Raw genomic sequence first — 55167 nt, forward strand, 5'->3', positions numbered from 1 at the left:
GTCTGGGTGACCTTCAAGCGTGCCATCAGTGCACCGCCGCTTCCGCGCGCGCCGCCAGCATGGCCGCCGGCGCCACGTCCTCGACCGGGAGACCACGGCGAGCCGCGACCTGCTCCGGCGACTCGAGGCCCTTCAGTGCGGCCACCGTCGCGTGCACGATGTTGATCGGGTTCGACGAGCCGAGGCTCTTCGACAGGATGTCGTGGATGCCGGCGCACTCGAGCACGGCGCGCACCGGGCCACCGGCGATAACACCGGTACCAGCCGACGCCGGCTTGAGGAGCACGACACCCGCGGCAGCCTCGCCGATGATCGGGTGCGGGATCGTCGCGGCGATCCGCGGAACCTTGAAGAAGTGCTTCTTGGCCTCCTCGACACCCTTGGCGATCGCCGCGGGCACCTCCTTGGCCTTTCCGTAGCCGATGCCGACCGTACCGTCGCCGTCGCCCACGATCACCAGAGCGGTGAAGCTGAAGCGACGACCACCCTTGACGACCTTGGCGACACGGTTGATCGCGACGACCCGCTCGAGATGCGGGGTCTTGTCGACGGGCGCGTTGCCGCGGCCGCCCTCACGGCGGTTGTCCCTGCGGTTGCCACCCTCGGTGTTACCGCCGGACCCGCCGCCTCGGCGCTGCTGACCAGGCATTGGTCAATCCCTCCTAGAACTCGAGTCCGGCTTCGCGAGCGGCGTCAGCCAGCGCGGCGATACGCCCCGCGTACTTGTTGCCACCGCGGTCGAAGACGACCTTGGACACGCCCGCGGCCTTGGCCCGCTCGGCGAGGAGCGCGCCGACCTTGCCGGCCTTCGCGCTCTTGTCACCCTCGCCACCCCGCAGGGAGGTGTCGAGCGTGGAGGCCGAAGCCAAGGTGTGGCCCTTGAGATCGTCGATGATCTGCGCGCTGATGTGCCGCGACGATCGGGTGACGACCAGGCGGGGCCGCTCGGCGGTACCGGCGAGGTTCCGACGGACCCGGAAGTGCCGACGCGCCTTTCCGACAGCCCGCTTGGCGGCGGCACCCGCGCCGTTGCGACGCTTGAGCAGCGTGGCGGTCACTTCTTACCTGCCTTTCCAGCCTTACGGCGGATGACCTCGCCCTGGTACTTAACGCCCTTGCCCTTGTAGGGCTCCGGCGGGCGGATCTTCCGGATGTTGGCGGCGACCTCGCCGACCAGCTGCTTGTCGATGCCCGCGACCGTGAACTGCGTCGGCCTCTCGACCGAGAACGAGATCCCGGCCGGCGGCACGACGTTCACCGGGTGCGAGAAGCCGAGGGCGAACTCGAGGTCCTTGCCCTTGGCCGTAACCCGGTAGCCGGTGCCGTTGATCTCCAGCGTCTTCTTGTAGCCCTCGGTGACGCCGACGATCATGTTGGCGACCAGGGTACGAGAGAGGCCGTGGAGCTCCTTGGCCTTACGCTCGTCGTTGGGGCGGTTGACGTGCAGCTCGGCACCGTCTCGCTCGACCGTGATCGGCTCGGCAACGGTGTGCGACAGCTCGCCCTTGGGGCCCTTGACCTTGACGGTCTGGCCCGTGATGGTGACGTCGACGCCGGCCGGGACCGGGATCGACTTACGTCCGATTCGCGACATGGTTTCTCAGTCTCCAGTTACCAGACGAAGGCGAGGACTTCCCCGCCAACGCTCCGCTTGCGGGCCTGCCGGTCGGTCAGCAGCCCCTGGGACGTCGAAATAATCGCGACGCCCAGGCCGCCGAGCACCCGCGGGAGCTCGTCGGACTTGGCGTAAACCCGGAGGCCGGGCTTCGAGACGCGCTTGATACCGGCGAGGCTGCGCTCGCGGCTCTGGCCGTACTTGAGCTCAACGACCAGACGCTTGCCGACAGCGCCTTCCTCGGGCTCCTCGGCCGACCAGGAGGCGATGTAACCCTCGGCCTTGAGGACCTCGGCGATGTTCGCCTTGATCTTCGAGAAGGGCATGGTCACCTTGTCGTGGTATGCCTGGTTGGCGTTACGCAGACGCGTCAGCATGTCTGCGATCGGGTCCGTCATCGTCATGGGTGTTCGTCAACCTTTCTCGCCGGGGTTCCCACCGGTGTGGGCGGGCCTACGGCGAAGCGGTGTAGCAAGACCAGCCTTTAGACCGCTTAGGGGCGGTGGTGGGGCGGTTGGATGGGTTACCAGGAGGCCTTCGATACGCCGGGCAGCTCACCACGGTGAGCCATGTCCCGCAGGCAAACGCGGCACAGGCCGAACTTGCGGTAGACCGAGTGCGGGCGTCCGCACTTCTGGCAGCGGGTGTACGCGCGCACGGCGAACTTCGGCTTCGCGGCCGCCTTAATGATCAGCGCCTTCTTAGCCATGCTCAGTTCTCCTTGAACGGGAAGCCCAGGAGCTTCAGGAGCGCCCGGCCCTCGTCGTCGGTGTTGGCGGTCGTGACCACCGTGATGTCCATGCCCCGCGGACGATCGATCCGGTCCTGGTCGATCTCGTGGAACACCGACTGCTCGGTCAGACCGAAGGTGTAGTTGCCGTGCCCGTCGAGCTTGCGCCCGTCGAGGCCGCGGAAGTCGCGGATACGGGGCAGCGCGATCGACAGCAGTCGGTCGAGGAACTCCCACATCCGGTCGTTGCGCAGGGTCACCTTCGCGCCGATCGGCATGCCCTCACGCAGCTTGAACTGCGCGATGGACTTGGTCGCCCGCCGAACGAGCGGCTTCTGACCGGTGATGGTGGTCAGGTCACGCACGGCGCCGTCGATCAGCTTGGCGTCGCGGGCGGCCTCGCCCACACCCATGTTCACGACGACCTTGACCAGGCCGGGAACCTGCATGGGGTTGCCGTACTTGTACTGCTCCTGAAGCGAAGCGATGACCTCAGAGCGGTACTTCTGCTTCAGGCGCGGCAGCGTCTTGGTCTCGGAAACGGCAGTCATCACAGTTCCTTACCGGTCGTACGAGCGATACGGACCTTGTTGCCGTTCTCGTCGACCTTGTAACCGATGCGGGTCGGCTTGCCCTGGTCGTCCACGATCTGCACATTCGAGATGTGGATCGCGGCTTCCTGGGTGACGATGCCACCGGTCTTCGAACCACGCTGGGTGGTACGGATGCGTTCGTGCTTCTTGACGCGGTTGACGCCCTCGACCAGGACCTTGTCCCGCGTCGGGTAGGCCGCGATGACCTTGCCCTTGGCGCCCTTGTCCTTGCCGGCGATGACGACGACCGTGTCGCCCTTCTTGATCTTCACGCCACGGCCTCCGTTCCGCTCTGACGCTGAGTGCCACAAGAGCTATTGCTGAGCCTGCTGATTCGCTCGCTGCGCTCGCTCATTGTCAGAGCACCTCCGGCGCCAGGCTGATGATCTTCATGAACCGCTTGTCGCGCAGCTCGCGCCCGACCGGGCCGAAGATGCGGGTACCGCGGGGGTCCCCGCCGTCCTTGATGATGACGGCGGCGTTCTCGTCGAAGCGGATGTACGAGCCGTCCGGACGACGCCGCTCCTTGGCGGTGCGAACGATGACCGCCTTGACGACGTCACCCTTCTTCACACCGGCACCCGGAATGGCGTCCTTGACCGTGGCCACGATGACGTCGCCGATGCTCGCATAACGGCGACCGGAGCCACCGAGCACGCGAATGCACAGAATCTCCCGTGCACCCGTGTTGTCAGCGACGCGCAGTCGCGACTCCTGCTGAATCACGTCTGTCTCCTATGTCTGCCAGTTCTCCGGTCGGTTTCACCGAAGCTTGGCGGAACGATGGCGGCCGGGCCGACCCCTCGCGGAGCCGGCCCAGCACACTCACTTGGCCTTTTCGAGGATCTCCACGACACGCCACCGCTTGGTGGCCGAGAGCGGACGGGTCTCCATCAGGAGAACCCGGTCGCCGACACCGCACGCGTTCTGCTCGTCGTGCACCTTCAGCTTGCTGGTGCGACGCAGAACCTTGCCGTAGAGCGCGTGCTTGACGCGGTCCTCGACCTCGACGACAACGGTCTTGTCCATCTTGTCGCTGACCACCAGGCCCTCGCGGACCTTGCGGTTGTTACGCGCCGGAGCGGTCTCGTCACTCATGCTGTCACCTCATCCGGCGCGACCGAGAGCCCAAGCTCACGCTCACGCATGATCGTGTAGATCTTCGCAATGTCCTTGCGGACGACCTGCAGTCGACGGTGATTGTCGAGCTGCCCGGTCGCGCCCTGCACGCGAAGATTGAACAGCTCCGCCTTGGCCTCCCGCAGACGCGAAACAAGCTCCTCACCGGAGAGTTCGCGCAGCTCGGCTGCCTTAACGCCCGCTGCCATCAGCTTTCACCCACTTCGCGTGTCACGATGCGGCACTTCATCGGGAGCTTGTGGATCGCGCGGCGCATCGCCTCGCGCGCAATCGTCTCGTTCGGGAACGACATCTCGAAGAGAATGCGGCCCGGCTTGACGTTCGCCACCCACCACTCGGGAGAACCCTTACCGGAACCCATGCGGGTTTCGGCCGGCTTCTTGGTCAGCGCCTGGTCGGGGAAGACCGAGATCCAGACCTTGCCGCCACGCTTGATGTGACGGGTCATCGCGATACGGGCCGACTCGATCTGCCGGTTGGTCACGTACGCGGGCTCCAGCGCCTGGATACCGAACTCGCCGAAGACGACCCGGTTGCCGCCCTTGGACGCGCCGTGGCGGTCCGGGTGGTGCGGCTTGCGGAAGCCCTTCGGGGGCTTACGCGGAGTCAGCATAGGTCAGCCCTCCTGCTGCGGTTCGGCCGCGGCCGGAGCAGCGGCGGTGTTCTCGGCGGCAGCCTGCTGCTGAGCAGCCCGGCCGGCCTCGGTGCCACCGGCGGTCGTGCCGGACGAACCGGAACGGCCACGACGGGGACGCTCGGCGCGGTCCGAACGGTCGCGGCGCGGACGCGCGGGCGCCTCGGGGGCAACCTCGCGACCCGGCACGGCGTCGCCCTTGTAGATCCAGACCTTCACGCCGATGCGGCCGAACGTCGTGCGGGCCTCGAAGAAGCCGTACTCGATGTTCGCGCGCAGCGTGTGCAGCGGAACGCGACCCTCACGGTAGAACTCCGTGCGGCTCATCTCCGCGCCGCCGAGGCGGCCGGAGACCTGCACCCGGATGCCCTTGCAGACCGGGTTCTTCATGGCCGACTGCATGGCCTTGCGCATCGCGCGCCGGAAGCTGACCCGGGAGGACAGCTGCTCGGCGACGCCCTGCGCCACGAGCTGCGCGTCCGACTCGGGGTTCTTCACCTCGAGGATGTTCAGCTGCACCTGCTTGCCGGTGAGCTTCTCGAGCTTGCCGCGGATCTTGTCGGCCTCCGCGCCCTTACGGCCGATGACGATGCCCGGCCGGGCGGTGTGGATGTCGACACGGACCCGGTCGCGGGTGCGCTCGATGTCCACCTTGGAGATGCCGGCGCGCTCGAGGCCCTGGGACATCATCCGGCGGATCTTGACGTCCTCGCCGATGTAGTCCTTGTAGAGCTTGTCCGCGAACCAGCGGCTCTTCCAGTCGGTGGAGATGCCGAGGCGGAACCCGGTGGGGTGAACTTTCTGGCCCATTACTCGGACTCCTCCGTGGTCTGGGGCGCGGCTGCCGGCGCAGCCTTCTTCGCCGCGGCGGCCTTCTTGGCCGGCCGTGCGACCTGGACCGCCTCGACGGCGATCGTGATGTGGCAGGTGCGCTTGCGGATCCGGTACGCCCGGCCCTGCGCCCGCGGCCGGAACCGCTTGAGCGTCGGACCCTCGTCGACGAACGCCTCGCTCACGAGGAGTGCGTCGGGGTCGAGCCGTTCGTTGTTCTCCGCGTTCGCGATAGCGCTCGCGAGCACCTTGTAGACCTGCTCGCTCGCGGACTGCGGCGCGAACTGCAGGACGATCAGAGCCTCCTTCGCGGGCAGACCGCGGACGAGGTTGACCACACGGCGTGCCTTGTTCGGCGAGATGCGGACGTGCTTCGCAACCGCGCGACTGCCCGGAAGCGCCGGTGCGTCGTTCTTCGTTGGCATCGCTGTGACCCCTTTCTTGTCCGTGGACTGACTAGCGACGACGGCTCTTGCGGTCGTCCTTCTCGTGACCCTTGAACGTGCGGGTCAGAGCGAACTCCCCGAGCTTGTGACCGACCATGGCCTCGGTGATGAACACCGGGACGTGCTTGCGCCCGTCGTGCACCGCGATCGTGTGCCCGAGCATGTCGGGGATGATCATCGAGCGCCGCGACCAGGTCTTGATGACGTTCTTCGAGTTCTTCTCGTTCTGGACTTCCACCTTCTTGAGCAGGTGGTCGTCGACGAACGGGCCCTTCTTCAGGCTGCGTGGCATCTTTTAAACTCCCGTTACCCGCGCTTGCGGGTGGCGTAGCGGCGGCGAACGATCAGCTTGTCGCTCTCCTGGCCCTTGCGGCGGGTACGACCCTCGGGCTTACCAGCCGGGTTGACCGGGTGGCGACCACCGGAGGTCTTACCCTCACCACCACCGTGCGGGTGGTCGATCGGGTTCATGGCGACACCACGGACGGTCGGGCGCTTGCCCTTCCAACGCATACGGCCGGCCTTGCCCCAGTTGATGTTCGACTGCTCGGCATTGCCGATCTCGCCGACCGTGGCACGGCACCGGATGTCGACCCGCCGGATCTCGCCCGAGGGCATACGCAGCGTGGCGTACGCGCCCTCACGGCCGAGGAGCTGGATGCCGACACCGGCCGAGCGGGCCAGCTTGGCGCCACCGCCGGGACGAAGCTCCACACCGTGGACCGTCGTACCGACCGGGATGTTGCGCAGGGGAAGGTTGTTCCCCGGCTTGATGTCCGCGCCCGGACCGGACTCGACCCGGTCGCCCTGCTTGAGGTCCTTCGGCGCGAGGATGTAGCGCTTCTCGCCGTCGGCGTAGTGCAGCAGCGCGATGCGCGACGTGCGGTTCGGGTCGTACTCGATGTGCGCGACCTTGGCCGGCACGCCGTCCTTGTCGACCCGCTTGAAGTCGATCAGCCGGTACTGCCGCTTGTGACCGCCGCCCTGGTGCCGCGTGGTGATGCGGCCGTGGACGTTGCGACCACCCTTCTTGGGCAGCGGAACCAGCAGAGACTTCTCCGGGGTGGACCGGGTCAGCTCGGCGAAGTCGGCGACGCTGGAGCCGCGACGGCCCGGCGTGGTCGGCTTGTACTTACGGATAGCCATTGTTCAAACCCCTTAGCTGACCGGGCCGCCGAAGGCCTCGATACGGTCACCGTCAGCCAGCTTGACCATCGCGCGCTTGGTCGCCTTACGCTGACCGAAGCCCGTCCGGGTGCGCTTGCGCTTGCCCTCGCGGTTCGCGGTGTTCACCGTCAGCACGCGGACATTGAAGATCTGCTGGATCGCGATCTTGATCTGGGTCTTGTTCGCGTCCGGGTGGACGAGGAACGTGTACCAGTTCTGGTCGAGAACGCTGTAGCTCTTCTCGGAGACGACCGGCTTGAGAATGATGTCGCGCGGGTCGGCGATCGTGCTCACTTGTTCTCCTCCTCGGCGGCCGGCGCGCCCAGGAACTCGTCGAGCGCGTCCTTGGTGAAGACCACCTCGTCGGCAACCAGCACGTCGTACGTGTTGAGCTGGCCGGCCTCGAGCAGGTGCACCGTCGTCTCGTTGCGCAGCGAGAGCCAGTTCAGCTCGTCGGTGCTGCTCAGCACGACCAGGACCTTGGTGGACTCGGTGGCCTTGCGCAGCGTGGCGATCGCGGCCTTGGTCGACGGCTTGTCACCGCTGACGAACGCCTCGACCACGTGCACGCGGCCCTCGCGGGCCCGGTCGGACAGGGCGCCACGCAGAGCGGCGGCCTTCATCTTCTTCGGGGTCCGCTGGCTGTAGTCGCGCGGCACGGGACCGTGCACGACGCCACCGCCGGTGAACTGCGGCGCGCGGATCGAGCCCTGGCGGGCGCGACCGGTGCCCTTCTGCTTGTACGGCTTCTTGCCGCCACCGGCGACCTCGCCGCGGGTCTTGGCCTTGGCCGTGCCCTGGCGGGCGGCGGCGAGCTGGGCCACCACGACCTGGTGCATCAGCGGGATGTTGGCCTGGACGCCGAAGATCGAGTCCGGCAGCTCCACCGAGCCGGCCTTGCTGCCCTCAACGTTGATCACGTCAACCGAGCTCACTTGGCACCGCCCTTCTTCGCCGCGGTACGGACCAGGATGAGCGCGCCCTTGGGACCGGGCACCGCACCCTTGACCAGGATCAGGTTGTTCTCGGTGTCCACCGCCTGCACGGTCAGGTTCTGCACGGTGAAGCGCTGGCTACCCATGCGACCGGCCATGCGGACACCCTTGAAGACGCGACCGGGGGTCGCGCAGGCGCCGATGGAGCCGGGCGAGCGGTGCTTGCGCTCGACACCGTGGCTGGCCTTGAGGCCGTGGAAGCCGTGGCGCTTCATGACACCGGCGTAGCCCTTACCCCGGGTCTTGCCGGTGACGTCGATCGGCGAGCCGACCGGGAAAGCGTCAACCGTGACCTCTTGGCCGAGCTCGTACTCGCCGGCGTCGACGGTGCGCAGCTCAACCACGTGGCGGCGCGGCGAAACGCCGGCCTTGGCGAAGTGACCGCCCTCAGGCTTGTTCACCTTGCGCGGGTCGATGGCACCGTAGGCCAACTGGACGGCGGAGTAGCCGTCCTTCTCATTTGTGCGGACCTGAGTCACGACACACGGGCCGGCCTGCACCACGGTCACGGGGACGACCTTGTTGTTGTCCCAGACCTGGGTCATGCCGAGCTTGGCGCCCAGGATCCCCTTTACTTGCCTGTCCATTAGTCGCAGATCCCTACAGCTTGATCTCGATGTCGACGCCAGCCGGCAGGTCGAGGCGCATGAGCGAGTCGACCGTCTTGGGAGTCGGGTCGATGATGTCGATCAGCCGCTTGTGCGTGCGCATCTCGAAGTGCTCGCGCGAGTCCTTGTACTTGTGCGGCGAGCGGATGACGCAGAAACGGTTGATCTCCGTGGGCAGCGGCACCGGGCCAGCAACCGACGCCCCGGTACGCGTCACCGTCTCCACGATCTTGCGCGCCGACGAGTCGACGACCTCGTGGTCGTAGGCCTTGAGCCGGATGCGGATCTTCTGTCCCGCCATGGTGGCTTCTGTTTCCTTCTCTCGATGCCGCTACGTGCGAAAGCGGTGGCCCTCGCATGCCCGCAGGACCGTTGATCCTGCGTTGTCCGACCCCCGCGGTCGGGCGTGTCGCGTTAACACTCAGAAATCTGCGCATGGCAGATCTCCAGATCGCGGGGATCTTGAGGTGTCAGCAGGGCGGCCAGTAAACACACCCAGACACCCGGCGAGGGTGGCCAGCTGCACAAGGCAGCTAGCCACCCCGCTCGGACGCAACCTGACTAGTATGCCGGATCGAGCCCGGCATTGCTAATCGGGGTCACCGTCGAGGGTCGTTCACCCCCACCTTGAGTCGTGAAACACAACCCGCCGAGGGTGAACGGTGAGGATTATTCGCAACGGTGGGGACCTCCGACGTTCACTTACGTGAACTCAGTGGTCCGGGCAGGTCGCGAACAACCTTCATCCTCGAATCAGACGTTGATCTTCGTGACCGTGCCGGCGCCGACGGTGCGGCCACCCTCACGGATCGCGAACTTCAGGCCCTGCTCCATGGCGATCGGCTGGATCAGCTTGACCGACATGCTGGTGGAGTCGCCCGGCATGACCATCTCGGTGCCCTCGGGCAGCGTGACGACGCCGGTGACGTCCGTGGTGCGGAAGTAGAACTGCGGGCGGTAGTTCTGGAAGAACGGCGTGTGACGGCCGCCCTCCTCCTTTGAAAGGATGTAGACCTGGCCCTCGAACTCCGTGTGAGGAGTCGTGGTGCCCGGCTTCACGACGACCATGCCGCGCTCGACGTCCTCGCGCTTGATACCGCGCAGCAGCAGACCGACGTTCTCACCCGCGCGGGCCTCGTCGAGCAGCTTGCGGAACATCTCGATGCCGGTGCAAACGGTCTTGGTCGACTTCTCGCGGATACCCACGATCTCGACCTCCTCGTTCGGCTTGAGGATGCCACGCTCGGCGCGACCGGTGACGACCGTTCCACGACCGGTGATCGTGAAGACGTCCTCGATCGGCATGAGGAACGGCTTGTCGGTGTCACGCTCGGGCTGCGGGATCGCGGTGTCGACCGCGTTCATCAGCTCCAGGAGCTTGCCGGTCCACTCCTTGTCGCCCTCGAGCGCCTTCAGAGCGGAGACGCGAACGACCGGCAGGTCGTCGCCCGGGAACTCGTAGGTGCTGAGCAGCTCGCGGACCTCGAGCTCGACGAGCTCCAGGAGCTCCTCGTCCTCGACCATGTCGCTCTTGTTCAGGGCGACGACGATGTACGGAACGCCGACCTGGCGGGCCAGGAGCACGTGCTCCTTGGTCTGCGGCATCGGGCCGTCGGTCGCGGCAACCACCAGGATCGCGCCGTCCATCTGCGCGGCACCGGTGATCATGTTCTTGATGTAGTCGGCGTGGCCGGGGCAGTCCACGTGCGCGTAGTGACGCGACGCGGTCTGGTACTCGACGTGCGCGATCGAGATCGTGATACCACGGGCCTTCTCTTCAGGCGCCTTGTCGATCTCGTCGAACGGGGTGTACGGGTTCAGGTCCGGGTATTCGTCGTGCAGGACCTTCGTGATGGCCGCAGTCAGCGTCGTCTTACCGTGGTCGATGTGACCAATGGTGCCGATGTTGACGTGCGGCTTAGTCCGCTCGAACTTCGCCTTCGCCACTGGTGTCCTCCTGTGGACTGTGGAATTACTTTTTCCCGGCACGCCCGATAAGGCGATGGGGACTCTGTCGACTGCTCGTGCGCGTGCGGCCCTCGACGGACCGCACGCGCCTCACCGCATCAGGCGCCGGTGGCCTTCGCGATGATCTCCTTCGCGACGCTCTGAGGAACCTCGGCGTAGGAGTCGAACTGCATGCTGTAGCTAGCCCGGCCGGCCGTCTTCGACCGAAGGTCGCCGACGTAGCCGAACATCTCGGAGAGCGGCACCAGAGCCTTGATGACGCGGGCGCCGGAGCGCTCCTCCATCGACTGGATGATGCCACGGCGGCTGTTGAGGTCGCCGATCACGTCGCCCATGTTGTCTTCGGGCGTGGTGACCTCGACGGCCATCATCGGCTCGAGCAGCGCGGGGTCGGCCTTGCGGGCCGCCTCCTTCATCGCGATGGAGCCGGCGATCTTGAACGCCATCTCGGACGAGTCGACCTCGTGGTACTGACCGTCGACCAGCGTGAACTTCACGCCGACCAGCGGGTAACCGGCGAGGACGCCGTACTGCAGCGAGTCCTGCGCGCCCGCGTCCACCGAGGGGATGAACTCCTTGGGGATGCGACCACCGGTCACCGCGTTGACGAACTCGTACGTGGGGCCGTCCGCGTCGAGCGACAACGGCTCGACGGTGACGACGACCTTCGCGTACTGGCCCGAGCCACCGGTCTGCTTCTTGTGCACGTAGGTGAGCTTCTCCACGGAGCCGCGGATCGTCTCACGGTACGCCACCTGCGGCTTACCGATGTTGGCCTCGACGTTGAACTCGCGGCGCATGCGGTCCACCAGGATGTCCAGGTGGAGCTCGCCCATGCCGGCGATGATCGTCTGGCCGGTCTCCTCGTCGTTGAAGACGCGGAAGGTCGGGTCCTCCTCGGCCAGGCGCTGGATCGCGGTGCCCAGCTTCTCCTGGTCCGACTTGGTCTTCGGCTCGATGGCGACCTGGATGACCGGCTCCGGGAACGTCATCGACTCGAGGACGACCTGGTTGGCCGGGTCACTGAGCGTGTCACCGGTGGTGGTCTGCTTGAGACCCTGGACGGCGATGATGTCGCCGGCCTGCGCGGAGGCACGCTCCTCGCGCTTGTTCGCGTGCATCTGGTAGATCTTGCCGATCCGCTCCTTGCGGTCCTTGGTGGAGTTGACCACCTGGGAACCGGAGTCGAGCGTGCCGGAGTAGACCCGGACGTACGTGAGCTTGCCGAGGTGCTTGTCGGTCTGGATCTTGAAGGCCAGGCCGGAGAACGGCTCGCTGTTCGACGGCTTGCGGACCATCGGCGTCTCGCCGTCGGTCGCGGTGCCCTCGATCGCCGGGACGTCCAGCGGCGACGGCAGGTAGTCGATCACGGCGTCGAGCATGGGCTGAACGCCCTTGTTCTTGAACGCCGAGCCGCAGAGCACCGGGTTGGCCTTGCTGGCGATCGTGGCGCGCCGGATGGCGGCCTTGATCTCGTCCTGCGAGACCTCTTCGCCCTCGAGGTACTTGAGCATGACCTCGTCGTCGACGTCGGCCAGCGTCTCGATCAGCTTCTCGCGCCACTCGTTCGCGGAGTCGACCAGGTCGGCCGGGATCTCCTCGATCGCGTAGTCCTCACCCTTCTGGGTCTCCCCACGCCAGGTGAGCGCGCGCATGCCGATCAGGTCGACGACACCGATGTGGTCGCCCTCGAGCCCGATCGGGATCTGGAGGACCAGCGGGGTGGCGTTGAGCCGGTCGATCATCATCTGAACGCAGCGGAAGAAGTCCGCACCGGTCCGGTCGAGCTTGTTGACGAAGCACATCCGGGGAACGTGGTACTTGTCCGCCTGACGCCACACGTTCTCGGTCTGCGGCTCCACGCCGGCCACGCCGTCGTACACCGCAACCGCACCGTCCAGCACCCGCAGCGACCGCTCCACCTCGACCGTGAAGTCGACGTGGCCGGGCGTGTCGATGATCTGGATCGTGTGGCCCTTCCACTCGCACTTGGTGGCGGCGGAAGTGATCGTGATACCGCGCTCCTGCTCCTGCTCCATCCAGTCCATGACGGCGGCGCCCTCGTGGACCTCACCGATCTTGTACGTGATGCCGGTGTAGAACAGGATTCGCTCAGTAGTCGTGGTCTTACCAGCATCGATGTGCGCCATGATGCCGATGTTGCGTACGTTGGCGAGCGCGTCTGCGGCGGCCACTTCAATCCCTACTTTTCTTCGTCGTCGTCTCGTGAACCGGTACGACTTGCGTTGTGGCCCGGCGATCACCGGGCTCACAACAGCGGGGTCTTACCAGCGGTAGTGCGCGAAGGCCTTGTTGGACTCCGCCATCTTGTGCGTGTCCTCGCGCCGCTTGACGGCGGCACCGAGGCCGTTGCTGGCGTCGAGCAGCTCGTTCTGGAGACGCTCGATCATCGTCTTCTCGCGGCGGGCCTTGGAGTACTGGACCAGCCAGCGCAGACCGAGGGTGGTCTGGCGCGGGGTGCGGACCTCGACCGGAACCTGGTAGGTCGCGCCACCGACGCGGCGGCTGCGGACCTCGAGGGTCGGCTTGACATTGTCCATCGCGCGCTTGAGGGTCACCACGGGATCGGTGCCGCTCTTCTCACGAGCACCCTCGAGGGCGCCGTAGACGATGCGCTCAGCGAGCTGACGCTTGCCGCCGATCAGGATCTTGTTGATCAGCTGAGTGACGAGCGGCGAGTTGTAAACCGGGTCCGCGACCACTGGGTGGCGCGGAGCGGGGCCCTTACGAGGCATGTCAGCTCTTCTCCTTCTTCGCGCCGTAACGGCTGCGGGCCTGCTTGCGGTTGCGGACACCCTGGGTGTCCAGCGAACCGCGGACGATCTTGTAGCGGACGCCCGGAAGGTCCTTCACTCGACCGCCTCGCACGAGCACGATCGAGTGCTCCTGCAGGTTGTGGCCGACGCCCGGGATGTACGCCGTCACCTCGATCTGGCTGCTGAGCTTCACACGAGCGACCTTGCGCAGCGCAGAGTTCGGCTTCTTGGGGGTGGTGGTGTACACGCGCGTGCACACGCCGCGTCGCTGAGGACTACCCTTCAGCGCCGGCGTCTTGGTCTTGCTCGTCTTCGCCTGACGGCCCTTTCGGACCAGCTGCTGGATCGTGGGCACCGGGTTTCTCCGCTCCCTTCGGCCGCTTCCTAGGCGGCCGCACCGTCTTGTATGGCTCTATGTGCCGGCCAGTCCCCGTTTCCGGGGATTGTCCGGCACCCGCGGTCGGGCGTGTCGTCCGGCTCACGGTCCCGCCGCGCGTCAGTTAACGCGCACCGGGTCTTGTCTTGGTCGACGCCCCGAAAGGGCGCCGGCTCGGCGCTTGGCCGCCTCGTCGCTTTACTGCCGACTCGGGCGCACGCACGAGTTGCCCGGGCAAGCCCGGGCACGAGGGGAAAGACTACCCACCTCAAGCACCCAGGTCAAAATGAAGACCGGGCGCGCGCGACGGATATCTCCGATACAAGTGTACCGGGTGCTCCACGGTGCCGACGCGGCGGTGCCACATCCCGCGTCACACCCTGGATCACATCGAAATCTGCAGCACCAGGGTCAACGCGAGAGAGAGCACAGCGATTCCCGCGCCGATCGCCCCGCAGATGATTCCGGCCATCCCCAGGCCGGCCCCGGTGAACCGCACCTGACCGGTCTGGCCCGACCGGCGGATCTGCCGGCGCGACACCACGCCGATCGCCACCGCTCCCCCGCCCGCGGCCACGCTGAGCAGCGTGAAAGCCCCGGCGACCCAGCCGCCCCAGCCCTCGGCCGAGCCGACCAGCCCGAAGCAGATCACCAGTAACGAGACCAGGATCGAGCCGATGCCGGCGATCATCGAGCCGATGGCCAGACCGGACGTGATCGGCTCGACCCGGAACTGCACCAGACCGAAGTCGGTGCCGGGCAGAACGTCGACCCGCTCCGGGCGCCACCGGCCCGAGGGGGGCGGGGGTGAGGGCACGGCGCCGTGCGCCCGCGGCTGGTTTGGCATTGAAGCATGCCCCGGCTGCGGTGATGGGACGGTCATATGAAGAGGATGTCACCCGTATGAGGCGCGGCGCACCCCGCCTCAGTCGGTGCCCGGCGAGAAGTCGGGACCGCCGGACGCCGCGGCCAGGTGCAGCAGGCCCGCGATCGACGCGATCACCAGCGAGGTCAGCGCCAGAACGATGCCCGCCCAGGCCAGCCGGCGGCCGCGCCGCACCCAGGCCGAGCCGGTCAGATAGCCCTGCGCCGCATAGGCCTGACGGTTGGCCTGCCGGGCCAGCAGCAGCGCCACGGTGGCCGGGATCACCCCACCCACGAAGGCGCCCAGCAGGAAGCCGGCCAGCCCGAGCGCGAAGACCGCTCGCGCCTTCGACGAGGGCGCGGGATCCGGGTCCATCGGGTGGCGGGTGGGTGCCGGGGCCGGAATCGTCACGTGAACCAGTCTAGGAAGGCCGAAGGGCGGCCGTGCAACGCACGACCGCCCTTCGGCACAAGGACCTTTAGCGGTACGACCCGAAATCGAAGTCGTCCAGCGGCACAGCCTGCCCGCTGGCCGGCCCGAAACCGTAGTCGGTCTCGGGGTACCCGGTCATCGAGTAGACCTTGGCCTTGGCCTCCTCGGTCGGCTCGACCCGGATGTTGCGGTACTTGGAGATACCGGTACCGGCCGGGATGAGCTTACCGATGATCACGTTCTCCTTGAGGCCGACGAGCGAGTCGCTGCGCGAGTTGATCGCCGCGTCGGTCAGCACCCGGGTCGTCTCCTGGAAGGAGGCGGCCGAGAGCCAGGAGTCGGTGGCCAGCGAGGCCTTGGTGATACCCATCAGCACCGGGCGACCGGCGGCGGGCTCGCCACCCTCGCCCACGATCCGGCGGTTCTCCGACTCGAAGAGCGCCCGGTCGACCAGGATGCCCGGCAGGAACTCCGCGGCACCCGAGTCGATGACCGTCACTCGCTTGAGCATCTGGCGAATGATGATCTCGATGTGCTTGTCGTGGATGAGCACACCCTGCGACCGGTAGACCTGCTGGACCTCGGCGGTCAGGTGAACCTGAACCGCCCGCGGGCCCATGATGCGCAGCAGCTCGTGCGGGTCGATGGTGCCCTCGGTCAGCTTCTCGCCGACGCCGACGTGGTCGCCGTCGTGGGCCCGGAGCTTGACGCGCTTGGAGATCTTGTCGTACACGATCTCCTCGCTGCCGTCGTCCGGCACCACGATGATCTTGCGCGAGCGCTCGCCGTCCTCGATGCGGATGCGTCCCGGGGTGTCGGCGATGGGCGCCTTGCCCTTGGGTACGCGGGCCTCGAAGATCTCCTGCACACGCGGCAGACCCTGGGTGATGTCCTCACCCGCGACACCACCGGTGTGGAAGGTACGCATCGTCAGCTGCGTGCCGGGCTCACCGATGGACTGGGCGGCGATGATGCCGACCGCCTCGCCGATGTCGACCGCCTTGCCGGTCGGCAGCGAACGGCCGTAGCAGGCCGCACACACGCCGAGCTTCGACTCACAGGTCAGCACCGAGCGAACCCGGACCTGCTCGACGCCGGCCGCGACCAGCTTGTCGACCATGATCGAGTTCAGGTCGTCGCCACGCGACACCACCCGGTTGCCCTGGGCGTCGTCGATGTTGTCGGCCAGCGTACGAGCGTGCACACCGGTCTCGGCGTGGACGTGCACGACCAGCGTGCCGTCCGCCTCGCGGTCGCCCACCTGCATCGGGATCGCGCGGTCGGTGCCGCAGTCCTCCTCGCGGATGATGACGTCCTGCGAGACGTCCACCAGACGACGGGTCAGGTAACCCGAGTCGGCGGTACGCAGCGCGGTGTCGGCCAGACCCTTACGGGCACCGTGCGTGGAGATGAAGTACTCCAGCACGGTCAGACCCTCGCGGTAGGACGAGGTGATCGGCCGCGGGATGATCTCACCCTTGGGGTTAGCCACCAGGCCACGGATCGCGGCGATCTGCCGGAGCTGCAGCAGGTTACCGCGGGCGCCCGAGTTGATCATGACCCAGAGCGGGTTCTCGTGCGGCAGCGAGTTCTCCATCTCCTTGGAGATCTCGTTGGTCGCCTTCGTCCAGATCTCGATCAGCTCGCCGCGACGCTCCTCGGCGGTCATGAGACCACGCTGGTACTGCTTGTCGATGCGGTCGGCCTCGGTCTGGTACTTGGCCAGGATCTCCGGCTTGCGCGGGGGACCGATGACGTCGCCCATACCGATCGTCACACCGGACCAGGTGGCCCAGTGGAAACCGGCCTCCTTGAGCGCGTCCAGGGTCGCCGCGAGGGCGACCTTGGGGAAGCGCTCGGCGAGGTCGTTGACGATCGCCGACAGCTGACCCTTGCGGATCTCGTAGTTCACGAAGCGGTAGCCCGGGGGCAGCGTCTCGTTGAACAGCACCCGGCCGAGCGTGGTCTCGACGAGCAGCGGCTCGCCCTCGACCCACTCCTCCGGAGCGGTCCACGCGTCGCCCTTGGCGCCGTTGTCGACCCCGATGACGTCGCGGAGACGGATCTTGACCGTCGCCTGCAGGTGCAGCTCGCCGTTGTCGAACGCCATCCGAGCCTCGGCGTCCGAGCTGAAGACCCGGCCCTCACCCTTGGCACCGTCGGTCTGGTGCGTCAGGTAGTAGAGGCCGATGACCATGTCCTGGGTAGGCATGGTGACGGGCTTGCCGTCGGCCGGCTTGAGGATGTTGTTCGACGAGAGCATCAGGATCCGGGCCTCGGCCTGCGCCTCGGCCGACAGCGGCACGTGCACCGCCATCTGGTCACCGTCGAAGTCGGCGTTGAACGCCGTACACACGAGCGGGTGGATCTGGATCGCCTTGCCCTCGACCAGCTGGGGCTCGAAGGCCTGGATGCCCAGGCGGTGCAGGGTCGGCGCGCGGTTCAGCAGCACCGGGTGCTCGCTGATGACCTCCTCGAGGACGTCCCACACGACCGGACGCTGACGCTCGACCATCCGCTTGGCCGACTTGATGTTCTGCGCGTGGTTCAGGTCGACCAGGCGCTTCATCACGAACGGCTTGAACAGCTCCAGCGCCATCTGCTTGGGCAGACCGCACTGGTGCAGCTTCAGGCGCGGGCCGACGACGATGACCGAACGGCCGGAGTAGTCGACGCGCTTGCCGAGCAGGTTCTGACGGAACCGGCCCTGCTTGCCCTTGAGCATGTCGGACAGCGACTTCAGCGGGCGGTTACCCGGACCGGTGACCGGCCGGCCACGACGGCCGTTGTCGAACAGCGCGTCGACGGCCTCCTGGAGCATCCGCTTCTCGTTGTTCACGATGATCTCGGGCGCGCCCAGGTCGATCAGTCGCTTGAGTCGGTTGTTCCGGTTGATGACGCGGCGGTACAGGTCGTTCAGGTCGCTGGTCGCGAAGCGGCCACCGTCGAGCTGCACCATCGGGCGCAGGTCCGGCGGGATGACCGGGACGCAGTCGAGCACCATGCCGAGCGGCGAGTTCCGCGTGTTCAGGAACGCGGCGACGACCTTGAGGCGCTTGAGCGCACGGATCTTCCGCTGGCCCTTACCGGTGCGAATGATCTCGCGCAGGTTCTCGGCCTCAGCGTCCAGGTCCATGTTCTGCAGCAGCGCCTTGATCGCCTCGGCGCCCATGCCACCGGTGAAGTACTCACCGAAGCGGTCCCGCAGCTCGCGGTAGAGCAGCTCGTCGGTGACCAGCTGCTTGGAGTCGAGCTTGCGGAAGGTGTCGAGCACCTCGTCGAGCCGGTCGATCTCGCGCTGCGCCTTGTCACGGATCTGGCGCATCTCGCGCTCGCCGGCCTCCTTGACCTTGCGGCGCACGTCGGCCTTGGCACCCTCGGCTTCGAGCTCCGAGAGGTCCTGCTCCAGCTTCGCGGCACGCTTCTCGATCTCCGAGTCGCGGCTGTTCTCGGACTGGCGCTTCTCGGCGAAGATCTCGTTCTCGATGGTGGACAGGTCGCGGTGACGCGACTCGGCGTCCACGCTCGTGACCACGTACGAGGCGAAGTAGATGATCTTCTCGAGGTCCTTGGGCGCGAGGTCGAGCAGATAGCCCAGGCGGCTCGGCACACCCTTGAAGTACCAGATGTGCGTGACCGACGCGGCCAGCTCGATGTGACCCATGCGCTCACGGCGGACCTTGGACCGGGTCACCTCGACGCCGCAGCGCTCACAGATGATGCCCTTGAACCGGACCCGCTTGTACTTGCCGCAGTAGCACTCCCAGTCCCGCTGAGGACCGAAGATCTTCTCGCAGAAGAGTCCGTCCTTCTCGGGCTTGAGCGTGCGGTAGTTGATCGTCTCGGGCTTCTTGACCTCGCCGTGCGACCACTGCCGGATGTCGTCAGCGGTAGCAAGGCCGATGCGCAACTCGTCGAAGAAGTTGACGTCGAGCACTTGGACTATCCCTCGTGTTTCGTTGCTCGGGTGAATTCAAGGCCGGCGGGGGCGGCCCCGGCCGGTGAAGGCCGGGACCGCTTCCGTCAGATCTCTTCGACGCTGCTGACGCCCTCGTTCGGGCGACGTGACAGGTCGATGCCGAGTTCCTCCGCGGCCCGGAAGACCTCGTCGTCCGTCTCGCGCATCTCGAGGGCTACACCGTCGCTGGAAAGCACCTCGACGTTCAGGCACAGCGACTGCAGCTCCTTGAGGAGCACCTTGAAGGACTCCGGGATTCCCGGCTCCGGGATGTTCTCGCCCTTGACGATGGCCTCGTAGACCTTCACGCGGCCGAGAACGTCGTCGGACTTGATGGTGAGCAGCTCCTGCAGCGCGTAAGCGGCGCCGTAGGCCTGCATCGCCCAGCACTCCATCTCGCCGAACCGCTGGCCACCGAACTGCGCCTTACCACCCAGCGGCTGCTGCGTGATCATCGAGTACGGGCCGGTCGACCGAGCGTGAATCTTGTCGTCGACCAGGTGGTTCAGCTTCAGGATGTAGACGTACCCGACCGAGACCGGGTCCGGCAGAGGCTCGCCGGAGCGGCCGTCGAACAGCTGCGCCTTGCCGTCGCCGTTGACCAGCCGCTTACCGTCGCGGTTGACCAGCGTCGACTGGAGGAGACCCTTGATCTCCTCTTCCTGCGCACCGTCGAAGACGGGGGTCGCGACGTTCGAGTCCTTGGGGGACTCGTGCGCCTCGATCGCGCGCAGCTGGCGCTTCCACTCCGCGTCGTCGCCCTCGACCTCCCAGCCGGTCTTGGCGATCCACCCGAGGTGGGTCTCCAGAACCTGGCCGATGTTCATACGCGAGGGCACACCGAGCGGGTTGAGCACGATGTCGACCGGGGTGCCGTCCTCGAGGAACGGCATGTCCTCGACGGGCAGGATCTTGGAGATGACGCCCTTGTTGCCGTGGCGGCCCGCGAGCTTGTCACCGTCCTGGATCTTGCGCTTCTGGGCCACGTAGACGCGGACCAGCTCGTTGACACCCGGGGGAAGCTCGTCGCCGTCCTCGCGCGAGAACGTGCGGACGCCGATGACCGTGCCGGTCTCGCCGTGCGGCACCTTCAGCGAGGTGTCCCGGACTTCCCGGGCCTTCTCACCGAAGATCGCGCGGAGCAGCCGCTCCTCGGGGGTCAGCTCGGTCTCGCCCTTCGGCGTGACCTTGCCGACCAGGATGTCGCCGGGGACGACCTCGGCACCGATCCGGATGATGCCGCGCTCGTCGAGGTCGGCAAGCATTTCCTCGCTGACGTTCGGGATGTCGCGGGTGATCTCTTCCGGGCCGAGCTTGGTGTCACGGGCGTCGACCTCGTGCTCCTCGATGTGGATCGAGGTGAGGACGTCCTGCTGGACGAGGCGCTGCGACAGGATGATCGCGTCCTCGTAGTTGTGACCCTCCCAGCACATGAACGCGACGAGCAGGTTGCGGCCGAGGGCCATCTCCCCCTCGTCGGTGCACGGACCGTCGGCGACGACCTGGCCGGCTTCGACCCGGTCACCCTCGAACACGACCGGCTTCTGGTTGACGCAGGAGCCGGCGTTGGAGCGGCGGAACTTGTGCAGCAGGTACGTGCGGCGGTGACCGTCGTCCTGGTGCACCGTCACGTAGTCGGCACACAGGTCCTCGACCACGCCGCCGACCTCGGCGACGACGACGTCACCGGCGTCGACCGCGGCACGGTATTCCATGCCGGTACCGACCAGCGGCGCCTCGGCCTTGACCAGCGGCACGGCCTGACGCTGCATGTTCGCGCCCATGAGCGCGCGGTTCGCGTCGTCGTGCTCGAGGAACGGGATCATCGCGGTCGCGACCGAGGTCATCTGCCGCGGCGACACGTCCATGTAGTCGACCTCCGTGCCAGGCACGTAGTCGACCTCACCGCCCTTACGGCGGACCAGGACGCGGTCGTCGGCGAAGGTGCCGTCGCTGCGCAGCGTGGCGTTCGCCTGCGCCTTGATGAACCGGTCTTCCTCGTCCGCGGTCAGGTAGTGCACCTCGTCGGTGACAACGCCCGCCTCGACCTTGCGGTAAGGCGTCTCGATGAAACCGAAGGGGTTGACCCGCGCGAACGTGGAGAGCGCGCCGATCAGGCCGATGTTCGGGCCCTCCGGCGTCTCGATCGGGCACATCCGGCCGTAGTGGGACGGGTGCACGTCACGGACCTCGAAGCCGGCCCGCTCGCGCGAGAGGCCACCGGGGCCCAGCGCGGACAGACGACGCCGGTGGGTCAGACCCGCCAGCGGGTTGGTCTGGTCCATGAACTGCGACAGCTGCGAGGTGCCGAAGAACTCCTTGATCGCCGCCACCACGGGACGGATGTTGATCAGGGTCTGCGGCGTGATCGCCTCGACGTCCTGGGTCGTCATGCGCTCGCGGACGACGCGCTCCATCCGGGACAGGCCGACGCGGACCTGGTTCTGGATGAGCTCGCCCACGGTGCGCAGACGACGGTTGCCGAAGTGGTCGATGTCGTCGGCCTCGTAGCCCTCCTCACCGGCGTGCAGCCGGCAGAGGTACTCCACGGTCTTGACGACGTCTTCCTCGGTCAGCGTGCCCCGGACGATCGGGACGTCGATCTCGAGCTTCTTGTTGAACTTGTAACGGCCGACCTTGGCGACGTCGTACCTCTTCGGGTTGAAGAAGAGGTTGTCGAGCAGGGTCTGCGCGTTCTCCCGGGTCGGGGGCTCGCCAGGGCGGAGCTTGCGGTAGATGTCGAGCAGGGCCTCGTCCTGCCCGGCGATGTGGTCCTTCTCCAGGGTGGTCATGAGGAGCTCGGACCAGCCGAAGCGCTCACGGATCTGGTCGGCCGACCAGCCGATCGCCTTGAGCAGGACGGTGACGGCCTGCCGGCGCTTGCGGTCGATCCGGACACCGACGGTGTCGCGCTTGTCGATGTCGAACTCCAGCCAGGCACCCCGGCTGGGGATGACCTTGACACTGGAGAGGTCGCGGTCGGAGGTCTTGTCCGGCTCCTTGGTGAAGTACACGCCCGGCGAGCGGACGAGCTGGCTCACCACGACGCGCTCCGTGCCGTTGATGACGAACGTCCCCTTGGGGGTCATCATCGGGAAGTCACCCATGAACACGGTCTGGCTCTTGATCTCGCCAGTCGTGTTGTTGGTGAACTCCGCGGTCACGAACAGCGGTGCGCAGTAGGTCAGATCCTTCTCCTTGCACTCCTCGATCGAGGCCTTGACCTCGTCGAAGCGCGGGGAGGAGAAGGACAGCGACATAGTGCCGGAGAAGTCCTCAATGGGACTGATCTCTTCGAGGATCTCTGCGAGGCCCGAGTGGGCGTGCGGGTCGTCCGTCGATCGAGCCTGCCAAGCCTCGTTTCCGACCAGCCAGTCGAAGGACTCCGTCTGGAGGGCCAGGAGGTTAGGAACCTCAAGTTGCTCGGTGATCCTGCCGAAAGAGACACGGCGGGGTGCGTATGCGCTCGACGTACGGCTGGTCTTCGCAGGGCGGGAAGCTGCCAAGATGCGTCCTTCCGAGGACCGGTGCTGCTGATGCGGCTGCAGCTGCGGTATGCAACTGTTTGCGTGCACTCCAACGAGCCCCCAGGAAGTCATCCGGATGGATGTCCTGGCAGGGCTCAAGACAGAAGGCAGCGCAAACTAGCAGTGTAGCCGCTCGGCTAACCGCTGTCCAGCCCACACCCGAGGGCGGCCTGCGGAACGTGTCCCGTACGCCTCTGACCTGCGCCTTTATCGGCCAGGGCCATCTGCGGGACCGCTCAACGCGGCGTCTCTCCCTCGGTGCCTCGCCCTCGGGGACCGGTAGAACCGGCTTACCCGAAGGTCGGCTGTCGCAAGCGCGGAAACTTGCTGTTGTCAGCGTGCCTGTCAGCGGACACACAGTCAAGGGCTGCGTGGTGGGTCGACTTCGCGCCGTTCTCCGCTCGGCGCGCCTTAGCGACCATACTCCACGATATGCGCGGTTGGACCCGCTTTGCGAGTCGGCCGTCCGACAGCCGAGACCGAGCCTTTGACCAGCGAAGAACACGAATGGCGAGGACCCCAACACGGGTCCTCGCCATTCGCAAGAGAAAGCGGTGATGCGCTAGATCACTTGAGGGTGACCTTGGCGCCTTCGCCCTCGAGCTTGGCCTTGGCGGCCTCGGCCTTCTCCTTGTTGACACCCTCGAGGATCGCCTTGGGGGCGGACTCGACGGCGTCCTTGGCCTCCTTGAGGCCCAGGCCGGTCAGCTCACGCACGACCTTGATGACCTGGATCTTCTTGCCGCCGTCACCCTCGAGGACGACGTCGAACGAGTCCTGCTCCACGGCAGCCTCGGGGGCCGCGCCGGCCGCAGCCGGGCCGGCGACCGCGACGGGCGCGGCGGCCTTGACGTCGAAGACGTCCTCGAACGTCTTCACGAACTCCGACAGCTCGATGAGCGTCATTTCCTTGAACGCGTCGAGCAGCTCGTCGGTGCTGAGCTTCGCCATGTCTGGCAACCTTTCCTAGCTTCTGATTGAAAAACTGCTCGGTTCGCGAGGCCGTCAGGCGGCCTCGGCGGAACCGTCCTTCTCACGCTCGGCACGCAGGGCGTCCACCAGGCGCACGGCCTGGGAGAGCGGAGCCTGGAACGTGGCCGCGGCCTTGCTCAGGTTGCCCTTCATGGCGCCGGCCAGCTTGGCCAGCAGCACCTCACGGGACTCGAGGTCGGCGAGCTTGTTGACCTCGTCAGCCGTGAGGGCCTTGCCCTCGAAGACGCCGCCCTTGACGATCAGGACGGGGTTGGCCTTGGCGAAGGCCCGGAGACCCTTGGCCGCCTCGACCACATCGCCGTTGACGAAGGCGAGCGCGGTAGGACCGGTGAACAGCGCGTCGAGGCCCTCGATGCCCGCGTCGCTGGCAGCACGCTTCGCCAGGGTGTTCTTCGACACGGAGTACTTCGTGTCGCCGCCCAGCGAACGGCGCAGCTCGGTGAGCTGCTTGACAGTGAGACCGCGGTATTCGGTCAGCACGGTGGCCGCCGAGTTACGGAAGTCGTCCGTCAGCTCCGCGACGGCACTGGCCTTATCGGCCCGGACCGGCTTGTCCGCCATGTCCCTCCTCTCTCAATGCTCGAGCCACTGGCCGAACCGAAGGAGGGAGCAGAATGAGAAACGCCCCGGCGCAGGGCGCACGGGGCGGAGCAAGTTCTTTTCAGACCTTGATCACGAACCGTTCTCCCCTGCGCGGGCCGCCCGCATCTGCGGGACCTTCGACCAGGCATCCGTCTCACAACGTCAGCCTCGGCGACCAGCGGTCTATGGGTGGAACTTCAGCATCGAACTGTACGCGATCCACTTTCCAACACCAAATTCAAGCCCTTGGGCGTACGCGTCGTGCCCGCCCACAACCGCACAGACCGTCGCACCGGGCCGACGGGCGCCATCACCCCAGGCGCCCAGAAAGCCCGCAAGGCCCCCGCCGGCTCATGAGATTGGCAGCCGTCGCCCCCCACGCCCCGGAGCGCGTGGCGGCCGTCGCGAACGGGTGCGATGGCCCAAGGGCGATGGTGATCGTCAGGAGCGGGTGCGGCGTAGCCAGGCGTAGGTGGCGAACGTGGCGGCACACCACAGGGCGGCCCAGGTGACCAGCAGGGTCAGGGTGGTCGCCGACGGTGGGGTGACGTCGTTGAGGACTCGGGCGGTGGCCATCACGGGTGGGACCAGCCAGGGGGCGAAGGAGTTCTGCAGGCCCAGGACGATCACGAGGACGGCCGATACGACCAGGATGGCTACGCCGTTGCGGACGCTTCTGGTCACGGCTCGGCTGGACAGGGCGCCCAGCGCGACGGCGGGCGGGATGGCCAGCAGGTGGGCCAGAGCGCCTAGGAGCATGCCGGGCAGAACGGCCTTGGTGGTGTCGATGCCGTGGAACAGCCACGGGGCGAGCATCGCCAAGGTGCAGACGAGCAGGGCGAGTACGGCGGCGGCCACGACTCCGGCCAGGGCCTCGCGGCGGGCCCTTACGGCCACGCGGGCCAGGCGGCGTTGCACGTCGGGTTCCGTGTCGAGCAGGAGCTTGGTCTGCCAGGCCAGTACGGGGAACAAAGCCGCGGCCGAGTAGCCGTAGGCGACCGACGCCGGGGACGCTCCACCGCCGTAGATGATGCCCAGCACCACCAGGACCGCGATCGCGGGCGAGATGACACGGCCGCCGCGGAGGAAACCGGCGAGGCGCATACGGGTGAGAGCGGTCACGGGCGGTCCTGATTCCATGAGCCGGCGGCGGCCTTGTCAGCGCGAGTCTCGGGCGGGGTGATAGTCCCGTCGGGTCGAGGGCGGGAGGATTGCGGTTGTTCGGCGGCCACGTCGCGTACGCCTAGAACACGGTGACCCTCGGCAGTCAGCTTGGCCATGGCTTGGTCTGCCTCGGCCCGGGACGTCTCGATCTCGATGATGACCCGCGAGGAGGGCTCGGCCGGCGAGGAGAGCTCGGCCGGCGTGACCAGAGCGTCGGCGACCGACCAGTGGATCGCGTCGGGGAGGTTCTCGATCTCGCCTCGGTGGTCACTGATCAAGGCCATGCCGCCGGCGGCGGTCACCTCGGCGACGATTCCGGGGATGAGGGCGCGGGCGGTCGCGTCGAGGCCCTCCCAGGGCTCGTCGAGGATCAGGAGACCGGGGCGGGTGATCAACGCCTGGGCCAGGCCCACCTTCTGCGCGGTGCCTTTGGAGAGGTCGCCGAGGCGGGTGGTGGTGTGCTCGGTGAGCAGGAGACGCTCGATCCACTCGTCGGCGGCTGACGGAGCCCGGCCCCGGAGACTCGCCATGCGGTGGAGGTAGTCGCGTGCGGTGAAGGGCTGGTCGGCCGGGAAACGCTCGGGGACCCAGCCGATCACGGACGGACGAGCGGCTATCGCGCCTCGGGTCGGTCGCAGGACGCCGGCGGCCAGCTGGAGGAGGGTGGATTTGCCGGCGCCGTTGCGGCCCAGGACGACGATCGTCTGGCCGGGCTCGACCGTGGCCCGCACGTCGCGCAGGGTCCAGGCGGCGCGGCGGCCGTAGCGGAACCACACTCCGTCGAAAAGCACGCCGCGAAGCCTCCCATAGAAAAGGCCCCCGGGGAGATCCCCGGGGGCCTTCGAAAAACTGTTGGATCAGGCTTCGGTGTTCGTGAAGCCCTTGACCACGTTCGGGTCAACCGGCACGCCGGGGCCCATGGTGGTGGTGACGGTGACCTTGCGGAGGTACTTGCCCTTGGCGGCGGACGGCTTGGCCCGCAGCACCTCGTCGAGAACCGCCGCGTAGTTGTCCACCAGCTGGTCCTCGGTGAACGAGGCCTTACCGATGATCAGGTGCAGGTTCGAGTGCTTGTCGACGCGGAAGGTGATCTTTCCGCCCTTGATCTCGTTGATCGCCTTGGTCACGTCCATGGTGACCGTGCCGGTCTTCGGGTTGGGCATGAGACCACGCGGGCCGAGGATGCGGGCGATACGACCGATCTTGGCCATCTGGTCGGGGGTGGCGATCGCCGCGTCGAAGTCGAGCCAGCCACCCTGGATGCGGGCGACGAGCTCGTCGGTGCCGACCTCGTCGGCGCCGGCCGCGACGGCCTCTTCAGCCTTCGCGCCCTGGGCGAAAACGATCACGCGGGCGGTCTTGCCGGTGCCGTGGGGCAGGTTGACCACGCCGCGGACCATCTGGTCGGCCTTACGCGGGTCGACGCCCAGGCGCATGGCGACCTCGACGGTGGCGTCGAACTTGGTCGTGGTGGTGTCCTTCGCGAGCTTGATCGCCTCAGCCGGCTCGTAGAGCTTGTTGTGGTCGATCAGCTCGTCGCCCTTGCGGTAACCCTTGCTGCGCTGCATGTTCACTTACTCCTGTGGTAGATGGCGGGCCCCTTGATCAGGAGCCCTCCCACTGACTGCTTGTCAGATCTTGGTGACCTGGTTGAAGTTGAGCTCCACCGGCGTCTCGCGACCGAAGATGGAGACCAGAACCTTCAACTTCTGCTGGTCGGCATTAATTTCACTGATCGAGGCCGGCAGCGAGGCGAACGCGCCGTCGGTGACCGTGACCGAGTCGCCGACCTCGAAGTCGAGGACCTTGATCTCGGGCTTGGCCTTCTTCTCCTCCGCCTCGACGGCGGGGGCGAGCCACTTCAGAACCTCGTCGAGCGAGAGCGGGGCCGGGCGGTCGACCCGGTCGGTGGCGCCCACGAAGCCGGTCACACCGGGGGTGTTGCGCACACACGAGTACGACTCGGGGGTCAGATCCATCCGGACGAGGATGTAGCCCGGGAAGACCTTGTTGTTGACCTGGACGCGCTTGCCGCCCTTGACCTCGACCTCTTCACGGGTCGGAACCTCGACCTGGAAGATGAAATCCTCCATGTCGAGGCTGGTGATGCGGGTCTCGAGGTTGGTCTTGACCTTGTTCTCGTAACCCGCGTAGGAGTGCACCACGTACCAGTCGCCGGGGGCGTAACGCAGCTTCTGCCGAAGCTCCTGCACCGGGTCGAAATCCTCGTCCGGCTCGGCAGCGGCCTCGTCAGCGGCAGCCTCGGCGCTCGTCTCGGGCTCAGCGGCGTCGACCGACTCGTCGGTTTCCGCCGTGGCCACCGACGACTGCTCGTCGCTCGCCTGCGCGGTCTCGTCGTCGTACTCAGGCACGCTCGCTCACTTCCAGATAAGTTCTCGTCGGGCCGGCGTCAGCCGCCGAACGCCCAGAGGATGGCCTTGCCCAGGCCGAGGTCCAGGAGCCCGACGATCGTCGTCATGACCACCACGAAGACGATCACGATCGAGGTGTAGGTCAGCAGCTCCTTGCGGGTCGGCCAGATGACCTTACGCAGTTCGCTGACGACCTCACGGACGAAACCACCGATGCGGCCGAACAGGCCGGAACGGCGGACTTCCTTCTTCGCCTTCGGTGACCGCTCGGCGAGCGCGGTGCCGCCGCGGCCTACCGGCTCGGCGTCGTCGTCGGCCGGCTCTTTGTCATCGTCGACGGCGTCGGCAAACACCTCGTCGTCGGCCGGGTCGCCGGCGTCACCGGGTCGATTCCTCTCGGCCATGCCGCCCTACTTCCGTCATCGGTGGTGGGGTCCCCTGGTCGGCGCTCGTTCCGGGCGCGGGGCCGTGCGGACCGCGCACCGGGCGGGCACGTCTAGGAGGTTTGCGCAGGGGTGACAGGACTTGAACCTGCAGCCTGCGGTTTTGGAGACCGCTGCTCTGCCAATTGAGCTACACCCCTTTGCGGGACAGGTGAAACCCCGGTCCAGGCAGGCTGGTCCGGGGGGTCATTGCCCCACGGCGCACCAGTGTACGGGTTGAGACGGGGTTCTCCCAACCCGGGCTCGCCCTAGCGCTTCCTGATGGTCGCCTGCGCCAGGGAGAGCACCTTTTCGCCCTGGCAGGTGGCGGTCAGCGAGAGCTTGGTGTGGCCCTCGTCGGTGGTGCCCTTCACTGTGGCGGTGACGACCACCTCGGTGCCCTCGTCGGTGTCGGGAACAGGCACCGGGCGGGAGAACCGCACGCTGTATTCCACGACCGCGTCGGGGGCGCCGGCCCAGGCGGTAACGGCCCGGCCGACCAGCGCCATCGTGAACATGCCGTGCGCGATCACGCCGGGCAGGCCGACGCCGGTGGCGACGCGGTCGCTCCAGTGGATCGGGTTGAAGTCGCCCGAGGCTCCGGCGTAGCGCACCAGGTCGGCCCGGGTCACCCGGAAGGTCTGCGGCTCGAGAACGTCACTCATCTCAGTGTTCCCCTCGCTGCACGAGCTTGGACCAGACGGTCACGACCGGCTCGCCGTCGGCGGTGGTGACCTCGGTGCGGGTGGTGAGGAAGTCGTGCCCGCCCCGCGAAGTGATCTCGTCGACCGAGTTGACGCAGACCAGGGCGTCGCCGGCCACGACGGGGCGGCTGTAGGCGAACCTCTGGTCGCCGTGCACGACGCGGCTGTAGTCGAGGCCGAGATCCGGGTCCTCGATGATCTGCCGGCTGGCCGACATGGTGATCGCGACCGGGAAGGTGGGCGGGGCCACCACGTCGGCGTAGCCGAGGGCCTGGGCGGCCTCGGGGTCGTGGTAGGCGGCGTCGGTGGCGCCGATCGCGCGGGCGAACTCGCGGATCTTCTCGCGGCCGACCAGGTAGGGCTCGGTGGCCGGCCAGGAGCGGCCGACGAAAGACTGGTCCAGGGGCATGTCTCTAGAACCTACTGGGTCCGTGAATGACAATGCGCCGCCCGGTCAGTGACCGGACGGCGCAGAGTTGAGTTGTAGGGAGACGCTCAGCGGGTCTCGCGGTGCACCGTGTGACGGCCGTCGCGGGGGCAGAACTTCTTCAGCTCGATCCGGTCCGGGTCGTTACGCCGGTTCTTCCGGGTGATGTAGTTCCGCTCCTTGCACTCCGTACAAGCCAGGGTGATCTTCGGACGGACGTCGGTCGCCTTGGCCACGACGGGTTGCCCTTCTGCTAACGGGATTTCTTGAACGACGCTCCAAGGTACGCCCTAGGAACGCCGACATGCAAATTGGGACCCCGGGTGGGATCCCTTGCAAGTAGCGGTGGCCGGACTTGAACCGGCGACACAGCGATTATGAGCCGCTTGCTCTGCCATCTGAGCTACACCGCCAGAGCCAGGCCCAAGTCCAACGCCTGTGGCGGGAACGAACCCGGTAGAGCCCCCTTACGGAATCGAACCGTAGACCTTCTCCTTACCATGGAGACGCTCTGCCGACTGAGCTAAGGGGGCTTGCGCGCGATCTCTCGCTTGGTGCGCAGGGAAAGCTTACACGGACCTCCTCCGGGGGTGAAATCGACTCCCCCAAACCGGCAACACCGCAGGTCAGATCACTGCGCGGAGCCTGCGGACCTCTCCTGAGGGGGTGTTCGCCGGCTCGGTCTGGGCGCTGAACCAGGCCTCGAGACGCTCGTACGGCAGGGGGCGGCTGAACAGATAGCCCTGGCCGATCTCGCAGCCCATCTCTTCGAGCAGGTCAAGGGTCAGCTCACTCTCGACCCCCTCGGCCACGACCGTGAGGCCGAACTCGCGGGACAGGCTGATCACCGCCCGGACGATCGCGAGGTCGCCGGTGTCGGTGGCCATGCCCTGCACGAAGCTGTCGTCGATCTTCACCTCGTGCACCGGCCATTGGCGCAGATAGGACAGCGAGGACGCACCGGTGCCGAAGTCGTCGACGCTGAGCCGCACCCCGAGGTCGCGCAGGCGGTAGAGGGTCGGCAGGACGCGTTCGATGTCGCCGAGCATGCCGGGCTCGGAGATCTCGAAGGTCACCTGGGCGGCGGCCACCCCGTACGTCTCGAGCAGTGTGGCGACCTGGTCGGGGAAGCGGGAGTCGAGCAGGGTGCGCACCGACAGGTTGACCGCGATCGAGAGCGGCCTTTCCTGGTCGGCCCACTCGCGGCAGCGACGCAGGCCCTCGGTGAGCACCACCTCGGTGAGCCGGGAGAGCTGGCCGGTGTGCTCGGCGACGGCGATGAAGTCTTCGGGGGCCACCTCGCCCTGGGCCGGGTGCTGCCAGCGGGCGAGGCACTCGACGCCGACCAGATGACGGTCGGTGAGCGTGACCTTGGGCTGGAAGTAGACCTCGAGGGCGCCGCTGTCGAGAGCCGTACGCAGGTCGGCCGCGATGCCGAGACGGCGGACGGCGCGGGACTCCAGGGCGGGGTGGAAGAGCTGCACCCCGTACGGAAGGACCTTGGCGGCGTTGGCGGCCAGCTCGGCCCGTTGCAGCAGCATCTCGGGGTCGCTGCCGTGGTCGGGATAGACGGCCACGCCGACCGCGGTGTCGATGTCGAGGGTGAGCGTGCCGACCGTCATCGGGCCGCGCAGTTCCTCGCGCATGTCGGTGGCGAGCTGGACCGTGGAGTCGGTGCTCTCGGCGCGCAGCGTGACCACGAACTCGTCGCCGCCGATGCGGCCCACCAACGCGCCCGGGCCGGCGATGGCGCGCAGCCGACCGGCCACCTCGGCGAGCAGCTTGTCGCCGGCGGCGTGGCCCATCGACTCGTTCACGTCGCGCTGGCCGTCGACGTCGAAGAGCAGGAGTGCGACGACCTCGTCCTCGGCGCGCACCTTGACCGACTCGGCGAGCGCGTCGGTGACCCGGCGCCGGTTGGGCAATGCGGTGAGGCGGTCGTGGTAGGCGTCGTAGCGGAGCCGGTCGACCAGCCGCGAGTTCTCGACCGCGACCGCGACATGCGCGGCGATGGTCTCGAGCACCTGCACGTCGGCCGGGCGGAAGCTGCGGGAGTCGCCGAGCCGGTTGACCACCTCGAGGCTGCCGACCGAGGTCTGGCCCGACTGCAGCGGGACCACGATGACGTCTTTTATCTTGGTGTCGCGCAGCGCCTGCCGCATCGCCTCGGAGGCGGGGAACTGCGGGCCGACCGCCAGCGTGCGCCCATCGCCGATCGCCTTCTCGCGGATCGCGGCGGGAGTGAGCGAGAGGTCGAGCAGGCCTTTGTTCTCGACCCGGGCCGTGAGCAGCACCTCCGGGTGCCGGCCCTGGGGCAGGAGCCAGAGGGTGGCGTACTCGGAGCGCATCAGCGCCTGGACTCGGCCGAGCATGACGTCGGGCAGCCCGGCGTCGCTGCTCTCGTCACGGACGGCCTTGGTGAGCTCGTAGACGTCGGACAGGGTGCGGTGCTGCCGGTAGAACTCGGCGAACGAGCGCAGCATGAGGATCAGCGCGAGCACCAGGAAGGCGAGCAGCAGGGCCGACCAGGTGGTGGCCTCGAGCGCGACCAGGAAGATCAGGCCGATGACCGAGTTGATGCCGGACATCGTCCACACGGGCAACGTGCCACGCAGGACCTCCTGGCCGGCCTTGGCGCTCTGCACCACGGCCATCACCCCGGCCAGGCTGAGCACCTCGACCAGGACGCTGAGCCCGACGGCGGCGAAAAGGATGGCCCAGGTGCCCGGGCCGGCGCCGCGGATCTCGGGCAGCGCGGCGATCAGGAGAACGGCGGCCGCCGCACCGGCGGCCGACTTCGCGACGTTGAACCAGAGCTTGCTGGCCACCACGTCGTTACGGCGGGCCAGCTGGGCGATCAGCAGCGCCAGGGTCATCACGAGGATGACCATCGTCGGCGGCAGGTAGTAGAGCGCGAGCAGAAACGGGACTTCGGTGATGTAGACGCTGATGGTGCTGCGCCGGATCACCACGTTGACGACGCCGATGTAGGCCACCATGACGCCGGCGAGGGCGATCAGCCCCCCGAACCATTCGTGGAACCACCGCGGGTCCTGAACCCAGAACCCAGCCATGCAGATGAGCGCGAAGAGGCCCAGCGGGCTGGTGATCAACCAGGCGTACTGCGCGGAACGCCGTCTCTCCCGCGGTCGCCCGCTCATTGCGCTCCCTCGTCAGTCGACGTGACCCGGCAGCACCGAAAGGATGTGCGGCTGGCTCCTCAGTCCCATTCCAAAACGGTGGCGGTCATCGGCGATCCGGCCGACGCGGTCGGGTGGCCGCCGGCCACGCCGGCGATGCCTCCGAATGCGACAGCAAGGGCCAAAACCAAGCCGGTGAAACGGCCCAGCTTCCGTCGGAACATGTATGGCTCCTGCGGTGTATTACGCGGTCGGTGGGGGGTCACATGATGGTGCCACACGCGGTGTGCGACGGGGAGTGTCCATCGGCGGGTCGGAACCGCGTATTCCGAAAACCTGACCGAACGGTTGAGTTGTTACCCCTCGCGAGAAGCGCAAAATTGACAACTTTATGTCCGAAATAAGGGAAAAATGAGGGCGATTCACCTGGCTTGCGTCAGGAAATCTTGACGTCAGGGAACCCTGACGCCAGGCTGTTGCGCCGTGGCTATCTCCCCCGACGATCTTGAACGACGGCACACGCTGTCCTCGGCTACAACGCGTTACGACGAACTGAGGATGCGCGACGCGCTGGCCGCGGTGACCACGGCCGACACCGAGCCCCTGACCTGCGAGGAGACGCTCGAGATGCTGGCCCTCAGCGAGGTCGTGATCCGCAAGGCCGGGTACGGGCGCCAGGTGATGGTGCGGGCGGCCCGCACCGCGGGGGCGTCGTGGACACAGGTCGGCACCGCGCTCGGCAGCAGCAAGCAGGCCGCCTGGGAAGCGCACAACCGCTGGGCCGACGAGCAGGTCTAGCCCATCGCGGCCGGCCGGTCGGTGGCGCTGTACTGCGACCACGAGCCGGGGTAGAGGCGCCCAGGGGCGAAACCGGCGTGTTCCAGCGCCAGCAGGTTGTGGCAGGCGGTGACTCCCGAGCCGCAGTAGGACACGACATCGGCGTGGTCGGTGACGCCCACGGCCGCGAAACGCTCGCGCAGCTCGGCGACCGGCAGGAAACGGCCCGACGCGTCGACGTTCTCGCGGCAGGAGACGTTGCGGGCGCCGGGAATGTGTCCGGGGCGCGGGTCGATCGGCTCGGACTCGCCGCGGAAACGCTCCGGCTGGCGCGCGTCGATGACCACGGAATCACCCGAGACGGCGTCGGCCAGGGTCGCCAGGCGCTGGGCGGGCCAGGGGCGTACGACGCGGTCGGCTCGGGGCCGCCGGTTCTCCGCGGTCTCCCGGTCATGGCCGTACGCGTCGAGGCCGCCGTCGAGCAGGGCGGCGTCCTGACCGAGGGAGCGCAGCATCCAGACCAGGCGGGCGGCCATCACACCACCGGCGTCGTCGTAGGCGATCACGGTGTCGGCGTCGCCCACGCCCAGGGCACCCAGCCGCTCGGCGAAGAGCGCGGGATCGGGCAGCGGGTGACGGCCGTCGGCGGCTGAGGGCGGGGCGGCCAGATCGGCGTCCAGGTCGACGAAGACCGCGCCGGGGAGATGGCCCTGGGCGTACGCGTCCCGGCCCTTACGCCCGTCGAGGTAGGCGCGCACGTCCGCGAGGATCACCCGATCGTGGTTGGCCCGGACCCACTCGGCGTCGACGATCGGCTCGATCACTGCTGCTGCACCTACCTATCTGTTGGCTTATCTGTTGGCGGGCCGCTGCCGGCCGCGTGGGCGGAAGCGGAACAGGGCCAGCGCCGCCAGGACGATCGCTATCAGGGTGATGCCGGTGGTGACCGCGGGCCTTTCGATGCTGGTGCCGATCACCACCAGCCCCAGCGCCGCGCCGAAGAGGAAGTGATAGAAGCCGGCGTCCCGCACGGAGCGGAAGGCACGGGCGGTCGGCGCCGGCGCCCGGCCGGTCACCAGCATGACCACACCGAACAGCGCCAGCCCCGCTCCGGCCGCACCGCCGGCCAGCATGGTCCAGTTACTGGTGTTCATCGCCCCAGTCTGGGGCCCGGGCCGCCTCGCTCAGCGGTAATTGGTGAACTGGAGGGCGACGCCGAAGTCTTCCGCCTTGAGCAGGGTGATCACGGCTTGCAGGTCGTCGCGCTTCTTGCCGGTGACCCGAAGCTGGTCGCCCTGGATCTGGGCCTGCACGCCCTTGGGGCCCTCGTCGCGGATCTTCTTGCTGATCGCCTTGGCCTTGTCGGTCTCGATGCCCTCGACGACCTTGCAGTCGATCTTGTAGGTCTTGCCGGACTGCCGGGGCTCCCCCGCGTCGAGCGACTTCAGCGAGATGTTCCGCTTGACCAGCTTCTCCTTGAAGACGTCGAGCGCGGCGACGGCCCGCTCCTCGGTCTCGGAGGTGATGGTGACCCCGTTCTCGCCCGACTTGGCGACGGTGGTGCCCGTGCCCCGGAAGTCGAACCGGGTGCCGAGCTCCTTTTCCGCCTGATGGAACGCGTTGTCCACCTCTTGCTGGTCGACCTTGCTCACGATGTCGAAGGACGGGCTGGCTGCCATGATCAAACTCCTGCGCTGCGGGCTTCGTCGATGAAGGCGGAGCCCGTTGACCGGCCTCCGACATGCCGACCGTACCCGGTTGCGAAACCGGTCGGTGGTACGGCTAAGCTGTTCTCCGCTGCCACGGGAAACCATGGCGGCATGCCCAGGCGGGTTGCCCGAGCGGCCAATGGGAGCGGACTGTAAATCCGTCGCGAAAGCTACAGAGGTTCGAATCCTCTACCCGCCACCGGCAAAAGGAAAGGCCCCGGAGTTTCGACTCCGGGGCCTTTCTCGTTTTGCCTCGTCCCAGCAGGCCTTCCGGTCGTGTTCCAGGCCCATCTTGACGACCTTGCCGCTCACGAGAAGGAACCGGTAGTGAACGCCGGAGCCTCGACCATGCCGGCGGCCTCCGCCTTCTTGGTGGTCATGCCGATCTGAAGCTTGCCGAGCAACCCACCTGCTGCGGGGAGCTGGCGCACCCGATGGTCAGCGCCACAGCGGCGGCCGCCGCCAGAACCAGGATCGTACGTCGCATCAGGTGTTCAGCGAACTCACAGTGCGCTCAGGATGAATTCGCTGGGTGGCGACGTTCTATGGGAGGCGAGCCCTACCGGGTTCGCATCTGTAGAAGGAGTTTCCTTGCACAGCCATCACAACGGCCTCAAGACGGCCGCTCTGCTGGGTCTGCTGACGGCGATCATTCTGGGCGCCGGCTACTGGCTCGGTGGCAGTGGCGGTCTCGTGTTCGCGGTGTTCCTCTCGCTGGCTCTCAACGCCGGCTCCTACTTCTTCTCCGACAAGCTGGCCCTGCGGGCGATGCGCGCGCAGCCCGTCAGCGAGGCGGAAGCTCCCGCTCTTTACCAGATGGTGCGCGAGCTGGCGACGACCGCGGGGCAGCCCATGCCCCGGCTCTACGTCTCGCCGACCATGCAGCCCAACGCGTTCGCGACGGGGCGTAACCCGGAGCACGCGGCGGTCGCCGTCACGACCGGCATCACGCAGATGCTCAGCGAGCGTGAGCTGCGCGCCGTGATCGGGCACGAGTTGTCGCACGTCTACAACCGGGACATCCTGATCTCGAGTGTGGCGGGCGCGCTGGCCGGCATCATCACGAGCCTGGCGCACCTGGCGATCTTCCTGCCGCTGGGCGGGTCGGACGACGATGACAGCCCCAACCCGGCGTCGTTGCTGCTGATGCTGATTCTCGGCCCGCTGGCCGCGACCATCATCCAGCTCGCGATCAGCCGTAACCGGGAGTTCCAGGCCGACGCGGACGGCGCGACGCTGACCGGCGACCCGCTGGCCCTGGCCAGTGCGCTGGAGAAGATTCATTACGGCGCGCAGCGGCTGCCTCTGCCGGCTGACAACCGGATCACGAGCGCCGCGCACCTGATGATCGCCAACCCGTTCTCGGCGCGCGGGGTGTCCAAGCTGTTCTCGACTCACCCGCCGATGGAGCAGCGCGTCGCCCGGCTGCGTGAGCAGGCCGGCGCCATCCAGTACCGCTAACGGCAACACCTGCAGGGCCGTCCCGGACAGGGGCGGCCCTCGCTGTGTTTCCGGACACCGGCGAGCGTATTCCGGATGTGTTGCGCGGCTCGCCGACGTTAAGGTCCGTTGGCCCTGTCGGTCATTACCAGTAGAGGAGGCGAAATGACTGCGTTGCGGCAATACATGGGTGTGTGGCAGATGCCCGGTGGCCGAGTTCTGCTCGGCGTGGGAATCCTGGCGCGGCTCGGCATCGGCATGACGCCGCTCGCTCTTCTTCTGCTGGTTCAGCAGGAGACCGGCAGCTACGCCGCGGCGGGTCTGGCCGGCGGCGTCTATGCCCTGGCCGGTGCGGCGCTCAGCCCGATCGCGGGCCGTCTCGCCGACCGCATCGGGCCCTCTCCGATCCTCGTGGTCACCTCCGTGCTGCATCCGCTCGCCCTGGTGGCGCTGGTGCTGCTCAGCACGGGCGAGCCGACCTGGGTCTACGCGACCGCGGCGCTCGCGGGGGCCAGCTATCCGCCGTTGAGCGCGGCGATCCGGCGCGCCTGGACCGACATGACCGAGGTCGGCAGCGGGCAGCACCACCTGCGAGGTCACGCGCTGGCCGCCGAGACTTCGCTGTTCGAGCTGGTGTTCGTGCTCGGCCCGATGCTGGTCGCCGCCCTCGTGGTGATCACCAGCAACCCGGCGACGGCGCTGCTCGCGGCCGCGGTCGCCACCCTCGTGGGCACCCTGTGGGTCTCGCGGCTGCCGGTCATGCGGCGCCACCACCGGCACGAGAACAGTGAGGCGGCCCGCGGTCTGGGCCCGCTGAAGGTGTCCGGGTTCCCGGCTCTGCTGGCCTGCGTCATCGCGCTCGGCATCGCGTTCGGTGCGGCCGGTGTGATCGTCCCGGCCTACGCCAGTCAGCACGGCGGCGGCGAGGGTCTGGGCGGCGTACTGCTGGGGATCTGGGGTGTCGGCAGCGCGATCGGTGGCATCTGGTTCGGCACTCGGCGGCCCGCCATGGCGTTGCCGCGGCAGTTCGCGTGGCTGCTGGGCGCGGTCTCGCTGGGCTTCCTCGCACTGGCCTTCATGCCCAGCCCGTTCTGGCTGGGTGCGGCCCTCGTGCTGGGCGGCGCCACGATCGCTCCGGCCCTCACGGTCGAGAACAACCTGGTCGGACGGCTTGCCCCGGCCGCGATGCTGAACGAGGCGTACACCTGGGTTGTGACCGTCTCGGTCGGCGGAAGTGCCGCCGGTGGCGCGATCGCTGGTTTGATCGTCGATCAGCCGGGCGGCCTGGGCTGGGCCTTCTCCTTCGCCGCGGCCGTGCTGATGGTGGCCGCGCTGGTCGCCGCGGTGCCGCACGGTTCGATCGCCCGGGCGGATCGCCTCGCCACCGAACGCCACCGGGAAGCGCTCGAGCTGGTCTAAAGCGGCCGGACCAGCGTCAACGCCTGGAAGCGGACGCCGTCGTGGTCGTCGTAGACGTGGAAGTCGAGCACGTCGAACGCCCGCGCCGCATATTCGAGCAGTTGCCGGTCCGAGCGGAACGAGAAGAACCGCGGCGGCACGTGCTGGTCCTCCGGGGCGATGCCCTCCTCCTGCTCTCCGCCGAAGACGCCGAGGTAGAAGAGGCCGCCGGGGGCCAGCACGGCTCGGATCGACGCGAGCGCGCCATCCAGGTCGGCGTTCGGCACGTGCAGCAGGGTGTTGAGCGAGTAGACGGCGTCGAACGCCGACTCCGGAAAACCGAGATCAAGCACATCCCGTACGTCGGCCTTGATGCCTTTGGCCCTGGTGCGCTCGACCATCGAGGGCGAAAGGTCGACCGCGGTCACCTCGAGCCCTTCCTGCTGGAAGTAGACGCTGTCCTGACCGGTGCCGGAGCCGACTTCGAGCAGGGTGTGGGCGTCGGTCACGCGCAGCCGGTCGAGGAACGCGGCCCGCTCGTCGACCTTCCAGTGCTGCTTCTTGCTGCCGTCGCGCCGATTCGCCGCGCGTTCCCCGTACGCGGCCCGGTTGCGCTCGACCACCTCTCCGTACCTGGCCGAACCCGCGTTCTCGAGGCGCAGTCTCATGGTTTTTCCCCCTGCCGATCGTCGGTGTCGCTCGGATAGCCTGACCCGACCGGCGGTGGCGCGTAAAGGAGTGACCGATGGCGAAGGACGTGCGGGCCGACATCGAGACGATGCGCGCGGCCGACACCGACCGGCAGAAGGTTGCGGATCAGCTCAAAACGGCGCTCGACGAGGGCCGGCTGACCCTCCATGAGTACGACGAACGCGTCGGTCTGGCCTACGGGGCGAAGACCTACCAGGAACTGCTCATGCTCCTGACCGATCTGCCCCGCCCGGGTGTCAGCGCGAGCGAGGTGCAGGCCGAGCAGCGCCGCAAGGCCCGCCGCCTGCCGACCGCGATGCTCGTGCTCTGGACGATCTGGGCCGCTCTCACCCTGATCAACCTCGTGGTATACGCCTTGGTCGCGATGAGCACCGACGCCGACATCTACCCGTGGCCGGTGTGGATGCTCGTGCCCGGCACCGCGCTGGCCGCTGTGAGTGTGGGCGTGCAGGTCATCCGCCACCAGCAGCGCCGCTGAAAAGCTCGCGGCCCAGCAGCGGGGCGATCGCCCGCACGTAGGCGTCGGTCAGGTGGCTGTTGTCCTTGTAGACCAGCGTGTTGCCGACGATGATCGGGCACCGGCCGCCGGCGCAGAACCACGGCGTCGGGTCGATCACCCGCAGACCGTCCGCGCGGGCGGCGTCGGCGACCAGGTCGCGCCGCTTGCGCTCGGCGATCGCCTTGCCCACCGTACGGTCGCATCGGGCGAGCCGGCGTGCGTTCACCGCGGCACATTCCGGCGCGTCCCGACCGGGCCAGGGCGTGTCCTGCAAGAGCACGGTCGGGATGCCTTCCAGCCGCTCCCAGGTCTGCTGCCAGGCCCGCACCCACGGCTGGTCGGCGCGCGGCAGGCGGCGGCCGTCGTCGTCGAGCAGGCCGCTGTCGAGGTCGTTGGAGGCGAGCACGACCAGGTCGGGTTTCTCCCGCTCGATCCGCCGCAGCGTCTGCTCCCGCCAGGTCGTGCATTCGCGGTACGGCCGTTCGAAGCCGGTCAGATAGATCAGCACTCGCGGCATCTGGCAGGCGGCCTTCGTCAACGCGACCAGCCGCCAGCCGTGCGCTCTCGCGAGGTCGTCGACGGCCGGGAACCAGTGCGCCGCGTGCGAGTCGCCGACCAGATACACCGTACGGGCGCCGGCCGGGTCGCCGTAGACACAGTCGCCCGAGCGCACCTGCTGATAGGTGGCGTGACAGCCGTCGTCGTAGATCGCCGGCTTGTCGACCTTGGCGTCGGCCAGCGCGGGCGTCAGGTTCGACGGCATTCTCGCGGCGCCCACCGAGCCGGTGATCAGCTCGGTGAGCCGGGCCTGCGGGTCGGCCGCCCTGGCGAGCTCGGTGCGAGTGTCGCCGGCGGGCGGCCCGATCGGTAGCGTCGGCGGGATCATGCCCGCGACCAGGGCGACAGCGGCGGCCGAGGCGGAGAGGGCGATCCCGAGGATCAGGCCCCGACGCGCGCGGTTGCGCAGCCGGCGCCGGTGCCGAACAGGGTTCTCGACCAGGTGGTACGTGATCCACGCGAGCCCGAGGGAGGCGACCGCGAACGCGAGGTTGCTCTTGACGCCGGGGTCGCGCCCGAGGGCCGACGGCCAGATCATCAGGACCGGCCAGTGCCAGAGATACCAGCCGTACGAGAGCCGGCCGACGAACTGGAAGGGCCGGGTGCCGATCAACCGGTTCTGGTTGACCGATCCGCCGGCGATCACGGCTGCGGTGCCGACAACGGGCAGCAGGGCGGCGTAGCCGGGGAACGGCGTCGTCTTGTCGAAGGTCACGGCCGCGGCGACGACGGCCAGGAGTCCGCCCCATGTCATGACGGCGGCAAGAGCCTTGGGCGTACGCCTTAGGACGCCGGTTGCCAGGGCGACGAGCGCACCGATTCCGAGCTCCCACGCGCGGGTGTGGGAGCCGAAGTAGGCCCAGGGAGCGGCGGCGGCGGTCTGCTGGGCGCTGACGAGGAGCGAGATCACGACCAGGGCGCCGAGGGTGTAGGCCGCCTTCTTTCCTTTCCAGACGATGATCAACAGCAGCGGCCAGACCAGGTAGAACTGCTCCTCGACGGCCAGCGACCAGAGGTGCTGCAACGGCGAGGGCGCCGCGGTCGCGTTGAGATAGTCGGTGCCCTCGTACGCGAGTCGCCAGTTGATCCCGTAGAACGTGCTGAACAGGGCGTCGAGCGAGATCGACCGGAATCGGGTGGCGGGCAGCCAGAACCAGGCCGCGAGAACGGTGGCGATCAGCACGACGGTCGAGACGGGCAGCAGGCGGATCGCGCGCCGGGCGTAGAAGCGGCGCAGCGAGATCGTGCCCGTGCAGCCGGCCTCCTTGAGCAGCAGCGTCGTGATCAGGAAGCCGGAGATCACGAAGAAGACGTCCACGCCGACGTAGCCACCGGCGAACAGGCCGAGACCGACGTGATTCAGCACCACCAGGACGACGGCTATGGCGCGCAGGCCCTCGATGTCCGGGCGGAACCCGAGGTGCCGCTCCCCGGCCTGTGCCGGTGTCGCGGAGGTCGAGCGGCCCCGGCCGTCCACGCTCGGGGCCGCCGGACGCTGACCGACGACGATGGACGTGTGGACTGAATGGCTCATGGTCCCCGCTCGAGATGGTGACGAGCCGCGCCGATCTGCATAGAGCGCGAACTAGGGCAAATGGAGTCTCTCGATCCGATCGTGTCCCACATCGCGCCCTGGTTTGGCCGCAGTTTCATGAGATTCACTCGGACCAGCGGTCGCCGTCGCTTTTGTTCCCGACGGCTTACCAAAACGCAACGATTCGGGCGCGGGCTGGTATCGAGCGCTCCGATATGGGGTCGCGCGTGACGGGCCGCACCGACAGGATCACGCTATGGCCTGGCAACTGACCGACGATGTCGAGACCTTCGATGCGACCGCGGGCGAGTTCCTGAGAGCCCGCCCGATCGAGCACACCAACCTGCTGACCCTGATCGACACGCTGCGCAGGCGCGGCCGCAACGCGTACGGTCCGGATGATCCGGTCTTCGGCTGGTGGAGCACCCCCGCCGGCCAGGTCGCCGCGGTGCTGCTGCAGACCCCGCCGCACCCGATGATCTTCAGCGAGCTGCCGCCGCGCGCGGTGACCGCGGCCGTCGAGGCCCTCGCCGGGCGCGCCCTGCCCGGCGCCAGCCTGCCGGCCAACGCCATCGACGGATTCTCGGCCGGCTGGCGCAGCCGCGCCGGGGTGCGAGCGCACGTCACACGGCGTACGCGGCTGTATAGGCTCTCCGCGCTCACCCCGCCCGCGGCCCCGCCCGGCCGGCCCCGCTACGCCGCCCCCGCCGACCGAGACCTGATCGCCGGTTGGCTGCTAGCGTTCCACGACGAGATCGGCGAGCGACGCCCCTCGGACCCCGGAGCCAGAGTCGACGCCTGGCTCGAATACGGCGGGGTGGTGCTCTGGGAAGACGGCGGCCCGGTGTCAATGGCGACGCGGTCGCGACCCGAGGCCGGAACCGTGCGGGTGCAGACGGTCTACACGCCGCCGATTCAGCGCGGACGCGGCTACGGCGGGGCGGTGACCGTGGCCGCCACCCAGGCCGCGCAGAAGGACGGCGCGCGAGATGTGGTGCTCAACACCGACCTGGCCAACCCGACGAGCAACGCTTTATACCAGCGGCTGGGCTACCGTCCGGTCGAGGACCGAGTGATCGTGGAGTTCACATGACAGACGGCAAAGTGCTCTCGGTGAACGTCGGCGTGGCCCGGCCCAACCCGGCCAAGCGCTTCGGCGGCATCACCGGGATCGACAAGCTGCCGGTCGACCACGCGGTCGAGGTGCGCGCCCCCGGCCCCAAACGGACCGGTCTGCACAGCGGCGTGGTCGGCGACCCGATCGGCGACACCAAACACCACGGCGGCGACGACCAGGCGGTGTACGCCTACTCCCGCGAAGACTACGACTGGTGGTCGGCCGAACTGGGCCGTCCGCTGGCCCCCGGCACGTTCGGCGAGAACCTGACCACGGCCGGCCTCGACCTGAACGAAACCCAGATCGGCGACATCTGGCGCATCGGCGAGACGCTGGAGCTGCAGGCGACCTTCGGCCGCATCCCGTGCTCGACGTTCCAGGTGAAAATGGGCGAGAAGCAGTGGCTGAAGCGCTTCTCCCGAGCCGCCCGAACCGGCACCTACCTGCGCGTGGTCAAGCCGGGTCTGCTGCAAGCCGGCGACCCGATCGAGGTCATCCACCGCCCGGCCCGCGGTATCGGGGTTTCGGAGGCCTTCGACATCTATATGCACCGTGCCGAAGAGCTGGGCCGCCTGCTCGAGGCCGACGACCTTCAGCCGGACCTGCGCGAGGAGATCGAACAGCGCCTGGCCCGCGGCTAGGGTGCGCAAGGCGAAGGCCCGGGGCACGTTGATTGCTCCGGGCCTTCGCCTTGACTACGGGCAGACGACAGCGCCCGTCATCGACCGCGCGATGCAAAGCCTGCGGGTCAAGGGACTAACCGAAACACTCGCCGGCGTGGGCGTCTACGTCCGCGAGTCCAGCGGTTCCTAGCTCGGAAACAGGGTGCGTCAGGGGCTCTCGATTGCGATCATCCAGCGATGATGATCTGGTCCCACGAGGACAGGTTGTATGAGATCACTGGCGGATTCAGCCTTCCGGACGACGCCTGGCAGTACGAGCTGGTGGGACTGACCGGATCTCCCGGGACGGGGCCGTATCTCACCGTCACCATTCCTGATTCGGTCGTCGACGGACCGTTCACGCCGAAGGCCGCTGAGCACGCCACGGTTCACGCTGGGGGCGGTGTGGTGCCGTGGCCGATCCTGGCGCAGTTCGTTGACATGCTCGACGCCAGCGGTGACCTCGTTGAGGAACAGCGCGACCCATCGCCGGAGTCCGCGCTTCCGCTGACCCTCAACGTTTGGGGGCACGGGGAGCGGCAGTTCACGGTCAACTCGTTTCACCTCTGCGGTGACGGCGACTGGTGCTACGAGCTTTTCGAGATGCTGCCGGCAAGCGATCGGAATGACTACCTCGAGGTACGGATCCCGGACGCCTCACCGGATCACGGCCCTTTCGTGCCGATGCACGCCAACCACGTGACCCTGACGATGCACGGCCGGTGGAACATCCCCTGGCCGATCTTCCGTCGTCTCCTCGACGCGATCCGCGCGGCCGGCGACGTCGGCGTGGTGGAGTCGTGAGTACCCGTCACGAAGGGCGAACGCCGGCCGTGTTCGGCTCGGTCGTTGGCTTTCCGGCGTCAGTGGAGGCGGAGCAGCTCGGCACGGCGTAGTGGGCGCGTCCGGTTCGTCGTGGTCGATTTCGTACTCGCACTCGCTGCACGAGCCCTCGGGGCGATGTTCGCGCCAGTCGTGTCCGCAGTCTGGGCAGGCGCCGTACCAGCGGGGTGCGGGATTCCCGAAGAGACGCAGCACCGGCTCACGATGCCACCCCGGCCCTCCCGGGCGGTACCGCATTCGAACCGGCTGCCGCGTCAGGAGAGGGCGTCGAAAAGGAGTTGGGGGGCGAAGCCGAGGGTCACGGCGGCGACCGTTGCGACGACCAGGGCGGCGGCGACCGGGCGCGTCACTCCCAGGCGGGGGTGGAGTGCCGCTTCGAGCAGGTTCGGGTCGGCGACGGGGATGCCTACCGCGGGTGGGGCGCTGTAGAGGACGGCCGCCACCCGTACGTAGTAGGCCAGCGCGATCACCGCGTTCACGGCGACGATGCAGGCCAGCCACAGCTGGTCTCCGTCGAGGAGGACGTCGATGATGGTTACCTTGGCGAAGAGGCCGGCTAGGCCCGGTGGGAGGCCCGCCAACCCGGCCAGGGCCAGGACCAGCGCCGCGCCCAGCCACGGGGATCGGCGGGCCGCGCCGCGGTAGGAGTCGATGTCGCCGCCGTCGGCGCCTGGCTGGCGCAGGGCTACGACTACGCCGAAGGCGATGAACTCCAGGACCACGAAGAAGACGGCGTACGCGGCGGCAGCCTCCAGGCCTTCAAGGCCCAGCGCCAGCGGGGCCAGGATGTAGCCGGCCTGGGCGATCGACGACCAGGCGAGCAACCGGACCATGCGGGTCTGGCGCAGGGCCACCAGGTTGCCGACGGCCATGGTGAGGATCGCCAGGAGCGCCGTCAGGGCTCCGGCCTCCGAGCGGGTCACGATGGCGGCCAGGGCCAGTACGCCGCCCAGTTTCGAAGCCGTCGAAAGGTAGGCGGCCACCGGGAGGGGCGAACCCTCGTACGTCGGTGGTGCCCAGGCGTGCAGCGGGACGGCGGCGACTTTGAAGGCCACGCCGATCACAAGCAGGGCGACGCCGGCGGTGGCTACGGGGGCCGTCGGGCCTGAGCCGTCGATGAGGCGGTCGAAGTGCAGGGCGCCGGTTGCGGCGTAGTTCAGGGCGGCACCCAGCAGGGCGATGGCCGTCGAGATGACGCTGATCAGGAAGAACGTGACCGAGGCGGAGGCGGCCGAGGTGGTGACGCGTTCTCCGGGGGCGAAGCGGCGCAGGCCGACCAGCAGGTAGAGCGGCAGGGTGAGCGTCTCCAGGCCGACGATCAGGGTGATCAGGTCGCCGGCGTAGCCGACCACGACGCCACCGGTCATGGAGGCGGCCAGCAGGAAGCAGAACTCGCCGACGGGAGCGGTGCCCAGGCGCAGTGACGGCGCCGAGAGGGCGAGCACGCCGACGGTCAGGGCGGCGAAGACCACGGCGGCGGTGGCGGCCAGCGGGCCAGGAACCCACGAGCAGGCGCTGCCGGAGGGGTCGCAGAAGGTGCCTACGCGGGCGCCGGTGATGATCGCACAGACCACGGTGGCGAGGCCGCCGACGGCCAGCACGCCCATGGTCACCAAGCGGCGAGCTACCAGCAGGTCGGCCAGCAGGACCAGGATCGCGGTGCCGGCCGCGGCGTACAGGGGAAGCAGTGAAAGGTGGTCGACAGCCTGGGCTCTCATCGCCATGCCTCCGTCAGCGCTCGGACGGGGGCGCTCGTCGCGGCCAGCACCAGGGCCGGCGCGACGCCCACGGCCAGGGTCAGAGCGGCCAGGGGTGACCAGGCGAGCCATTCGGCACCGGAGATCGTGGGTGAGACCGGTGTACCGACCGGTCCGTGCGTCACCTTGCGCAACAGCCTGAGGAAGTACGCAGCGGTGAGCGCTCCGCCGATCGCGGCGAGCGCGGCCAGCGTGGTCCACAGGCCGCCACCGCGTTCGACGGCGGCGACCACGGCGAACGCCTCGCCCCAGAAGCCGGCCAGGCCGGGCAGGCCGAGGGACGCGATCGCGGCGAAACCGAGGATGCCGGCCAGGCGGGGTGCGCTCTCGCGCAGGCCGCCGAGGTCGGCCAGGTCGCCGGTGTGAGCCCGGTCCTTGATCGCGCCGGCCAGGAAGAACAGCAGGCCGGTGATGAGCCCGTGCGCGACGTTGCCGAGCAGGGCCGCCTGCAGGCCGGTGGCGGTCAGCGTCGCGATGCCGAGCAGGACGAAACCCATGTGGCCGACGCTCGAATAGGCGATCAGGCGTTTGAGCTCGGTCTGGCGCAGGCAGATCAGGGATCCGGCCAGGACGGCGGCGACGGCGAGGATGCCGAGCACGGGGGCGGCCCATTCGGCGCCGAGCGGGGCGACGCCGACGCCGACGCGGATCAGGCCGTACGTGCCCATCTTGAGCAGCACGCCGGCCAGGATCACCGAGCCGACCGTCGGGGCCTGGGTGTGCGCGTCGGGCAGCCAGGTGTGCAGCGGCCACAGCGGGGCCTTGACGGCGAAGGCGATCGCGAGCAGGACGAAGGCGACCTGCTGCGTGGTGCGGCTCAGTCCCAGCCCGCCGGTCAGCTGGGTCAGGTCGCCGGTGCCGGCCGCGACGGTCACGGTGAGCACGCCGAGCAGCAGCAGTACCGAGCCGAAAAGCGTGTAGAGGACGAACTTGCGCGCCGCTCTCCTGCGGTCCGCGCCGCCCCAGCCCGCGATCACGGCGTACATGGGCAGGAGAACGACCTCGAAGAAGAGGAAGAACAGGAGGAGGTCGAGGGCGAGGAAGGTGCCCAGGATCCCGGTCTCGAGAACCAGGAGAAGCGCGACCAGCGTACGGCCGGAGCCACCGTTCTCGGGGACACGCCAGAGCGTGTACGCGCAGCAGAGTGCGGTGAGCAGGCCGGTGAGCGCGACGAGTGGGTACGAGACGCCGTCGATGCCGAGGTGGAAGTCGAGGTGCAGGGCGGGAACCCAGGAGACGTCGAGTTCGGCCCAGGGCTGCAGAGCCGAGTACGAGAACCGGGCGTCGTCGCGGGCGAAGGCCAGCACGACGATCGGGACGAGGGCCGCCACGGCGAAGACCGTCCCGACGACGCGCGCGAGGTGGTCGAGGCGCGACGGGAAGACTGCGAGGACGGCGGCGCCGAGAGCGGGAATCAGCAGGACGGCGATCAGGGCCACGGTCATGCGGCGGCTCCGAAGAGGACGGCGACCGCGCCGAGCAGCAAGGCACCGGCGAGGACGGCCGCGGCGGCTGCGGGCAGTGACATGCGGTGGGCGTACGCGAGGGCTTCACCAACGCGCGAGGTGGTGGTGCCGGTGCCTTCGACCGTGGCGTCCACGACCTTCTCGTCGACCGTGGTCACCGCTCGGGCGAGGGCGCGCGTCGGTCGTACGATGAATCGGTCTTGCAGGTCGTCGAAGCGGAAACCCGCCGCGAGCAGAGGTCGCGCGGGGCCGAGGGCCGTTGCGGGGTCGACTCCGGGAACTTCGCGCCACAGCCACCACGCGGTCGTCGCGCCCAGCGCCAGCAGCACCAGGGGCAGCACGATCGCCACGCCCAGATGCGGCTCGTCGAGCTCGAGGGCGGTACGGAAACCGGGGGCGAAAGCGGCCAGGCCGAGCAGCGCGGACGGGATCGCCAGCAGCAGGATCGGCCAGCGCATGGCGGCCGGCGGGTCGTGCGGAAGGGCCGGCTGGGTGTAGCGGGCGTCGTCGAAGCCCACCTCCCAGTCGGGACCGTCGGGGCCGTGGGCGCGGGAGACGCCGAAGAACGCCCAGAGCAGGAGGCGGGTCGCGTACCAGGCGGTGAGGCCGACGGCGAACAGACCGGCCAGCCAGACCAGCCAGGCGACCCAGACCGGCACCGCCCCGCCGCCCTCGGTGGCGTGCGTGGCCGCGGTGAGAACGTTCTCCTTGGACCAGAACCCGGCCAGCGGCGGCAGCCCGGCGAGGGCACCGAGACCGGCGACGAACGACCAGAACGTGATCGGCATGTGTTCGCGCAGGCCACCCATGCGGGACAGGTAGTTGGTGCCGACCGCGTGGATCACCGCTCCGGCCGCGAGGAACAGCAGCGCCTTGAACGCCGCGTGGGTGAGCAGGTGGAACAGGGCGGCGGCGGGTGAACCGACGGCGAGAGCGCCGGTCATGTAGCCGATCTGACTGACGGTCGACCAGGCCAGGACGCGTTTCAGGTCGTCCTGGGCCATCGCGCTGAGCGCGCCGAGCAGGATCGTGATCGCGGCCATGACCCCGAGCACGGCGAGTGCGGCGGGCGACTGCTCGTAGAGGGGGTAGAGGCGGAAGACGACGTAGACGCCGGCGGCGACCATCGTGGCCGCGTGGATCAGCGCCGAGATGGGGGTCGGACCGGCCATCGCGTCGGGCAGCCACGTGTGCAGGGGGAACTGGGCGCTCTTGCCGGCCACCCCGGCCAGGATCAGGATCAGCGCGGCCGGGTGCGGGGCCTCGGTCAGCACGTCGGCGATGCGGGACGTGCCGGCGTCGACGATCAGGATCGCAACGCCGAGCAGGAAGCCGACGTCGCCGACGCGGGTGACCAGGAAAGCCTTCACGGCGGCGGCGGGAGCCTCGGGCAGGCGGCGGTCGTGGCCGATCAGCAGGTACGAGCAGGCGCCCATGACCTCCCAGCCGACCAGCACGCCGATCAGGTCGCCCGACGTGACGACCAGCAGCATCGCGCCGGTGAAAAGACTGATCTGAGCGGCGTACGGGGCATAGCGCGGGTCGTCGTGCAGATAGGCGACCGAGTAGATCTGCACGAAGAGCGCTACTACGCAGACGGCCAGGGCCACGTAGAGGGCGGCGTGGCCGACGGAGATGCCGAGCGTGAGGTCGACGTCGCCGAGGCTGATCCAGTGGGTGGACAGCTCGATGGGCTTCCTGGCGAAAAGCAACAGGCCCAGCGTCACGAGCAGGGAGGCCGCCGCGCCGGCGATGCCGAGAGCGGCGGCCGGGCGGCGTCTGCCCTCGTCGTCGCCCGGTGGCAGCAGCAGACCGGCGATGCCCAGGAGCAGGGGGATGCCGGCGATCAGAACGGCGGCGGTCACCCGGTCACCCGCTCGTGGTCGTGCCTGTACAGCTCGACGTCGTCGAGGATGACAGCGCGGCGCAGGCGGTAGTACTGCAGGACGATCGCCAGGCCCACGCCGACCTCCGCCGCGGCGAGCACGATGACGAAGAGGGCGAAGATCGCGCCGGCCCGGGGCTCGGGTACGGGGTTGGCCCAGGCTTCGGGCTGTACGCCGGTCAGCGCGCTCTTGATGGTGGAGTCGGCGGCGACCAGGATCAGGTTGACGGCGTTGAGCATCAGCTCGACGGCCATCAGCACCAGGATGGCGTTGCGCCGGCGCAGGACACCGTAGACGCCGAGGGCGAAAAGAAGAGCGGCCACGACGTACGGGATCACGACGTGCATCAGTCCTCCTCCCGCTCCGGGGCGCCGGGCAGTTCACGCTTCGGCTCGGGTGGCGGGCCGCCGGGTTTCGGGCGTGCCTCGTGAGCGCGGAGAACCACGTCGGCGAGCGGGTCGGTTTGCCGCGCTTCCTCGACCAGTTCACCCTCGACCACGTCGAGTTCGGCCTGCTCCGCTCTTTCGGCTGCGGCTCGCTGGTCGCGGACCCGTTGCTGGGCGGCGGCCTGGCGTTCGGCGATGCGCTGCAGGCGGGCGACCACCTCCTCGGACTCGTCGACCGGGCCGGGCGGGGGTCCCTCGGGTTCGGGGCCGGCGTTGGGGTCGGGGCGGGCGCCGATGTCGGGGCGGGAGAGCACGATCGCGCCGACCAGGGCGGCCAGCAGCAGGATCGAGAGGACCTCGAAGGGCAGCACCCAGGCGCCGAAGATCTGCTCGCCGACGCGGCGGCCGGTGCCGGGCGGGGGCAGCTCGAACTCGGTCCAGCGGAAGGCGTCGACCAGCAGGACGGTCAGGCCGAGGCCGACCCCGCCGCCGATGAGGGCGGCGGGAAGGGCGGGACGGTCGAGGTCTTTCGAGGGGCCGATCGGGGCGCGGGTCAGCATGACGGCGAAGAGCATCAGCACGACGACGGCGCCGACGTAGACAAGGATCTGCACCCAGGCGACCAGCTCGGCGCCGAGGACCAGGTAGAGGCCCGCGATCGCGCCCAGGCTGACGACCAGGTAGAAGCCGGCGCGGACCAGGTGGGTGCTGGTGACGACGAAGACGCCGGAGCCGACCGCGATCGCGCCGAGAGCCAGCATCAGCGCGTCCGCAACCGTCACCGCTCCTGCTCCGGGTTCGCGGCGGGGGGACGTACGGCTGCCCTGGCGGTCTTGGCGGCGGTGGCGGCGCCCGGACCTGCCGCTTTGCGCGCTGCCGTGGCCTCTTCCTTGGAAGGCTCGCCGAGCACGTCGTGGGCCGGGGGCGGCGGAACGGTCCGCATCCAGTCGCCCAGCCGGTTCTTGTCGTGCAGCAGGTCGAGGACGTCGGTCTCGGCGTACTCGAACTCGGGCGTCCAGTGCAGCGCGTCGAACGGGCAGACCTCGATGCAGATCCCGCAGTACATGCACAGCGAGAAGTCGATGTCGAAGCGGTCGAGCACGTTGCGCTGCCGCGCCCGCGCCGCGCCGGGGACGACGACCTCTTCCTTGTGCGAGTCGATGTAGATGCACCAGTCGGGGCACTCGCGGGCGCAGAGCATGCAGACCGTGCAGTTCTCCTCGAGGAGCGCGATCACGCCGCGGCTGCGGGGCGGGAGCTCGGGCTCGACATCGGGGTACTGCTGGGTGGTCGACCGCTGGGTCATCGTCTTGAGCGTGACGGCGAGCCCTTGGACCAGGCCCTTGCCGGGCGTGCTGCGCTCCCCGTCGTCACTCACAAACGCATATCCTGCCCCGTCGCCCCATTTGATGCGAGCACACCCCCATCAGATCTTCCGGTAGATTGGGGAAAGTACGAGAGCCGGCGCCCGGGAGGCTCCTCATGACCGCTGCAATGAGCGACATGCCCCCGAAGGACGACTGGACCTCAGACGATCTTGATCGGTTCCCGGAGGACGGCATCCGTCGCGAGATCTTTGATGGAGTTCTCCACGTGACCCCCTCCCCGTCCTCGGTACACCAATCGCTTGCGCTCCTCCTGGGCGCAGCCCTCATGCACGGCTGCCCGGACGAATTCTTCGTCAGCCAGGCCAACGACGTGGTGGTGGACCCTAGCCGCCGCTTCGCTCCTGACCTGCTGGTGGTGAATTTCGAAGCCGCCAAGTCGAGGTCCCACAAGTTCGCGGCAGCGGACGTCGTGCTCGCGGCCGAAATCGTCTCGTCCAGCACCACGGGCATAGACCGAGTCTCCAAACCGACTTTCTATGCCCAGGCCGGCATCCAGTTCTTCTGGCTGATCGAAACCATCGACGGGCTCTCCGTGAGTGTCTTCGAGCTCGACCCCGTTGATAAGCACTACGAGCAGATCGGCATTTTCACCAGCGACGACACGATCAGCCTGGACCGGCCGTGGCCGATCGAGATTCCGCTGAGCACGATCCGCCCTCGCAACCTCTGACGCGGTCATCGACCCCCGCTCGCTCTGATCAGATGAGCAGCTTGACGACCGCGGTCAGGACGAGTTGGCCCAGAGCCAGCGGCACGAGGATCAGCCAGCAGAGGCGTTGGAGCTGGTCCTCGCGCAGGCGGGGGTAGGTCACGCGGAACCAGATGATGACGAACGAGACCGCGAAGATCTTGACGAGGGTCCAGAGCCAGCCGAGCTGGTCGGCGAAGGGTCCGTGCCAGCCGCCCAGGAACAGCACGGTGGTCAGGGCGGCGATGACGACGATGCCGACGTACTCGGCGAGCAGGAAGAACGCGAAGCGCAGGCCGGTGTATTCGGTCATGTAGCCGAAGACCAGCTCGGAGTCGGCGATCGGCATGTCGAACGGGGGGCGGCGGATCTCGGCCAGGCCGGCGACGAAGAAGACGATCGCGGCGGGGGCCTGCCAGAGCAGCCACCACGGGTTCCAGGCCTCGACGATGCCGGGCAGGCTGAGCGTGCCGGCCGCCATCGCCACGCTGGCCGCGGAAAGCACCAGCGGCAGCTCGTAGCCGAGGAGCTGGGCCGCGCCGCGCAGGCCGCCCAGCAGGCTGTACTTGTTCGCGGAGGCCCAGGCGGACATCAGGACGGCCAGGACACCGATGCCGAGGACGGCGAGCACGAAGAACAGGCCGACGTCGAGCGCCTGGGCGACGAGACCGTTCGGGCCGAGCGGGATGACGAGAAGGATCAGCAGGTACGGGAAGAGGGCGACGATCGGGGCCAGCCGGAAGACGCCCCGGTCGGCCGCGCCGGGGGTGACGTCCTCCTTCTGGACGAATTTCACGCCGTCGGCGACGAGCTGGGCCCAACCGTGGAAGGCACCCGCGTACATGGGGCCAAGGCGGCCCTGCATGTGCGCCATGACCTTGTGTTCCGCCTGCCCGACGACGAGCGGGAGCACGAGGAAGGCGACCACGACGGCGACCACCCGGATGACGAGATCGAGCCAGACCGGCATCAGACGTCGTCCCCGGCGGGCGGCTGCTCGGTGCGAGGCGGTGCGGTGCGGCGGGGCGGGCGGGCCGGGCGCGCCGGGGCCGGCTCGGCCTGGCCCGCTTTCGGGCCCCACTCGTTCGGGTCGGGGACGCCGGGCGGGCGCATGGGGGCGCGTTTCGCCGTGCCGGCCTCGGACTCGCCGGGCTCCTTGGCGCCGGGCCACGCCTTGGCCACGCGTGAGGCCAGCACGAACTCTTTGCGCAGCGGATGCCCCTCGAAGCCGGGCGGCAGCAGCAGCGGGCGCAGGTCGGCGTGCCGGGCGAAGGTGATGCCGAACATCTCGTACGTCTCCCGCTCGTGCCACGCGGCACCGGGGAAAAGCTCGATCACCGACTCGACGACCGGGTCTTCCCGGGGTACGAGCGTGCGCAGCAGCAGGGCGTGACGGCGGCGGGTGGAGTAGAGGTGGGCGACGACCCGGAAGCCTTCCTCCTGCTCGTCGACGGCCGAGAGCCAGTCGAAGAAGTCGCAGCCGAGGGCGCCGTTGTGCTTGGCCGTGCCCACGGTTTCCCACCAGCGGGCGACCGGGACGTCGACCACGGCCCGCGTGTGGCCGGGGCCGCCGCCGGAGAGGCCGGCGACGATCTCGCCCGGAGGCGCGTCCGGGGAGTCGTCCGTCAGGAGCGCGACCAGGCGCTCGCCGACCTCTTCAGGCGTCATGGGGTCATCCTATGATCCGGCCGGCGTCTCAGAGGCCGGGCAGGCGGCCGTTGCGGAAGACGTCGACGAAGTCCTGATGGTCCTCGCGGGCCTGGTCGCCGTAGCGGTGGGCGAACTCGACCAGGTGTCGTACGAAGCCGGCCTCGTCTTTGTCGACGGCGGCGACAATCGCTTCTTCGGTGGAGAAGTCGACGAGGTCGTGACTGGACTCGTCGTCGGCCACCGAGTGCATGCGGGCCACGGCGCGGCCCAGGTCGGCGATGACCCCGGTCAGCTCGCCGGGCTCGTTGACGTCGGACCAGTCGAGGTCGGACGCGTAGGGCGAGACCTCGGCGACGAGCTGGCCGACACCGTCCAGAGTGGTGTAACCGACCCAGGGGTCGGCGTGGGCCTGGAGCGCGTGCTGGGACTCGGCCGTGCGGTGGCCCTGATGCTGGAAGTAGGACCGGACCCGCTCGTCGTCGATCCAGCGCGCGACCGCCGGGACCTGCGCCTGCTTCATGTAGATGATCACGTCGTTCTCGAGGGCCTGGGTGTGGCCCTCGAGAAGCAGGTTGTAGGAGGGCAGGCCGGCCGAGCCGATACCCACGCCCTTGCGCAGCTTGATGTCTTTGATGGTGGTGGACACCGGACGGCTCGCGGCGGGGAGCGTCGGCAGGTAGCGGTCGAACGCCTCTCGCACCCGCGCGGCGGCGGCCTCGTCGACCTCGAAGACGCCGTCGGCCAGGGCGAACCGGCGCTCGTAGTCGTCGATGACGGTCTGCGACGACAGCAGGTCGATGCGGGTGTTGAGCCGCGCCTCCTGCAGCACGCGCCGCAGCACGCCGTCGGCGTTGTCGAGGGTGATCGAGCCGATCGCGTCGTCACCGCCGTGGGCGATCGCACGCAGTTCGGTCAGGTAGGAGCGGGCGAACCCGGTGACCAGCGCCGTGATGTCGTCGTCGGAGAGGGCCTTCTGATAGCCGATGAGCGCGAGGCTCGCCGCGAACCGCTTGAGGTCCCAGGAGAACGGCCCGACGTAGGCCTCGTCGAAGTCGTTGACGTTGAAGACCAACTGGCCGGACGAATTCATGTAGGTGCCGAAGTTCTCGGCGTGCAGGTCGCCGTGGATCCACACGCGGCTCGTCTGCTCGTCGAGGAAGCTCGAGTCGGCGTAGCCCGAGGACAGGTCGGCGTAGAAGAGTGAGGCGCTGCCGCGGTAGAAGGCGAACGGCGAAGCGGCCATCTTGCGGAACTTGCGGCGGAAGGCGGCCGGGTCGACGGCGATCAGCTCGCCGAACTCCCTGCTCAGGACGTCGATGATGAAGTCCGCGCGTGACTCGTCGGTCATGTTGCGGACCTTAGTCGCCGGATGCCACCGGCGGGGTCACGATCGGGGCAGTCAACGCTGCCGCGCCGCGTTCCGCCGCCAGCGGGTCGGGCCGGGAGACGCCGCCGGGGCCGGACTGCTCGGCGGCGATCTTCTCCTGCAGGCGCAGGATGCCGTGCAGCAGCGCCTCGGGCCGCGGCGGGCAGCCGGGGACGTAGACGTCGACCGGGATGATCTGGTCGACGCCCTTGGTCACCGAGTAGGAATCCCAGTAGGGGCCGCCGCAGTTGGCGCAGGAGCCGAACGAGATCACGTATTTCGGCTCGGGCATCTGGTCGTAGAGCCGCTTGATGGCGGGCGCCATCTTGTCGGTCACGGTGCCCGAGACGACCATCAGGTCGGCTTGGCGCGGACCGTGCGCGAACGGGATGACGCCCATGCGCATGAAGTCGTGCCGGCTCATGCTCGACGCGATGAACTCGATCGCGCAGCACGCGAGGCCGAAGTTGAACACCCAAAGGGAATAACGCCGCCCCCAGTTCAGCACGAACCGGATGGGTTCCCCGAGCACTCCTGGCAGACCGGCCACGACGTCAACCTACTCCGTGACCCGGGACGGACGTTGCAGCAGGCTGAGGAAGCCCGTCAGCAGCGCCTCGCGCAGGGCGGGCGGCGCGACGTTGAGCAACGAGTTGACCGCCGCCATGCGCGTGAAGTCGCCGCCGCCCAGGCCCAGCCCCTCGGCCAGGCCGCCGATCAGCTCGGGGGTGACCATCTCGGGGGTGAGCTGCGCGGCCGCTTCGAGCAGCGGGGCGGGCAGGTCGGCCGGGCCGGCGGCGCGGGCGGCGGCCACGGCGGCCGCGAGGTCGGGGGCGAACTCGGTGGCGGTCGGGGCGACCGAGGCG

Annotated in this window: 64 protein-coding genes, 4 tRNA genes and 2 pseudogenes (2 of these 70 running past the window's edge); 10 read left to right on the forward strand and 60 right to left on the reverse strand. The window is 68.3% G+C overall.

Annotation, left to right across the window (positions count from 1 at the left end; all coding sequences use genetic code 11):
- The 43 genes from rpmD to EER30_RS46960 form a co-directional block, all read right to left on the reverse strand.
- A protein-coding gene (gene rpmD / locus EER30_RS08420) for a 50S ribosomal protein L30 (protein ID WP_127499777.1) crosses the window boundary here: on the reverse strand, positions 1–26 show its 5' end (the start). It extends 157 nt beyond the left edge of the window; 26 of the gene's 183 nt are visible here — the first part of the coding sequence; the start codon lies at positions 24–26; the stop codon falls past the left edge of the window.
- A complete protein-coding gene (gene rpsE, locus EER30_RS08425; RefSeq protein WP_127499778.1) occupies positions 26–649 on the reverse strand; it encodes a 30S ribosomal protein S5 in 624 nt (207 codons plus the stop codon). Before rpsE ends, rpmD begins: the two co-directional genes overlap by 1 nt.
- A gap of 13 nt (positions 650–662) precedes the next feature.
- Positions 663–1058, reverse strand: coding sequence for a 50S ribosomal protein L18 (gene rplR / locus EER30_RS08430; RefSeq protein ID WP_127499779.1), 396 nt, complete (start codon positions 1056–1058; stop codon positions 663–665).
- Positions 1055–1594, reverse strand: coding sequence for a 50S ribosomal protein L6 (gene rplF / locus EER30_RS08435; protein ID WP_127499780.1), 540 nt, complete (start codon positions 1592–1594; stop codon positions 1055–1057). Before rplF ends, rplR begins: the two co-directional genes overlap by 4 nt.
- A gap of 17 nt (positions 1595–1611) precedes the next feature.
- Positions 1612–2019, reverse strand: a complete 408-nt coding sequence (gene rpsH, locus EER30_RS08440) for a 30S ribosomal protein S8 (RefSeq protein WP_127499781.1) — start codon at positions 2017–2019, stop codon at positions 1612–1614.
- A 119-nt stretch (positions 2020–2138) separates the two neighbouring features.
- Positions 2139–2324 carry a type Z 30S ribosomal protein S14 gene (locus EER30_RS08445; protein WP_023358191.1) on the reverse strand — a complete coding sequence of 62 codons (186 nt, stop codon included), beginning with the start codon at positions 2322–2324 and terminating at the stop codon, positions 2139–2141.
- 2 nt (positions 2325–2326) lie between these two features.
- A complete protein-coding gene (rplE, locus tag EER30_RS08450) occupies positions 2327–2896 on the reverse strand; it encodes a 50S ribosomal protein L5 (protein ID WP_127499782.1) in 570 nt (189 codons plus the stop codon).
- On the reverse strand, positions 2896–3210 hold the full coding sequence (gene rplX, locus EER30_RS08455) for a 50S ribosomal protein L24 (protein ID WP_127499783.1): 315 nt from the start codon (positions 3208–3210) through the stop codon (positions 2896–2898). Before rplX ends, rplE begins: the two co-directional genes overlap by 1 nt.
- A gap of 85 nt (positions 3211–3295) precedes the next feature.
- Positions 3296–3664 (reverse strand): 50S ribosomal protein L14, encoded by a 369-nt coding sequence (gene rplN / locus EER30_RS08460; protein WP_023358185.1) that lies wholly within the window; start codon positions 3662–3664, stop codon positions 3296–3298.
- Positions 3665–3763: 99 nt separating this feature from the next.
- Positions 3764–4036, reverse strand: coding sequence for a 30S ribosomal protein S17 (rpsQ, locus tag EER30_RS08465; protein ID WP_127499784.1), 273 nt, complete (start codon positions 4034–4036; stop codon positions 3764–3766).
- Positions 4033–4266 carry a 50S ribosomal protein L29 gene (gene rpmC / locus EER30_RS08470; RefSeq protein WP_127499785.1) on the reverse strand — a complete coding sequence of 78 codons (234 nt, stop codon included), beginning with the start codon at positions 4264–4266 and terminating at the stop codon, positions 4033–4035. Before rpmC ends, rpsQ begins: the two co-directional genes overlap by 4 nt.
- Positions 4266–4691: a 50S ribosomal protein L16 gene (rplP, locus tag EER30_RS08475; RefSeq protein WP_127499786.1), complete on the reverse strand. Its 426-nt coding sequence runs from the start codon at positions 4689–4691 to the stop codon at positions 4266–4268. Before rplP ends, rpmC begins: the two co-directional genes overlap by 1 nt.
- Before the next feature lie 3 nt (positions 4692–4694).
- Positions 4695–5522 (reverse strand): 30S ribosomal protein S3, encoded by an 828-nt coding sequence (gene rpsC, locus EER30_RS08480; protein WP_127499787.1) that lies wholly within the window; start codon positions 5520–5522, stop codon positions 4695–4697.
- Positions 5522–5968 carry a 50S ribosomal protein L22 gene (gene rplV, locus EER30_RS08485; protein ID WP_127499788.1) on the reverse strand — a complete coding sequence of 149 codons (447 nt, stop codon included), beginning with the start codon at positions 5966–5968 and terminating at the stop codon, positions 5522–5524. The genes rpsC and rplV overlap by 1 nt, the downstream gene beginning before the upstream one ends.
- A gap of 31 nt (positions 5969–5999) precedes the next feature.
- Positions 6000–6281: a 30S ribosomal protein S19 gene (gene rpsS / locus EER30_RS08490; protein ID WP_097322773.1), complete on the reverse strand. Its 282-nt coding sequence runs from the start codon at positions 6279–6281 to the stop codon at positions 6000–6002.
- Positions 6282–6295: 14 nt separating this feature from the next.
- Positions 6296–7135: a 50S ribosomal protein L2 gene (gene rplB / locus EER30_RS08495; RefSeq protein WP_097322774.1), complete on the reverse strand. Its 840-nt coding sequence runs from the start codon at positions 7133–7135 to the stop codon at positions 6296–6298.
- Positions 7136–7147: 12 nt separating this feature from the next.
- Positions 7148–7450 (reverse strand): 50S ribosomal protein L23, encoded by a 303-nt coding sequence (rplW, locus tag EER30_RS08500; protein ID WP_127499789.1) that lies wholly within the window; start codon positions 7448–7450, stop codon positions 7148–7150.
- Positions 7447–8091, reverse strand: coding sequence for a 50S ribosomal protein L4 (rplD, locus tag EER30_RS08505; RefSeq protein ID WP_127499790.1), 645 nt, complete (start codon positions 8089–8091; stop codon positions 7447–7449). The genes rplW and rplD overlap by 4 nt, the downstream gene beginning before the upstream one ends.
- Positions 8088–8738, reverse strand: a complete 651-nt coding sequence (rplC, locus tag EER30_RS08510) for a 50S ribosomal protein L3 (RefSeq protein ID WP_127499791.1) — start codon at positions 8736–8738, stop codon at positions 8088–8090. The genes rplD and rplC overlap by 4 nt, the downstream gene beginning before the upstream one ends.
- 13 nt (positions 8739–8751) lie before the next feature.
- Positions 8752–9060, reverse strand: a complete 309-nt coding sequence (gene rpsJ / locus EER30_RS08515; protein WP_097322778.1) for a 30S ribosomal protein S10 — start codon at positions 9058–9060, stop codon at positions 8752–8754.
- 452 nt (positions 9061–9512) lie between these two features.
- Positions 9513–10706, reverse strand: a complete 1194-nt coding sequence (tuf, locus tag EER30_RS08520) for an elongation factor Tu (RefSeq protein ID WP_127499792.1) — start codon at positions 10704–10706, stop codon at positions 9513–9515.
- A 119-nt stretch (positions 10707–10825) separates the two neighbouring features.
- Entirely contained in the window at positions 10826–12922 is a 2097-nt protein-coding gene (gene fusA, locus EER30_RS08525) for an elongation factor G (protein ID WP_127499793.1), read from the reverse strand.
- A gap of 90 nt (positions 12923–13012) precedes the next feature.
- A complete protein-coding gene (gene rpsG / locus EER30_RS08530; protein WP_127499794.1) occupies positions 13013–13483 on the reverse strand; it encodes a 30S ribosomal protein S7 in 471 nt (156 codons plus the stop codon).
- Between the two features lies 1 nt (position 13484).
- The gene (gene rpsL, locus EER30_RS08535) at positions 13485–13859 is read right to left on the reverse strand and encodes a 30S ribosomal protein S12 (RefSeq protein ID WP_014440718.1); all 375 of its coding nucleotides are present in this window, start codon (positions 13857–13859) and stop codon (positions 13485–13487) included.
- Positions 13860–14265: 406 nt separating this feature from the next.
- Entirely contained in the window at positions 14266–14727 is a 462-nt protein-coding gene (locus EER30_RS08540) for a hypothetical protein (protein WP_205650142.1), read from the reverse strand.
- 78 nt (positions 14728–14805) lie between these two features.
- A complete protein-coding gene (locus EER30_RS08545; RefSeq protein ID WP_127500239.1) occupies positions 14806–15120 on the reverse strand; it encodes a hypothetical protein in 315 nt (104 codons plus the stop codon).
- A 103-nt stretch (positions 15121–15223) separates the two neighbouring features.
- Complete coding sequence (locus tag EER30_RS08550) at positions 15224–19114, reverse strand: DNA-directed RNA polymerase subunit beta' (protein ID WP_127499795.1); 3891 nt, start codon at positions 19112–19114, stop codon at positions 15224–15226.
- 86 nt (positions 19115–19200) lie between these two features.
- Positions 19201–22641, reverse strand: coding sequence for a DNA-directed RNA polymerase subunit beta (gene rpoB, locus EER30_RS08555; protein ID WP_127499796.1), 3441 nt, complete (start codon positions 22639–22641; stop codon positions 19201–19203).
- Positions 22642–23229: 588 nt separating this feature from the next.
- Positions 23230–23613, reverse strand: coding sequence for a 50S ribosomal protein L7/L12 (rplL, locus tag EER30_RS08560; RefSeq protein WP_127499797.1), 384 nt, complete (start codon positions 23611–23613; stop codon positions 23230–23232).
- 54 nt (positions 23614–23667) lie between these two features.
- Entirely contained in the window at positions 23668–24216 is a 549-nt protein-coding gene (gene rplJ, locus EER30_RS08565; RefSeq protein WP_127499798.1) for a 50S ribosomal protein L10, read from the reverse strand.
- A 462-nt stretch (positions 24217–24678) separates the two neighbouring features.
- A complete protein-coding gene (locus tag EER30_RS08570) occupies positions 24679–25359 on the reverse strand; it encodes a hypothetical protein (RefSeq protein WP_127499799.1) in 681 nt (226 codons plus the stop codon).
- Positions 25356–26192 (reverse strand): ATP-binding cassette domain-containing protein, encoded by an 837-nt coding sequence (locus EER30_RS08575; protein ID WP_127499800.1) that lies wholly within the window; start codon positions 26190–26192, stop codon positions 25356–25358. Before EER30_RS08575 ends, EER30_RS08570 begins: the two co-directional genes overlap by 4 nt.
- A 66-nt stretch (positions 26193–26258) precedes the next feature.
- On the reverse strand, positions 26259–26969 hold the full coding sequence (gene rplA / locus EER30_RS08580; protein WP_127499801.1) for a 50S ribosomal protein L1: 711 nt from the start codon (positions 26967–26969) through the stop codon (positions 26259–26261).
- Positions 26970–27032: 63 nt separating this feature from the next.
- Positions 27033–27773, reverse strand: a complete 741-nt coding sequence (nusG, locus tag EER30_RS08585) for a transcription termination/antitermination protein NusG (protein ID WP_127499802.1) — start codon at positions 27771–27773, stop codon at positions 27033–27035.
- Between the two features lie 38 nt (positions 27774–27811).
- On the reverse strand, positions 27812–28177 hold the full coding sequence (gene secE / locus EER30_RS08590) for a preprotein translocase subunit SecE (RefSeq protein WP_127499803.1): 366 nt from the start codon (positions 28175–28177) through the stop codon (positions 27812–27814).
- 106 nt (positions 28178–28283) lie between these two features.
- Positions 28284–28356, reverse strand: a tRNA-Trp gene (locus tag EER30_RS08595).
- 108 nt (positions 28357–28464) lie between these two features.
- The gene (locus tag EER30_RS08600) at positions 28465–28860 is read right to left on the reverse strand and encodes a MaoC family dehydratase (protein ID WP_127499804.1); all 396 of its coding nucleotides are present in this window, start codon (positions 28858–28860) and stop codon (positions 28465–28467) included.
- A 1-nt stretch (position 28861) separates the two neighbouring features.
- A complete protein-coding gene (locus tag EER30_RS08605) occupies positions 28862–29308 on the reverse strand; it encodes a MaoC family dehydratase N-terminal domain-containing protein (protein WP_127499805.1) in 447 nt (148 codons plus the stop codon).
- Positions 29309–29394: 86 nt separating this feature from the next.
- On the reverse strand, positions 29395–29562 hold the full coding sequence (gene rpmG, locus EER30_RS08610) for a 50S ribosomal protein L33 (protein ID WP_030436491.1): 168 nt from the start codon (positions 29560–29562) through the stop codon (positions 29395–29397).
- Between the two features lie 104 nt (positions 29563–29666).
- A tRNA-Met gene (locus tag EER30_RS08615) sits at positions 29667–29739 on the reverse strand.
- Between the two features lie 47 nt (positions 29740–29786).
- A tRNA-Thr gene (locus EER30_RS08620) sits at positions 29787–29859 on the reverse strand.
- Positions 29860–29952: 93 nt separating this feature from the next.
- Entirely contained in the window at positions 29953–32487 is a 2535-nt protein-coding gene (locus EER30_RS08625; RefSeq protein WP_127499806.1) for a putative bifunctional diguanylate cyclase/phosphodiesterase, read from the reverse strand.
- 59 nt (positions 32488–32546) lie between these two features.
- Positions 32547–32690 carry a hypothetical protein gene (locus tag EER30_RS46960; protein WP_164842258.1) on the reverse strand — a complete coding sequence of 48 codons (144 nt, stop codon included), beginning with the start codon at positions 32688–32690 and terminating at the stop codon, positions 32547–32549.
- Positions 32691–32949: 259 nt separating this feature from the next.
- Here EER30_RS46960 and EER30_RS08630 point away from each other — a divergent pair, with 259 nt between their 5' ends.
- Positions 32950–33264, forward strand: a complete 315-nt coding sequence (locus EER30_RS08630; protein WP_127499807.1) for a hypothetical protein — start codon at positions 32950–32952, stop codon at positions 33262–33264.
- Here the strand turns inward: EER30_RS08630 and EER30_RS08635 are convergent.
- From EER30_RS08635 to EER30_RS08645, 3 genes are read right to left on the reverse strand one after another with little or no spacing between them, the layout of a single operon-like run.
- The gene (locus EER30_RS08635) at positions 33261–34067 is read right to left on the reverse strand and encodes a sulfurtransferase (protein ID WP_127499808.1); all 807 of its coding nucleotides are present in this window, start codon (positions 34065–34067) and stop codon (positions 33261–33263) included. The two genes, EER30_RS08630 and EER30_RS08635, sit on opposite strands and share 4 nt — an antisense overlap.
- 27 nt (positions 34068–34094) lie before the next feature.
- Positions 34095–34397, reverse strand: a complete 303-nt coding sequence (locus tag EER30_RS08640; RefSeq protein ID WP_127499809.1) for a hypothetical protein — start codon at positions 34395–34397, stop codon at positions 34095–34097.
- Between the two features lie 30 nt (positions 34398–34427).
- The gene (locus tag EER30_RS08645; protein ID WP_164842259.1) at positions 34428–34922 is read right to left on the reverse strand and encodes a YajQ family cyclic di-GMP-binding protein; all 495 of its coding nucleotides are present in this window, start codon (positions 34920–34922) and stop codon (positions 34428–34430) included.
- A gap of 148 nt (positions 34923–35070) precedes the next feature.
- On the opposite strand from EER30_RS08645, the gene EER30_RS08650 reads away from it, so the two are divergent.
- Positions 35071–35151: transfer RNA gene (locus EER30_RS08650), tRNA-Tyr, on the forward strand.
- A gap of 109 nt (positions 35152–35260) precedes the next feature.
- Here EER30_RS08650 and EER30_RS49365 read toward each other — a convergent pair.
- Entirely contained in the window at positions 35261–35383 is a 123-nt protein-coding gene (locus EER30_RS49365; RefSeq protein ID WP_255436555.1) for a hypothetical protein, read from the reverse strand.
- 160 nt (positions 35384–35543) lie between these two features.
- Here EER30_RS49365 and htpX point away from each other — a divergent pair, with 160 nt between their 5' ends.
- Entirely contained in the window at positions 35544–36413 is an 870-nt protein-coding gene (gene htpX / locus EER30_RS08655; protein WP_240669891.1) for a zinc metalloprotease HtpX, read from the forward strand.
- Positions 36414–36557: 144 nt separating this feature from the next.
- Positions 36558–37811: an MFS transporter gene (locus tag EER30_RS08660; protein WP_127499812.1), complete on the forward strand. Its 1254-nt coding sequence runs from the start codon at positions 36558–36560 to the stop codon at positions 37809–37811.
- Here EER30_RS08660 and EER30_RS08665 read toward each other — a convergent pair.
- On the reverse strand, positions 37808–38458 hold the full coding sequence (locus tag EER30_RS08665; RefSeq protein WP_127499813.1) for a class I SAM-dependent methyltransferase: 651 nt from the start codon (positions 38456–38458) through the stop codon (positions 37808–37810). The genes EER30_RS08660 and EER30_RS08665 overlap by 4 nt on opposite strands.
- A 77-nt stretch (positions 38459–38535) precedes the next feature.
- On the opposite strand from EER30_RS08665, the gene EER30_RS08670 reads away from it, so the two are divergent.
- Positions 38536–38979, forward strand: coding sequence for a DUF1707 SHOCT-like domain-containing protein (locus EER30_RS08670; protein ID WP_240669892.1), 444 nt, complete (start codon positions 38536–38538; stop codon positions 38977–38979).
- Here EER30_RS08670 and EER30_RS08675 read toward each other — a convergent pair.
- Complete coding sequence (locus EER30_RS08675) at positions 38954–41092, reverse strand: acyltransferase family protein (protein ID WP_127499814.1); 2139 nt, start codon at positions 41090–41092, stop codon at positions 38954–38956. The two genes, EER30_RS08670 and EER30_RS08675, sit on opposite strands and share 26 nt — an antisense overlap.
- 256 nt (positions 41093–41348) lie before the next feature.
- Between EER30_RS08675 and EER30_RS08680 the strand changes: the two genes are divergently transcribed.
- From EER30_RS08680 to EER30_RS08695, 4 genes and pseudogenes are all read left to right on the forward strand, one after another.
- Complete coding sequence (locus EER30_RS08680) at positions 41349–42185, forward strand: GNAT family N-acetyltransferase (protein WP_127499815.1); 837 nt, start codon at positions 41349–41351, stop codon at positions 42183–42185.
- The gene (locus EER30_RS08685; RefSeq protein WP_127499816.1) at positions 42182–42850 is read left to right on the forward strand and encodes an MOSC domain-containing protein; all 669 of its coding nucleotides are present in this window, start codon (positions 42182–42184) and stop codon (positions 42848–42850) included. Before EER30_RS08680 ends, EER30_RS08685 begins: the two co-directional genes overlap by 4 nt.
- Positions 42851–42914: 64 nt before the next feature.
- Positions 42915–43022: pseudogene (locus tag EER30_RS49670) on the forward strand (GntR family transcriptional regulator); the annotation flags it as partial.
- A gap of 47 nt (positions 43023–43069) precedes the next feature.
- Complete coding sequence (locus EER30_RS08695; RefSeq protein WP_127499817.1) at positions 43070–43675, forward strand: hypothetical protein; 606 nt, start codon at positions 43070–43072, stop codon at positions 43673–43675.
- Between the two features lie 293 nt (positions 43676–43968).
- Here the strand turns inward: EER30_RS08695 and EER30_RS08700 are convergent, their stop codons facing one another.
- From EER30_RS08700 to EER30_RS08725, 6 genes and pseudogenes are all read right to left on the reverse strand, one after another.
- Complete coding sequence (locus EER30_RS08700; protein WP_432417523.1) at positions 43969–45432, reverse strand: NADH-quinone oxidoreductase subunit N; 1464 nt, start codon at positions 45430–45432, stop codon at positions 43969–43971.
- Positions 45429–46916, reverse strand: a complete 1488-nt coding sequence (locus EER30_RS08705; protein WP_127499819.1) for a complex I subunit 4 family protein — start codon at positions 46914–46916, stop codon at positions 45429–45431. The genes EER30_RS08700 and EER30_RS08705 overlap by 4 nt, the downstream gene beginning before the upstream one ends.
- A complete protein-coding gene (locus EER30_RS08710; protein WP_127499820.1) occupies positions 46913–48802 on the reverse strand; it encodes an NADH-quinone oxidoreductase subunit 5 family protein in 1890 nt (629 codons plus the stop codon). Before EER30_RS08710 ends, EER30_RS08705 begins: the two co-directional genes overlap by 4 nt.
- A complete protein-coding gene (nuoK, locus tag EER30_RS08715; protein ID WP_127499821.1) occupies positions 48799–49170 on the reverse strand; it encodes an NADH-quinone oxidoreductase subunit NuoK in 372 nt (123 codons plus the stop codon). Before nuoK ends, EER30_RS08710 begins: the two co-directional genes overlap by 4 nt.
- Before the next feature lie 257 nt (positions 49171–49427).
- Positions 49428–49991: pseudogene (locus EER30_RS08720) on the reverse strand (NADH-quinone oxidoreductase subunit J family protein); the annotation flags it as partial.
- Positions 49988–50587, reverse strand: a complete 600-nt coding sequence (locus EER30_RS08725) for a NuoI/complex I 23 kDa subunit family protein (protein WP_127499822.1) — start codon at positions 50585–50587, stop codon at positions 49988–49990. The gene EER30_RS08725 and the pseudogene EER30_RS08720, both read right to left, overlap by 4 nt.
- 104 nt (positions 50588–50691) lie before the next feature.
- On the opposite strand from EER30_RS08725, the gene EER30_RS08730 reads away from it, so the two are divergent.
- Positions 50692–51267 carry a Uma2 family endonuclease gene (locus EER30_RS08730; protein WP_127499823.1) on the forward strand — a complete coding sequence of 192 codons (576 nt, stop codon included), beginning with the start codon at positions 50692–50694 and terminating at the stop codon, positions 51265–51267.
- Positions 51268–51295: 28 nt separating this feature from the next.
- Here the strand turns inward: EER30_RS08730 and EER30_RS08735 are convergent, their stop codons facing one another.
- The 5 genes in view from EER30_RS08735 to EER30_RS08755 are tightly spaced (at most 28 nt apart) and all read right to left on the reverse strand, a layout consistent with a single transcriptional unit that may run on beyond the window.
- Positions 51296–52255: a complex I subunit 1/NuoH family protein gene (locus EER30_RS08735; protein WP_127499824.1), complete on the reverse strand. Its 960-nt coding sequence runs from the start codon at positions 52253–52255 to the stop codon at positions 51296–51298.
- Positions 52255–52953, reverse strand: coding sequence for an NADH-quinone oxidoreductase subunit C (locus EER30_RS08740; protein WP_127499825.1), 699 nt, complete (start codon positions 52951–52953; stop codon positions 52255–52257). Before EER30_RS08740 ends, EER30_RS08735 begins: the two co-directional genes overlap by 1 nt.
- A gap of 28 nt (positions 52954–52981) precedes the next feature.
- Entirely contained in the window at positions 52982–54283 is a 1302-nt protein-coding gene (locus EER30_RS08745) for a DUF2252 domain-containing protein (RefSeq protein WP_127499826.1), read from the reverse strand.
- 10 nt (positions 54284–54293) lie between these two features.
- Complete coding sequence (locus tag EER30_RS08750) at positions 54294–54851, reverse strand: NADH-quinone oxidoreductase subunit B (RefSeq protein ID WP_205650143.1); 558 nt, start codon at positions 54849–54851, stop codon at positions 54294–54296.
- A gap of 9 nt (positions 54852–54860) precedes the next feature.
- Positions 54861–55167, reverse strand: partial view of a pyridoxal phosphate-dependent decarboxylase family protein gene (locus tag EER30_RS08755; RefSeq protein WP_127499827.1) — the end only. Its footprint extends 1145 nt past the window's final position; 307 of the gene's 1452 nt are visible here — the last part of the coding sequence; the start codon falls outside the window, past its right edge — the gene reads right to left on this strand; it ends in the stop codon at positions 54861–54863.

This window comes from Actinoplanes solisilvae (genome assembly GCF_003999975.1).
GTDB lineage: Bacteria > Actinomycetota > Actinomycetes > Mycobacteriales > Micromonosporaceae > Actinoplanes > Actinoplanes solisilvae.

Bases quoted from the DNA above. Each gene is read 5' to 3' on its own strand.
- rplF (WP_127499780.1), bottom strand. From the start codon at position 1,594: ATGTCGCGAATCGGACGTAAGTCGATCCCGGTCCCGGCCGGCGTCGAC.
- rplL (WP_127499797.1), bottom strand. From the start codon at position 23,613: ATGGCGAAGCTCAGCACCGACGAGCTGCTCGACGCGTTCAAGGAAATG.
- EER30_RS08545 (WP_127500239.1), bottom strand. From the start codon at position 15,120: ATGGACCCGGATCCCGCGCCCTCGTCGAAGGCGCGAGCGGTCTTCGCG.
- EER30_RS08605 (WP_127499805.1), bottom strand. From the start codon at position 29,308: ATGCCCCTGGACCAGTCTTTCGTCGGCCGCTCCTGGCCGGCCACCGAG.
- EER30_RS08625 (WP_127499806.1), bottom strand. From the start codon at position 32,487: ATGAGCGGGCGACCGCGGGAGAGACGGCGTTCCGCGCAGTACGCCTGG.
- rpsG (WP_127499794.1), bottom strand. From the start codon at position 13,483: ATGCCTCGTAAGGGCCCCGCTCCGCGCCACCCAGTGGTCGCGGACCCG.
- EER30_RS08645 (WP_164842259.1), bottom strand. From the start codon at position 34,922: ATGGCAGCCAGCCCGTCCTTCGACATCGTGAGCAAGGTCGACCAGCAA.
- rplJ (WP_127499798.1), bottom strand. From the start codon at position 24,216: ATGGCGGACAAGCCGGTCCGGGCCGATAAGGCCAGTGCCGTCGCGGAG.
- rpmC (WP_127499785.1), bottom strand. From the start codon at position 4,266: ATGGCAGCGGGCGTTAAGGCAGCCGAGCTGCGCGAACTCTCCGGTGAG.
- EER30_RS08640 (WP_127499809.1), bottom strand. From the start codon at position 34,397: ATGAACACCAGTAACTGGACCATGCTGGCCGGCGGTGCGGCCGGAGCG.
- rplE (WP_127499782.1), bottom strand. From the start codon at position 2,896: ATGACTGCCGTTTCCGAGACCAAGACGCTGCCGCGCCTGAAGCAGAAG.
- rplA (WP_127499801.1), bottom strand. From the start codon at position 26,969: ATGCAGCGCAGCAAGGGTTACCGCAAGGGCGACGAGCTGATCGACCAC.
- nuoK (WP_127499821.1), bottom strand. From the start codon at position 49,170: ATGCACGTCGTGATCCCGTACGTCGTGGCCGCTCTTCTTTTCGCCCTC.
- rpsH (WP_127499781.1), bottom strand. From the start codon at position 2,019: ATGACGATGACGGACCCGATCGCAGACATGCTGACGCGTCTGCGTAAC.
- EER30_RS08665 (WP_127499813.1), bottom strand. From the start codon at position 38,458: ATGAGACTGCGCCTCGAGAACGCGGGTTCGGCCAGGTACGGAGAGGTG.
- EER30_RS08675 (WP_127499814.1), bottom strand. From the start codon at position 41,092: ATGAGCCATTCAGTCCACACGTCCATCGTCGTCGGTCAGCGTCCGGCG.
- rpsQ (WP_127499784.1), bottom strand. From the start codon at position 4,036: ATGAGTGACGAGACCGCTCCGGCGCGTAACAACCGCAAGGTCCGCGAG.
- rplV (WP_127499788.1), bottom strand. From the start codon at position 5,968: ATGCCAACGAAGAACGACGCACCGGCGCTTCCGGGCAGTCGCGCGGTT.
- EER30_RS08445 (WP_023358191.1), bottom strand. From the start codon at position 2,324: ATGGCTAAGAAGGCGCTGATCATTAAGGCGGCCGCGAAGCCGAAGTTC.
- EER30_RS08745 (WP_127499826.1), bottom strand. From the start codon at position 54,283: ATGACCGACGAGTCACGCGCGGACTTCATCATCGACGTCCTGAGCAGG.
- EER30_RS08730 (WP_127499823.1), top strand. From the start codon at position 50,692: ATGACCGCTGCAATGAGCGACATGCCCCCGAAGGACGACTGGACCTCA.
- EER30_RS08600 (WP_127499804.1), bottom strand. From the start codon at position 28,860: ATGAGTGACGTTCTCGAGCCGCAGACCTTCCGGGTGACCCGGGCCGAC.
- EER30_RS08705 (WP_127499819.1), bottom strand. From the start codon at position 46,916: ATGACCGTGGCCCTGATCGCCGTCCTGCTGATTCCCGCTCTCGGCGCC.
- rpsJ (WP_097322778.1), bottom strand. From the start codon at position 9,060: ATGGCGGGACAGAAGATCCGCATCCGGCTCAAGGCCTACGACCACGAG.
- EER30_RS08740 (WP_127499825.1), bottom strand. From the start codon at position 52,953: ATGACGCCTGAAGAGGTCGGCGAGCGCCTGGTCGCGCTCCTGACGGAC.
- rplC (WP_127499791.1), bottom strand. From the start codon at position 8,738: ATGGACAGGCAAGTAAAGGGGATCCTGGGCGCCAAGCTCGGCATGACC.
- EER30_RS08695 (WP_127499817.1), top strand. From the start codon at position 43,070: ATGATGATCTGGTCCCACGAGGACAGGTTGTATGAGATCACTGGCGGA.
- EER30_RS08685 (WP_127499816.1), top strand. From the start codon at position 42,182: ATGACAGACGGCAAAGTGCTCTCGGTGAACGTCGGCGTGGCCCGGCCC.
- rpsE (WP_127499778.1), bottom strand. From the start codon at position 649: ATGCCTGGTCAGCAGCGCCGAGGCGGCGGGTCCGGCGGTAACACCGAG.
- EER30_RS08680 (WP_127499815.1), top strand. From the start codon at position 41,349: ATGGCCTGGCAACTGACCGACGATGTCGAGACCTTCGATGCGACCGCG.
- EER30_RS08735 (WP_127499824.1), bottom strand. From the start codon at position 52,255: ATGCCGGTCTGGCTCGATCTCGTCATCCGGGTGGTCGCCGTCGTGGTC.
- rplB (WP_097322774.1), bottom strand. From the start codon at position 7,135: ATGGCTATCCGTAAGTACAAGCCGACCACGCCGGGCCGTCGCGGCTCC.
- rplP (WP_127499786.1), bottom strand. From the start codon at position 4,691: ATGCTGACTCCGCGTAAGCCCCCGAAGGGCTTCCGCAAGCCGCACCAC.
- secE (WP_127499803.1), bottom strand. From the start codon at position 28,177: ATGGCCGAGAGGAATCGACCCGGTGACGCCGGCGACCCGGCCGACGAC.
- EER30_RS08660 (WP_127499812.1), top strand. From the start codon at position 36,558: ATGACTGCGTTGCGGCAATACATGGGTGTGTGGCAGATGCCCGGTGGC.
- rpsC (WP_127499787.1), bottom strand. From the start codon at position 5,522: ATGGGCCAGAAAGTTCACCCCACCGGGTTCCGCCTCGGCATCTCCACC.
- rpsS (WP_097322773.1), bottom strand. From the start codon at position 6,281: ATGCCACGCAGCCTGAAGAAGGGCCCGTTCGTCGACGACCACCTGCTC.
- EER30_RS08540 (WP_205650142.1), bottom strand. From the start codon at position 14,727: ATGCCAAACCAGCCGCGGGCGCACGGCGCCGTGCCCTCACCCCCGCCC.
- EER30_RS08670 (WP_240669892.1), top strand. From the start codon at position 38,536: ATGGCGAAGGACGTGCGGGCCGACATCGAGACGATGCGCGCGGCCGAC.
- EER30_RS08700 (WP_432417523.1), bottom strand. From the start codon at position 45,432: ATGAGAGCCCAGGCTGTCGACCACCTTTCACTGCTTCCCCTGTACGCC.
- EER30_RS46960 (WP_164842258.1), bottom strand. From the start codon at position 32,690: ATGTTCCGACGGAAGCTGGGCCGTTTCACCGGCTTGGTTTTGGCCCTT.